Below are 54341 nucleotides of genomic sequence, written 5' to 3' on the forward strand. Positions count from 1 at the left end.
GGCGCGGCTGCCTCTTCGAGCTGCGCCTTGATCCTTTCGAGCTCGGCTCGGTTCTCTTCGAGATAGGCGCGCCCCGCCGGCGCGATCGAGAAACGGCGGCGCGGCCCGAAAGACTGCGAGGTGACGAGTCCGGCTTCAAGCAGCGCCTGCAGGATCGGATAGATGGAGCCGGGGCTCGGGCTGTAGGCCCCCTGGAAGCGCGCTTTTAGCGCCTTGATGATCTCATAGCCGTGGCGCGGCGCCTCATCGATGAGGCCGAGCGTGAGGAGGCGCAGGGCGCCCTGGTCGAAAAGCCTCGCCCCTCTGGCGCGCGCGAAAGGGCCGCCGCGCCCGAAAAGCCGCCGAAAGGGCGGGCGGCAGCTTTCCTGAATTTCGTCTTCGCCCCCCGGGGGGCCAAAAGGCGGACGCATGGGACAAGACTCGGCGTGGAGGCCTTGAAGCTCATAGCACGGCCGGGCCGTGGAGATGGAAAGGGCTGAGGGTTAGGGATAACGCAATCCGCCACGCGGCTCAGGCCTTGGCCCGGCCCAACGCGACGTTCGAGCGGCGCGGATTCCCTCTCCCCGCTTGCGGGGAGAGGGGCAAGGGCGCAGGCGAAGGCGCCGCAGGCTAGTCCTCCTTCTTCTCCTGGCGCTCGGCCTGGAAGCGCTCATAGGCCTCGCGGTCGCGTCTCTCTCGCTCGCGGCGCGCAAATTCCTCGAAGGCTTCCGCCTCCTCGTCGAGCGCCTTCAGCGTGTCGCGGCGCTTGGCGTCGAGCGCGCTATTGCCTGTCGAATGGCGGAAAGCCCGATGGCCGCCGCAGCCCCGCTCCCATCGGACATGTCGCCAGGCCAGAAAGCCCAAAGCCAGCAGGCCGAGCGGCGGGCATATGAAAAAGACCGCGCCGACGAGCAGCAGCTTCAGCGGCAGCGGCGGGCCAAACCCCCGCCCGCGCCAGGAAGCGGCGGGATCGGAACGGAAAGCGGCATGCGCACAGTGTGACATGATGAGCCTCATGGGTTCGTCCGATTACATTACGATATATCGGACGTGAAGCATCTAAGAAACGATATATCGTTTGCAAGGGCGAGGCAGCGCTTTCCACGCTGGGGTCCACAGCGCGCCTCTTCGGCGTCAGCACGCTCTCCTTCAGCCGTGTTTCATCTGCGCGAGGGTCGTCTGCGGCACGCCGGCGAAATTATTGGCCAGCAGATAGCGCGGGCTAGACTGAACGCACTGATCCAGCTGAATTTCCTCGAAGCGGCCATTGTCCCAGGTCTGAACGATTTCGAGCTCCTCGTCGCCGATATTGCGAATGGCGTGGCCGAAACCCATGGGAATACAGGCCACATCGCCGGGACCAAATTCTGCGACTTTTCCTCGGCCGCCCGATCCAAAGAGCGCCACCTGTCCCCTGCCCCGCGCGAAATACATCCATTCATTGGCGTTGGGGTGCCAGTGCAATTTGTGGAGGGCGCGCGGCTTGATCGTCATGACGCCGCCCGACATGGTTTTCGACGTGGGGAACTCGGCCGAGGTCGCCAGACGAAACGTCCCGGCGTCGAAGTCGCGCGCGGCCTTGGGGTCGCGAAGCAGACGGAATTTATGGGTGGATTCTTTGGGCCAAGGCGCCTCGAGCGCATCTTCCGGCTGCAGGATCTCTCCCGCCTGCATGAAGGTCTCGCCTTTGGGAAAGGCGTCGAACAGATCTTTGGGAAGCCCGAACTCCTGCCCCAGCATCTCCTTGGGCGTCAGATTGATCCAGTCCGTGATGGAAAAGGCCGCCGCATCCGGCGAGAAGCCTCCGTCGTCGAATGCGAGGATGATATTGCAGGGTTTGTCGCCGATGGTCTGAATTGAGTGGCCATGGCCCTTGGCGAAATACCAGAGATCTCCGGGCTCGAAATTGTTGATCTCGCTCGCGCCGGAGGGATCGATCACGACGGTCTGACAGCGTCCCTCCAAAACGATCGCCCATTCGGCGGCGGTCGCGTGCCAATGGAGCTCGCGCGAGCCGCCGGGGTTGAGAAGCGCGTGAACGCCGGCGACGCCCTTGGCTAACGGAAACTCCCGCGACGAGACTTCCTTCGCCCAGCCGCCCGTCGCGACGCGCGGCTTGGCGCTGTCCAGCGGGAAGCGGAACTCCGGCGCGGCGGCCGCGTCCTTCGGATCATGGAAGGCCGCTGTGTCGCCCGGCGGCAAAGGCCGGGCCGCGCGGCCATAGCCGCCGTCTCCCGCCGCCGCCATATATTTGTCTGTCGCCTCGGCGAGGCTCGAGAAGGTCAAGAACCCGCTCGCTCCGGCTGCGACCGTCTGCAAGACCCGGCGTCGATTTTCCAGCATGATCGACCCTCCGCCTTATCGCCTCAGCCGCGCTTCATTTGCGCGATGGTGGGGTCAGGCACGCCAGCGAAATTGTTGCGCAGCAAATGGCGCGGGCTCGACTGCACCCATTTGTCGAGATCGATCTCTTCGAATTTGCCATTGTCCCAGGTCTGGACGATCTCCAGATCCTCATCGCCAATATTCTTGATGGTGTGACCGAAGCCCATGGGAATATAGGCGACGTCGCCGGGGGTGAATTCCGCGACCTTTCCGCGTCCGCCCGATCCGAACACGGCCACCTGGCCCCTGCCCTTCAGATAATAGTGCCACTCATTGGCGTTCACGTTCCAATGCAGCTTGCGCATGCCTCCGGGCTTGAGCGTCATGAGCCCCCCGGACATGGTCTTCTGCGCCGGAAATTCGTCGACGGTCGCCAGGCGGAATGTCCCGCCTTCGAAATCGCGCGCCGCTTTCGGGTCGCGCAGCAAACGGAATTTATGCGTTGATTCTTTCGGCCAGGGCGCGTCGAGCGCGTCCTCCGCGCGCAGCACCGAGCCCTCCTGGATATAGGTCTCGCCCTTGGGAAAAGCGTCGAAGAGATCCTTGGGCAGCCCGAATTCGAGCGCCAGCAAATCCTTGGGCGTCACGTCGATCCAGTCGGTGATCGAGAAGGTGCCGTGTTCCGAAAAGGCGCCATTGTCGAAAGACAGAATGAAGTGACACGGCTTATCGCCGATCGTCTGGATCGAATGGCCATGGCCCTTGGCGAAATACCAGAGATCGCCCGGCTCGAAATTATTGATCTCGCTCGCCCCGGTCGGGTCGATCACCACCGTCTGGCATCGGCCTTCGATCACGAAGGCCCATTCGGCGGCGATGGCGTGCCAATGCAGCTCGCGCGAGGCGCCGGGATTGAGATACATGTGAACGCCGGCAATTCCCTTGCTGATCGGGAATTGATGAACCGTAGCCTCCTTGGCCCAGCCGCCGGTGGTGACTTTCGGCCGATTGCCGTCCAGTGAAAATTTAAAGTCGGGCATCGCGCCGACGTCTTTGGGATCATGAAAAGCGACCGTCTCTCCCGGGGGCAATTGCGTCGCCTGACGGCCGAACCCGCCGTCTCCGGCTTTGGCCATGTATTTGTCGGTCGCCTCGGCGACGCTCGTGAAAGTGACGAGACCCGATGCGAACGCCGCGCTTCCGAGAAAATTGCGCCTGCTCGTGAACATTTTCATTTCCCCCATTCTTGCCGCCCCTTCGACGGGACGTTCTCCTTGTGCGGTTGATTATGCCGGGGCCCTCGCAAATCGGAATGCGCGATGATACAATATTAGCCATCGACATTTCCGATGGCCGTGGGCGGTGAAGCTCGATCCAACTCTTCTGCTCACCTTCGTCACGATCACGGAAGCCAAGAGCTTCTCGGAGGCGGGCCGCCGGCTCGGCCTCTCGCAGTCGAGTGTCAGCGAGCATGTCAAAAAGCTCGAGCACCTCGCAGGCCGGCAACTGCTTCTGCGCGATACGCATTCCCACGCTCTGACGGAGGATGGTCAGGCGATGCTCGAATTCGCGCGTTCGATCCTCGAGACGAACGCGCGCGCCACGCGGCATTTCTCGCAATCGGTCAGACGACGACGCTTTCGGCTCGGCGCCAGCGAGGATCTCGCGATCGGGTGGCTCGGCGAGGCTGTGAGAGGCTTCATGCAGACGCATCCCGAAGTGGATCTCGACTTCACAATCGCGCTGAGCCGCACCTTGATCGAGCAATTCGACAACGGCGAGCTCGATCTGGTTGTCTGCAAGCGCTGGCCCGACGGCGACCGCGGCGAATTGATATTTAAAGACCAGGTCGTGTGGACCGCCGCGACGGAAGCGACCGTTTTCCGCAACGATCAGGCGCAGCTCGTGTTGTATCCCCCGCCTGGCGTCACGCGCTTCATGGCCTTGACCGCGCTGGAGCGAGCGGGCGCGCCCTGGCGCATCGCCTGCACCAGCGCCGACCTCAGCGGCTTGACGATGGCCACTGGCATCGGCCTCGGCATGATGGCGCATTCGAGCACGCTCATCCCTCCCGGGCTAAAGGCCTGTAGCCCCGACCCGCGCCTCCCCGAGATCGGCGCGATCGAGTTCGTCATGCTGGAGAAGAAGACGAGCGACCCAAAATTGCGCGCCGAAATGTCGCGCGCCATTCGCGCCAGGGTCGGCGAGAACGACAAGCGCAGGCGAGCTTGAGCGCGTTCCGCAAAAGTTGACAGGTCCGAAAGCGCCGCCTCGCACTTTTCCGTGTGCTTAGGAGCGCGGCCTACCCTGCCAGCCCCAGCTTCTCGGCGAGCCCGATGCGTTGCAGCTTGCCGGTCGCGCCCTTCGGGATTTCGCGCAGGAAGAGAATTTTGCGCGGGACCTTGAAGGCCGCGAGGCGCTCCGCGAGAAAGGCGCGCAGATCCCCCTCGGTCACGCTCGCGCCCTCGCGCAGAACGACGGCGGCGGCGACGTCCTCGCCGAGCCGCTCATGCGGCATGGCGAAGGCGACGACCTGCTGGACCGCCGGATGGTCCATCAGCGCCTCATCGACTTCGCGCGGCGAAATCTTCTCGCCGCCGCGGTTGATGATCTCCTTGAGGCGTCCCGTCAGGCGCACATAGCCGTCGGCATCCTTCACGCCCTGGTCGCCGGTGCGAAACCAGCCGTTGGCGAAGGCCTCGGCGTTAGCTTTCGGATTGTTCTCATAGCCGCCGAAGACGTTCTCGCCGCGGATCACAATCTCGCCTACGACGCCCGGTGCCAAAATCCCTCCCGCCATGTCCATGATCTCGATCTCGGGGCCGGCGGCGGGGCCGACCGAGCCCGGCTTCCGCACGCCATGCAGAGGGTTGCAAGCCATCTGATGCGCGGCTTCGGTCATGCCATAGGCTTCGACAACGGGAGCGTGGAAGGTCGCCTCGAGCTCCGCGATGACCTGCGGCGGCAGCGAAGCGGAGGAGGAGCGGATGAAGCGCAGCGGGTGTTGCGCGATGACCTCCCGCTGCTTCGCGACGCGCGTCAAAATCGCCTGGTGCATCGTCGGAACGGCCGTGTACCAAGTCGGCTCGGCCTCCTCCATCCACGCGAAGAATTTCAGCGCGTTGAAGCCCGGCGCGCAGAAGATCGATCCCCCGCGCGAGAGCGGCGCGAGCAGCCCCGCGACGAGCCCGTGAATGTGGAAGAGCGGCATGACGTTCAGCGCTCGGTCTGCAGGCGAGAGCTCCAGCGTGCGCGCGACGTTCTGCGCCGACGCCGCGAGACTGCGCTGCGAGAGCGGCACGATCTTCGGCCGCGACGTCGTCCCTGACGTGTGCAGGATCAGCGCGATGTCCTCAGGCGCGGCGAAGCCCGGAGCGTCGGCCCGCGCGCGCGACGCTCCCGAAAGGGCGAAATCCCCGGCCCCGCCGGCGCGTGGAGTCAATGTCAGAACAAGAAGGCCGAGCTTCCTCGCCGCCTCGATCGCCGGCGAGAGGCTGCCCGCCTCGACGACAAGGGCCTTCGCCCTCAGGTCCTGCATGTAGAACTCAAACTCGTCGAGCTTATAGGCGGGGTTGAGCGGCGCGGCGGTCGCGCCCTGCGCGATCGCGATGAAGGCCGCCGCCATCTCCGGGCCGTTCGGGAGCACGATCGCGACGCGGTCGCCGCGGCCGACGCCCAATCCATTGAGCGTCACGACCGTCTCCTCGACGAGCGTGCGCAGCCTCCCGAAGGAGAGCGGCGGCGCGCCGGGCGCGCGCAAGGCCGCCGCTTCGTCAGGCGCGAGGGCGAGGAGACTTTGGAGGGTGCTGTTGGCGGACATTCAGGTTCCCGGTGATTAAGAGCTCAGACGGGCGCGACGGCGAGCCTGCCCTTTTCGCGTGCGAGCGTCGCCGCGAGCAGCTTCGTCAACGCATAGACAGCGCGCAGATGCGGCGTCGCGACGCCCACGATCTCGCCGAGCTCGATGACCGCGCCGAGCAGCGCCTCGATTTCTATAGCGCGCCCGCTCTCCACGTCCTGCAGCATCGAGGTCTTATGCGCGCCGACCGCCTCCGCGCCGGCGATGCGTTTCTCCAGGGAGATCCGGAAGCGGATGGAAAGCGCCTCGCCCACCTGCTGCGCCTCGCGCATCATCTCGGCGGCGAGCGCCCGCGTCGGGGCAAAATGGCAGATGTCTTCCAGCGTCGCATGCGTGAGCGCGCTGATCGGATTGAAGCTCAGATTGCCCCAGAGTTTCAGCCAGATCTCCGCGCGCAGGTCGGAGGCGACCGGCGCCTTGAAGCCCGCGCGGGCGAAAGCTTCCGAGACGGCCAAAATGCGCTCGGTCCTCGCGCCGTCGATCTCCGCGAGCGTGAAACGATCGCCTTCAATGAGACGGATGACGCCTGGCCGCTCGACCTCCGCAGACGGATAGACGACGCTGGCGATGATCCGGTCGATCGGCAAATGAGCGGCGATGACCCCGCCGGGATCGACGCTCTCGAGCCGCCGGCCTTCATGGACGCCGCCATGCTTGCAGAAATACCACCAGGGAACGCCGTTTTGCGCGGTCAGGACCAGCGTGTTCTCGCCGAGGATCGGCGCGAGCTCGGACGCCACGGCCGCGAGCTGATGCGCTTTGACGGCCAGCACGAGAAGGTCTTGTGGGCCGAGCTCGGCGATCCGGTCGCTTGCTGGAATGTTGACGGTGAAGGTCTCGCCGCCGCCGACGAGCGTTAGGCCTCGGCTCTGGATCGCCGCGAGCTGCGCCCCGCGCGCAACGACGCTTATGTCTTCGCCCGCGCGCGCAAGCCTCGCCGCCAGAAGGCCGCCGATCGCCCCCGCCCCGATCACGCAGATCTTCATCGCCTTCTTCCGCCTTCTCGAAGCCTTTTGCGTAAAGACCAGCCTGATCGAGTTCAAATGTCGGCTGCGCTCTCCGAGGAGCGACGGACATGACGACAGATTATCTTGGGGCGGATTTTGCGCTATCCCGAGGTTAAAGTGACAGCGCGCTCGACAGCTTGTTCTCTGCCGGCGCGCACGGCCACGAAACCCTCCTTCAGTGCAACCCTCCGCTGAATAGCGCGCTCAGCTCGCCTTCGAGCGCTTTGCGGGCGGTTTGCGCGCCCATTTTTTTGCGAGCGCGGCCACGTCGCTCGCGAGAGCCTCAAAGCCGACCACCTTGGGATCAAAGTCCTCGCCAATCCACTCTTTGATCTCGGCATGGCGAGGGTCCTTCGGATCATCACGGGCTTCGAGAATCTCGCCATAGCCCCAAGGGCCGCCGCAATCTTCCGGCGGGCAGCGCCCACTTGCCGCGAGAAGCCGTGGGTAGAGAACGCCGGCTTCGGCGTCGACGAGGCGCTCGATCTTGACGGTGTGCTCCCAGCCGTCGCCGAAATCGTAGAGGTATCGTAGCGTCTTGACGCGTCCGTCTTCGAGAAGGTCTTCGAGCTTGGCCTTGCGCGCGTCGAGCGGGCCATCGGGCCAATCTGGATCTTGGAGGCCCCATCTGAGGCTTCCGGCGCGGATTTCATAGAGATGGCTGTCGGTCCAGCCCATCGCCGCCTGGATCGTCAGATGCAGGCGGTCGAGCTTCAGGCCAAGAGGAACCTCGACGAAACGCAGGACTTTCGGCTCGACGCCATCGAGGGTGATTTTGAGGCGCAGGATAGCAACGGCGGTCATCGCGCAAGTTTACGGGCTTCTGGCTCAGCTGGCCAGCGGCAAGGCGGCATGGCGGCGGGGTCGCCGCGGTTCCCATCCGTTTCGCTTTAGGTTAAGAGCGAAAACTACTGGAATGCGCGCGGCCGACCACAAAGGGGTGGTTCTTATGTTTCGATGGAAGTCGGCCGATAAGAGCGCGGCCTCCGCAGCGCTTTTGTGCTCTCTTCTGCTGCTCTCTGCCTGCGTCACCAGCGGACCGGAGGCGCCGCCGGCCCCGGTCGTCGTTTCAGCGCCGGCGTCGATCTCTCCCGACGCTCTGGTCGGGAGCTGGGGTCTCGCGGCCTATCACCGCGACAGCGACCGCCCCCGCACCGAGAGCGAGGCGAAGCGCCAGTGCAACAACCCTTATGTCATCAAGCGCGGACCGAACGGCGGCGTCATCATGCATCTCGCCGACGTGCCCGAGCCGCAAGAGCTCGTTCTCAAGGGCGGTCCTGGCGGCGCCAATTTTGTCGGCCTGCCGGGAGCGCCCGGCGCTCCTGAGGATCGCGAGGTCTTCGCGGTCTCGGCGAGGTCCTTCAGCGTGAGATGGGTCAATCCGGACAACGCCAATCGCTACGGCGTGATGATCTACGTGCGCTGCGCTTGAGAGCGAAGGCGCCGGACGTCTCTTCGAGACGCGCCTGTCCAATGAGGTCGAGATGAGACAAACGGAATCCACGCCCCAGGGCTCGATCCTACGGCGCCTGCTCTTCCTCGCCTGCGCCTGCCTGCTCGTGCTGCCGGCCGTAGCGCCGACGCTGAGCGCCAAGGCCGCCGAAGAGGAAATGCAGATCGACGATCAGCCGGGATATGTGCCGGACGCGGCCGAGGAGCAATTGACCGGCCCGCTCGAACGGCAGGTAGTTTTCTTCCGCACGAACGAACCGCCGGGATCGATCGTCGTCCACACCGACGAGCGCTTCCTCTACCTTGTGATGGAGAATAATCGCGCGATGCGCTACGGCATCGGCGTCGGCCGCGACGGCTTCCAATGGGGCGGACAGCACAAGATCTCCCGCAAGCAGGAATGGCCCGACTGGCGACCGCCGCCGGAGATGATCGAGCGCCAGCCCTATCTGCCGCGTTTCATGGCCGGCGGGCCGGGCAATCCGATGGGGGCTCGAGCGCTTTACATCGGCCAGACGATCTATCGAATCCATGGCACGAACCAACCGCAGACGATCGGCCACGCCGTGTCGTCGGGATGTTTCCGCCTCGTGAACAGCGACATCATCGATCTCTATGAGCGCGTGCCGGTCGGCACACGCATCGTCGTCAAGCAGGCGCCCAAGCTCTAGCGCCCTCAAACGCATATCGCCAAGCGAGGTCATCATGCGGTTGTTCGCCATCGGAACGTCGTTTCTTGTCCTGACGGCTCTCTCCTTCGCCTTTCCGGCGGCGGCGCGCGCGACGACGCTGAAGAGCGTGCAGGACCGCGGCGAGCTCGTCTGCGGCGTCAGCACCGGCATCCCCGGCTTCTCGATCGTCGACGAAAAGGGCTCCTGGTCGGGCTTCGACGTCGACTTCTGCCGCGCCGTCGCCGCGGCGGTGCTCGCGGATCCGGCCAAAGTGCGTTTCGTCCCGCTCGACGCGGACGAGCGATTTGATGCGCTCAAGACGAAAAAAATCGACCTGCTGGCGCGCAACTCGACCTGGACCATAACCAGCGAAGCCGATCACGACGTGGCCTTCGTCGGCGTCAATTATTACGACGGCCAGGGATTTCTCGTGCCCAAACGGCGCAAGATCACCTCGGCTCTGGAGCTCGGCGGCAGCAAGGTCTGCCTCAAGAACGGCACGGAAAGCGAGGCGAACCTCGCGGATTTCTTCGAAGCCAATCGGATGAAATTCGAGGCGGTAAGGTTCGAAACCTTGCCGGAAATGCTGAAGGCTTACGAGACCGGCGGTTGCGACGTCGTGACCTCCGACGTGTCGCAGCTCTACGCCGGGCGGCTCGAGCTTTCGAAGAAAGCGGAGCATGCGATCCTGGCTGACGTCATCTCCAAAGAGCCCTTGGGGCCGGCGGTGCGCCAGGACGACATGCAGTGGTTTGAAATCGTGAAATGGGTGAATTACGCGATGTTGAACGCCGAGGAGCTCGGGATTTCCTCGGCCAATATCGCAGATGCGAAACAGTCGAAAAAGCCGTCCGTCCGCCGCTTTGTCGGCGCCGAGGGCGACTCCGCCAAGGAGCTGGGCCTCTCTCCCGACTGGGCGGTGAACGTCGTCAAGGCGGTCGGAAATTATGGCGAGTCGCTGGACCGCAACGTCGGGGCCAAATCGCCGCTCGGCATCACGCGCGGCCTCAACCATCTCTGGACCATGGGCGGCATTCAATACGCGCCGCCGATCCGGTAAGGGTCGAGATACTCCCGCGCTAAACTGTCCTGCCCCGCCGCGGCGCGCGCCCAGGCGGCGCGCCTTGCGGGAACTTGCGATCGAGTTCGCCCGCCCGGCTTGGGGGCACGCGCAGCTGCAGGCGCTGCGCGCCATCGGGCAGCGTCCGGCGCGACAGCACCTCGGCATGCGCATAGGCCCAGGCGAGTCCGGCGCCATCCTCTGCGGCCACCGTGACCTCGCGCGTTTCTCGCGCTTCGCCCAGCAGCGCCGCGATTCGCTCGAGCAGCGGCTCGATCCCCTCGCCCGTAAGCGCCGAGACCAGCGCCACGGGTTTCTCATTCGCCCGCGCCGCGAGCCGCAGCGCCGCCTCGCGCTCCGAATCGAGCGCGTCGATCTTGTTCCACACCTCGATCGTAGGCTTGGCGCTCTCGCCGGATAGGCCAAGCTCCGTCAGAATTTGCTCGACGTCGCGCGCCTGCGCCTCGAAATCCTCGCCGCTCGCGTCGCGCACGTGCAAGAGCAGGTCCGCCTGCGTCACCTCCTCGAGCGTCGCGCGGAAGGCAGAGATCAGCAGCGTCGGCAGGTCGGAGATGAAGCCCACCGTATCGGAGAGCAGCGCGACGGCGCCATGCGGCAGGCGGATGCGCCGCACCGTCGGATCGAGCGTCGCGAAGAGGAGATCCTCGGCGAAGACCCCGGCCCCGCACAGCCTGTTGAAGAGCGTCGATTTGCCGGCGTTGGTGTAGCCGACGAGCGCGACCACGGGGAACGGGACGTCGCGGCGCGTCTTGCGATGCAGGCCGCGCGTGCGCTTCACCTTGTCGAGCTCCTGCTCGATCTTGCGCATGCGCTCTTCGATGAGACGCCGGTCGGTCTCGATCTGCGTCTCGCCGGGACCGCCGAGGAAGCCGAAGCCGCCGCGCTGGCGCTCCAGATGGGTCCAACTGCGTACGAGCCGCGACTTTTGATAGCCGAGATGGGCGAGCTCGACTTGCAGCGCGCCCTCCCGCGTGCGTGCGCGCCGCCCGAAAATCTCGAGAATGAGACCGGTGCGGTCGATGACCTTGCAGCCCCAGGCCTTTTCCAAGTTCCGCTGCTGCACCGGCGAGAGCGCGCAATCCATGGAGACGAGCGCAATCTCCTCCTCGCGGACGAACTCGCCGATCTCCTCGACCTTGCCCTTGCCGAGATAGGTCGCAGGCCGCATGTCGGCCAACGGAACGAGAATCGCCCGCCGCACGTCGAGATCGATCGCGAGCGCCAGGCCCGCAGCCTCCTCGAGTCGCGCCGCGGGCTCGCGCCCGACACCGTCTTTCGGACCCCGCGGCGGATAAGGGCCGACGACGAGCGCGGAAGTCCTCTCGCCTCGCTGTGGCTTCGGCGAGACGGCGTGTGAGTTGGAAGCGTTGTCCTTCAAACGGGCGGGAACTCTCCTGGATCACTTGGCGCCTGGCGGAACGCGGGGAACGCCGTGATCAATGGTTCAAATAATGGTCACGCCGAGGTCTCCCGGCTAGAGCGCTCAGCGAGAAACTTGCAGAACGCCCCCGCAAAGCGGAGCTAGCGCGTCTTTTCGTTGATCTCCCCTTCCTCGGAAGGTTCGAACATATGAATGGGGTGGCCCGGCATGATTGTCGAGATCGCGTGCTTGTAGACGAGCTGAGAGTGACCGTCGCGTCTAAGCAGCAGACAAAAATTGTCGAACCAAGTGATGATCCCCTGGAGCTTGACGCCGTTGACCAGGAAGATCGTGAGCGGGACCTTGTTTTTTCTAACAAAATTCAAAAACGTGTCCTGCAGGTTTTGCGCGCGTTCCGACATTCGCCGTCCTGTTCTTGTTCATTGGGCGGCGTCGAGCGCCGCCTCGAGGTCGTCACCCCCGATCGTAGTCTGATATTAGAGCGCGACTTGCTGCAACGCGCAAGACATAACAAGAGGCCACAGCGTCGCATTGAGCAGAAATTCACCGGTTGCAGGCGGAGAGAGCGCGCTGCGGCACGGATCCTGCCTGTCCGAACGGAGGTGATGGGCCAGAAATCGGGGGCGCGCGCGACAATGGAATGCAGACGACACCCCACCGCTGAACGGAGCGGCCGCCGTGAGTGAGTCCATCCGCGCCATCGTGATCGATCTGGAAGGCGCCGCCCTGCCGATGAGCTTCCTCACCCAGACTCTCGCGCCGCTGGCGCGCGAGAAACTCGGAGCCTTCATCGCCGCCCATGCCGACGAAGAAGAGGTAGAAGCGGCGCTCGAGGAAACCGGGCGGCTGATGGGCGGATTCGATTTGAAACCCGCCGAGGCCGAGGCGCTGCTGCTGCGCTGGATGAAACAGGACCGCAAGGCATCTCCGCTGAAATATCTTCAGGGCCGAGTCTGGCGAGAGGCCCATGAGGCCGGCGCGCTCGAGATCGAGTTCTACGCGGACGCAGCCGAGGCAATCAGAGCTTGGGCCGCCGCGGGTCTTCGGCTGTTCGTCTATTCGTCCCAGTCTGAAGAGGCTCAAAGAATGCTCCTGGCTCACACGCCCTATGGCGATCTGACGCCGCTCTTCGAGGGCTTCCTCGACACGACGTTCGGGCAGAAGATCGAGCCCGGCTCCTATCGCGATCTCGTCGAGCGTTTGGCGCTGCCCGCGGGCGCGATCCTGCTGCTTTCCGGCAATGAGGAGGAACTGGACGCCGCCCGATCCGAGGGCCTTGCGACCGCCCGCCTCATGCGCGACGGCGCGGAGAAAAGCGGCCATCCCGCGAGCCCGGATTTCACCTCTTTGCAATTTTAGAGGGCGCCCATGGCGAGCTTCACACTGGAGACCCGCGAGGGCGCGCGAAGCGAGGTCAAGGCGAAGGACGGCGTGACGCTGATGAAGCTGATTCGCCGCTCCGGAGCCGAAGAGCTCGTCGCGCAATGCGGCGGCTCCTGCGCCTGCGCCACGTGCCATGTCTATGTGTCCCCGCGCGAGGGCGTGACGCTCCCGCCGATGCGCCCCGACGAAAGCCGGATGCTGGCGACCGCCGGCGAGCGGCGGATGACGTCGCGACTCGCCTGCCAGATCAAATTCGACGCGGCGCTCGACGGGATGCATGTCACGATCGCGCCCGAGAACCTCGATGATATCTGAGCCGGCCGCATTCCGCCGTCGCATCGCGCTCTAGTTCCGCCGCGGTTTTCTTCATGCAGCAACGAAAGCTCGGTCGCTCTGGCCTATCCTGCGCGCCGCTCGCGCTCGGCGCTCATGTCCTCGGTTGGACGGCGGACGAGGCGACGTCGCATAGGCTTCTCGACGCCTTCATCGACCGCGGCTTCTCGCTGATCGACACCGCCGACACTTATTCCACCTGGGTCGAAGGCCATTGCGGCGGCGAGTCGGAGATCATCATCGGCAATTGGCTAAAGGCCTCGGGCAAACGCGAGAAAGCGCTGATCGCGACCAAGGTCGGCGGAGCCATGACCGGTGTCGGCAAGGGGCTATCCAAAGCCCATATCATCCGCTCCGCCGAGGACTCGCTGCGGCGGCTCCGCACCGACAGGATCGATCTCTATCAAGCGCATTTCGACGATACGGGCGTCGCGATGGAGGAAACGCTCGAGGCCTTCGCGAGCCTCGTGCAGAGCGGCAAGGCGCGGGCGATCGGCGCCTCCAATTTCTCCGCGCCACGGCTCGCGCAAGCGCTGGAGACGGCGCGTGCCCAAGGCCTGCCTATCTATTCTTGCCTGCAGCCGCATTACAACCTTGTGACCCGCGGCTTTTACGAGGGCGCATTGCAGGCGCTGTGCGTCGCAGAGGATCTGGGCGTGCTGCCTTTTCGCGCCCTTGAGGCGGGCTTCCTCACCGGCAAATATCGCTCGATCGCTGATACTGTCGGGAAACCGCGCGGCGCCCCCGTCGCCCGAATTCTCGACGATCGCAGCCTCGACATTTTGAGCGAGCTCGACAGCGCCGCGCGAAGGCTTGACGCGACGCCGGCGCAGGTCGCCATCGCCTGGCTCATGGCGCAACCGGGCGTGAGCGCGCCGATCGTCAGCGTGACGAGTCTCGCGCAGCTCGAAGAGATTTTCGGGGCGACGACGCTCGCGCTCGACGCGCGCAGCCTGAGGCGCCTCGATCTGGTGAGCGCCTGACGCGGGCGGCATATGGGCTCGACCCTGGCCTCAATGTTGCGTCTTTTTCGTTCATCGAGCCCGTGGGGGCGAGCGCGAGGGAGATCCCATGCCGATCAAGGAAGAAGACATTCAGGTTGGCAAATGCTACCGATCGAGGGGAGGCGCGGAGAATTCGGAGAAATACACGATCATCAACATCGTGCGCGGGATCGTGACCTATCAGAGCTGGACGACCGACCCCTACCGCCTGTCGCTTCGCACCAACACCGGCATCAAGGCGCTCGCCGAGGTGATTTTCAAGGAGATTCCCTGCCCGGACCGCAGCCCAGAGAAGAAGATCGACTATTTCGATCCTTCCTGAGCGGGCGACAAAAAGCCGCTTCGCGCGGCGCGGCTTAGTGGGCGCCGCTGATTGAAATTCACGCCGGAAACGCGGCATAAGCCTAAAGATGGCTCGAGCGGAGGCAAAATTGGCGCGAATCGGCGAGTTGGATGAGCCGCACCTCCTTTCGCCGGCTCTGGACGAAGCGACGAAGGCTGCGCTCGCGCGGCGCGGCGCACCCTTGCGCGCCGCGGCTGGCGCTTGGATCTTTCGGCAGGGCCTCCCCTGCGAGGCCTATCCGATCGTGGTCTCCGGGCGCATTCGCGTGCAGAAGACCGGCGCGAACGGCCGCGAGATCACCCTTTATCGCGTGGGCCCCGGAGAGACCTGCGTGATCACCACGGCCTGCCTGATGCGCGACGCCGCCTATGACGCCGAGGCCATCGCGGAAACGGACGTGACCGCGAAAGTCCTGCCCAAGGCCGACTTCCGCGAGCTGCTCGCCTCCTCCGCGAGCTTTCGCGACTTCGTCTTCCGCACCTTCAGCGCCCGGCTTGCAAGCCTTCTGGCGCGGATCGAGGAGGTCGCCTTCGAGCGAATCGACCGCCGCTTGGCGCAACGACTTCTCGATGCGGTCGGCGAGGATGGTGCGATCGCCGCGACGCATCGAGAGCTCGCCGTCGAGTTGGGCACGGCGCGGGAAGTGGTCAGCCGCAAGCTCAAGGACTTCGAGCGCAGCGGGTGGATCGAGCTCCATCGCGGCGGCGTTCGACTCCTTCAGCCCGAAGCGCTGCGACGAATCGTCCATGACGAGGCTGCATCGTGATTTTGTCGCCGACGGCGCGGCGCAGGAGACGGAAGGTAACGGGACATCTCGTAGCAACAGGAGTCCCGCGATGACGAAGAATCTCGGAACGATTGATCGCGCGTTGCGCTTCCTTGTCGGGCTTGGACTGATCGGCGCGACGCTCGGCGGCCTTCTCCCGGTCTGGGGATGGATCGGGATCGTGCCGCTGGCGACCGCGGCGATCGGCTGGTGCCCGGCCTATCTGCCTTTCGGGATCAAGACCTGCGAGAAATAAGCGAAGGCTTCCATGATCGGAATTCGCTCCCGCGTCGTGTGAAGTTGCGTCGCTCGGGAGATTGCTGAGCGGAATGCGCCTTGGCGCCATACATCGGACCAAGGACGCGTCGGGTTTCTTCTGAACGGGCGCGTCCTGAACGCCGAGGGTCTGCCCTCCCCTCAACTGATCGCTGATCGCGCTGCCGCTCGTTTCGCAGCGCCTTGACTCTGCGCCCTACTAAAGCCCAATGCAGGCGTTCCAATGCGGATCGCGGCGCGACGCTGCGGTCGCGCCCCTGCAGGGAGATTCTATGCTCGCTTTTGGCGCGGCGCGGCGGCGCCCTTTTCCCCGACGGCTCGGATCCGCGGCCGGGGCCATGCTCTTCGCGAGCGCCTTCGCGATCATGCTCGCCGCCGGCTCCCTGCAGCCGGCGCTGGCCGAGGACTTCAAGGGAAAATTTGGCGATTGGGACCTTCGTTGCGAGACCCCTCCGGGCGCCAGCAAGCAGCAATGCGCTCTGGTCCAGCGGGTCTCGGCCGAGGATGTTCCCGGCCTCAATCTGATCGTGCTGGTCATGAAGCTCAACGAGGGCAAGCAACGGCTCATGCGGATCATCGCGCCGCTCGGCGTGCTGCTGCCGACGGGCCTCGGCCTGATGATCGACGAGACCAAGATCGGCAACACGGGCTTTGCGCGCTGCAACACGCACGGCTGCATCGCGGAGGCGATCCTGGACGATAAGCTCATCGATCAGTTGAAGGCCGGCAAGACCGCCACGTTCATCGTCCACGAGACGCCTGAGAAGGGCGTCGGACTGCCCATCGCGCTCTCGGGCTTCAAGGAAGGTTTCGTCAAGCTGCCATGAGCAAAATGCCTATAATTCTGCGGCGTCGCCCGCTGACGGCATCCATCGCGGCTTGCGCCCTGGCCGCAGCGCTCGGGGCCGCGCAGGCGGAGGATTCGGAGCCGCTCTCGAACCGTATGATGCAGATGTTGGGGCTCGGCGCCGGTCAGCAGGCTCCCGCTTCCGAGACGGCCGCCCCGCCGGCGGCTCCCCCGCAGAGCGCGCCGCCTCCGCCCCCGCAGGCCGAAGAATCGCGACCCCTCACGAAGCGCATGATGCAAATGTTCGGGCTCGGGGGTGATAATGGCGCGCCCGCTTCGACGCCCGCGACCGCGCCCGCCCGGCGGAAGGACGAGCCCGACGAGCCGCGCAAGACGAGCCGCGTGCTTCGCATGCTGGGACTCGTCAAGGGGGCCCAGGACCCCGAGGAGGTTAAGGCCAAGCGGGAAATCGTGGAATGCCCCGACATCGTCGTCGACGGCGCCGGGGCTGAGATGCGCTCGCCTCCCGGCGCCGACGCTTCGAGCGTCGCTTATCAAATTTCGATTACGCGCATGGCGCGCGAATGCGCGCTCGACGCGGAAAGGGAGAACGTCTCGCTCAGAGTCGGACTGCTCGGAGCGGCGATGCTCGGCCCGGCCGGCAAGCCCGGCGGCTATTTCGGCTCGCTGCGGGTCGCTCTGCGGCGAAAGAGCGACAATGAGGTCCTGGGCGAGAAGACTTATCGCGTCGGGGCGACGATCCCCGCCAATCAGTCGCGCGCGGACTTCACCCTGCTCGTCGAGGATTTTACGGCGCCCTTCGTCAACTCCAAGGCCGCGGAAGATTACGAGATCCTAGTCGGCTTCGCGGGTGCGGCCAAGAACGAGGGCGGCGCGAAAAAGCCCCACAAGCACGGCGGATAATCTCGCTCTGCTGCAGGCGGAAGTCGTGAAGGCGCGCGCCTCGGCGCGAAGCCTCGCCATTGACCGAGGCACTATCGAGTCGGCTTTCAGGTCAGGCCACACTCTCGGTTTTTGAATTAGAGAGCGCGCCCCGATGAGGAGCGAATTCCGCAAAACTCGACAGAATTTTGCGGAATTCGCTAGCGCGATTCCTTGCCGCTCGAACGATTTCGCTCGAGCAGGAGACGCTAAGCCCGCAGCGCCTTCAATCCCCTGATTCCCTCGTTCACGAGGGCGTCGCCGCTCGCGGGATGGGCGCGCATAACGGCTTCGGCGATCTTCGTCGCGGCGTCCGCGGCGGCGGCGCGCACCTCAGCGATGGCCTGGGCCTCCGCGAGCGCGATCTTGTCGGCGATCTGCTTGTCGCCCCGGGACGCCCATTCGTCGAGGCGCTTGCGCGATTCGGCGGCGATCATCTCGGCTTCCTTCTTGGCCTGGGCGACGATGGCGGCGGCCTCGGCCTCCGCTTCCGCCTTCTTCTGCTCGAAGGAGGCGAGCAACGCCTCGGCTTCGGTGCGCAGCCGCTGGGCCTCGGCGAGCTCGCCCTTCACCTTGTCGATGCGCTTGTCGAGCGCGCCGACAAGCATGTGAGGGACGCGCATCTTCAGCAGAATGCCGATGAAGAGGGCGAAGCCGATGGCGACGAAGACTTCGGCCTCGAGATGTTGGAGATCCATGGCGCGGCCTTCCTTCAGCGGGCGGACAGAGAGCGGACGGCGGCGTCGATCGCCGCGGCGTCGATTTCAGCGCCGGTGAGCTTGGCGATGATCGCCGCGGCGGCTTCCCTGGCGACGCCCTCGACATGTTTCATCTTATCCGCCTTCTCAGCAGCGATGCGCTGCTCAGCGGCGGCCAGCGCCTGCGCGAGCTTCTGCTCGGCGGCGGCGCGATGCGCTGCGGCCTCGGCGGCGGCCTTCGCCTGCGCCTCTCTGCCGATGACCTGCGCCTCGTCCTTCTTGGCGGCGAGCGTCGCGTCATTGTGCTTGGCGGCGATCTGCGCCTTGGCTTGGCTCGCCCGCGCCGCGTCGAGATCGGTGTTGATGGTCGTCTCGCGGGTCGTGAGAATGCCGGCGACGCGCGGCAGCGCGATTCGCGACATCAGCAGGTAAAGCAAGCCGAAAATAAGCACGAGCCAGACGAATTGGGGCGCCCAGTTCGTGGCGTCGAAGGGCGGGAAGTGGCCCCCCTCATGCGGGCCGCCGTTTACGACCACGCCCTCGTGGGTCTCGGTGGAGGACTCTTGCGGCGATTCCTGCGCCAAAGCGTCGGAAGTCATGGATGGCGGCTCCAAATAAGAAGGCGCGCGCCAACTTCGTGGCGCGCGCATGAAGGCGTTCCTTGGTCCTACTTCAGATAAAGCAGGATCGCGATCAGAAAGGCGAAGATGCCGAGGCCTTCGGCGAGCGCCGCGCCGATGATCGCATTGGTGAACTGGCCCGCGGCCGCCGATGGGTTGCGCAGCGCGCCATTGACGAAGTTGCCGAAGATGATGCCAACGCCGATCGCCGCCGCGCCGGTGCCGATCGCGGCGAGACCCGCGCCGACGAGTTGCAGTTCAGTAGCCATTTTTATGCTTCCTTCGAGATAGGGCGACCATTTGTTGTTGGATATTTATCAGTGGCCCGGGTGAATTGCGTCGTTGAGATAGACGCAAGTGAGGGTGGCGAAGACAAAGGCCTGCAGGCAGGCCACGAGCAGCTCCAGCGCATAGAGCGCGGTGATCGCCAAGAGCGGAACCGGCGCGAGCACCGCCCAGACGCCGGCGCCGAGCAGCAGCGCGACGAAGCCGCCGAACACCGCGAGCGTGATGTGCCCGGCGAGAATATTGGCGAAGAGACGCACCGAGAGCGAGATCGGCCGCGACAGGAAGGAGATGATCTCGATCGGCACGAGCGCGACGAGCACGGGCTTCGGCACGCCATGCGGCACGAAAAGGCCGAAGAAGTGGAAGCCGTGCCGGTAAATGCCGTAGCCCACGACGATCAGCATCACCAGCATCGCGAAGGAGAAGGTCACGACGATCTGGCTCGTCACCGAGAAGGTGTAGGGTGCGAGGCCGATCAGATTGGCGATGAGCACGAAGGCGAAGAGCGAGAAGACGAAAGGAAAGAAGCGCATGCCTTCTTCGCCGGAGACCTGCCGCACCATGCCGGCGACGAACTCATAGAGCATTTCCGCCGCCGCCTGCATCCTGGTCGGCACGACGCGCTTGCCCGCCGTCGCGAACACCATCAGCGCGACGACGCCCAAGGCGACGATCAACATATAGAGCGAGGCGTTGGTGAAGGAGACCTCGATGTCGCCGATGCGATGCTCGAAAAATCGCACGAGCTCGAACTGCTCGATCGGATTGGGTTTTCCCCCCTCGACAGCCATCTCAAAACCTTTCCGGACGGCGGCCCGCCCGCTGTTCGTCGTAAGCGCGCAAGCGCGCGGATCTCTATTCCTCGCCCCTCGCCTGCTGACGCAAGGCGAGGCGATAGATGTTCCAGAACCCCGCCGCCGCGCCGAGCCCGAGGAAGACAACGAGACCCCAAGGCCTCGCGCCGGTCCAATAGTCGACGAGCCAGCCGATGCCGGCGCCGACGATGACGGCCGCGACGAATTCGGAAAAGACGGTGAGGCCCGCGTTCATCGCTTTCGCGAAACCGCTCGCCTGCGGACTGAGCTCACTCGCCCTTTCCGCCTCGCGCGCGTCGCGTGCTCTCAAGGCCTCGTCGAGCTTCGCCAAGCGCGCTTGGAGTTCGGCCTCTTTCTTTTCCGGATCGTCGCTCATCCCAAGGTTCCCCGCGCCGGCCGCCGCAGAGAAACCTCCCGGCGGGGCTCGTCAGATCCTCGAGGCTGAGGGGTTTGACGCGGATGGCGCCGCAATGCGGCAAACCGTCCAAAACCGCGCGGACCATATTGACGCGACGGATCGAAGTCAAGCCAAAGACACCGGCATTTTCCCCGGCTCCCCGCCGGAAATTCAGGCGTTCTCCTTGAGGCGGCCCCGCCCTGTCGCGGCCCATCCGCTCGCGCAAAAAAGCGCGGCGGCTTCTGCGAGCCGCCGCGCCTCAAATCAGATAGAAGAGAAACTCTCAGGCCCGCTGCTGGCGTTTGCCGAAAGCGACCCAAGCGAGGAGCGCAGCGATTCCCGCGAAGCCGGCGCCAGGCGTCGGGCCGGGCGCCGCGGCCGTCTGCGTGGTGATCGCGGCTAGGAAAGGCTCGCCACCCGCTATTCCCGCGTTCAACCCCTCGAAGGTGATCGTCGTCAGCGTCGAGCTGTCGAACCCGACCGGGAGCACGATCTTCTGCGCGTCGAGACGGACGTCGCCATTAAACTGCGCCGTGCCGAAGATATTTGGCGCAGTATTGATGTAGAGCCCGTTATAGTGGTCGCGGACGTTGTCACCTTCGGTCAGATTGTAAGTGTAGGAGTCTCCGGCCGAGTCGGCGAAAACCAGCGCGCCGTTCTGTCCGGCAAGAACGCCAAAACCCGAATTGATCAAGGTGTAGACCGTGCCGACGTTCGCTTGGTTGACGTTGATCGTGAAGGAAGAATCGCCGGAAGGCGTCTGTATCACGCCGGTGCTGTTCGGGTTTCCGTTCAACGTGGTGAGCTGGAAGCCGATTCCGCTAATCGTGACGGTGCTGCCGCCGAGCGGATAGTTGCTCCCGTTCGTATAGCCCTGGATATCGGCGTTGGTGAGGCCCGAGATGTCCACGCTCGCCGCCGCGGCGGGAGACGCGATGAACGCCGCCACCGCGGCGACGAGAGAGAGTTTGGTTGTCTGCATGATAATCGCCGCTTTCTTTAGTGTTTCAGTGAAACCCACGCAGCCTGCGCGAGACTTGAGGGGACATTCCTCGAACACTGCTTCACAGTCAACGCAGGGGAAGTCGGCGCCAGTGAGAATTTATTGAGAGTGTGGCTTTGGCGCCACAGTCCGCAAAATGCGCGTGAACGCGAAGCGTCTCGCCGCCGCATTGCGCCGCCGCGCCGCCTTGTCGAAGGCGGCGCCTTAACGGCGTCGAAAGGGCTTTGTGCTTCGGCGCGTGCCTCGCGACGAAAAGCGCCCGGCCCCCGCGAGGGACTGGGCGCTCGGTTTTAAGCCGGCTGACGTCGGCGATCAGCGCGCCGCGAGGCCGCGCGCCCGGGCGAGGAGGCCCAGACCCAGCAGCGCAACCATGCCGCCGAGGCCGGCGCCGGGAACCGGGCCGGGAGATGCGAGGGTCTCGACAAAGCTGTTCGAGACGGCAGAGACGGTGCTTCCCCCAAGACCCGGCGTCAACGTGTCCACCACGCCGACCGAGGTGGTGCCGGGCGCGAAGTTAGCCACCGTGGTTCCGGTGTAGACTGGCGGGGGCGCGGTGACGTTGAAGTCGAGAGGTCCGGCGGCGCCGACGTTGGGCGTGAGCGTCGTGAGCACGTGCACGCTACCTTGCGTTTGCACGACGGCGCCCGAGACGCTGTCGAGAACGGCCAGCGGCGACGTCACGGAAACGGTATAGCCGACCGAACCGCCCACCGTCGAAAATGTGGGATTGTCGATGGTGATCGTGTGGAAGTCCTGGGTCCCCACGTGGTTGAAGGTAAACTGGATCAGGTCACCAGCTGTAAAGGCGAAGTGGTCAAACAGCTTGTCCTGCTGCTGAACGCCGGTGACTCCGGCGGGGCCGCCGATTTCCACCAATGTGCTGCTGGAGGTGGCGACAAAGGTGCCGCTGAAGTCTGTTGCTGCGGTGAGGTCGACGACGATAGCGTTCGCCGCCGTGGCGCCGCCGAGCGCGAAAGCGCTCGCCGTCGCCAGCACGTAGAAGTGCTTTTTCATCAGAATCTCCTGTTCAAGCTTTCTAGAAAGCCCTCAAAAAAAAGTCGCGGGCATAAAGGCCCGCCTCCTCCGATGAGGACCGCAGGCGACGCTACCAGTCGATGCCCGCAAATCAATCCGCATTGTACTCATAGATTAAATTTCTATAGACTGTGGCATAAATGCCACACACAAGTACAATTACGTATGAAAGCATCCATATAAGGGAATATACGTAGCATTTTAGAACGATAACACGTGTCGATGAATTCAGGATCGGTACTAATACGTAGAACACAAAAAGCATATGGAGGCCTTTTGCGCTTGGATAGGTGAAAGTACCTATATATTTCCATCGAGCTGCGGAAGCGCTGAGAGGCGTCGATTCAGGCGCGAGAGGCGCGAGCGGGTCGAATCTCATGACGACAACCCGGCCTTGCCGCTTCGCTCGATCAAGGACGAGTGTTTCCGACAGGGGGATGCGCTTCAGCGGCGATCCCTGGCGTTACGGCCATGGCCACCTCCCGCCAGGCTTCGAGCTTTTGTGCGAAGCTCGCCGCCGCATGCGCCGGGCTCGTCGAGGGCAGCCGCTTCATCGCTATTCCGGAAAGGACGTCAGGAAGTGTCGGGCGCGCCAACGCCAAAAAGAGCCGCTCGGCCGTTGCGCCGTTGAAGAAGATCGCCCCGATCTCCGGGTGCGTCTCGAATAGAATCCTGAAATCATTGGGTATGATGCTGCTTTTATCGATCCTCTGATCAAGGCTCCCGGGCCGCTTGGCGCTGGCGCAGACGTCCCAGAGCGCAACGCGCGCGTCGACGAGGCGCTGCAACCGCTCCTCGTAAGGCTCCTCGGGACCGGCCCCGAAAAGCCGGCCCATCAGCTTCCAGAAACTATTCTGCGGCTGCGCATAATATTGGCGCGCCGCGAGCGAGGCTTGCCCTGGAAGCGAGCCGAGAATCAGCACGCGCGCATCCTTGCGCGCGACGGGCGGGAAGCCGAAGGAGCGGGTCATCTTGCCCGGCTGGCGCTCTCGCGCGGTCTCGTCAAGAAGCCGCACGCCGGCTCCGCTCCAGCCATTCGGACGAGGCGCGCTTTAGTCGCCGCTTGCTCACCAGGCCCCACGCCCCTCACCCCCTCCCCGCCCGCTCAAGCCTGGCGAAGATCGAGACGATGAGCGCCTTTTTGTCGAAGTTGAAGACCTCGGTCTCTCGCACGGCGGCCGAAATCTCGTCGAAGGCTTCGGCGTAGCCGATCACGGCAGCCGCGCCTCGTACGGCTCCCGCGCGCACGCGGGCGTCGAGGAAGCCTTGCAGCGCGCGCACGAAACCTTCGAAAGCCTCCTCATTGTCGCGTCCGGTCAGCCGGTCGGCGAGCGCATGCACAATCGGCCAGTCGACCCGCGGCAAAGCGGCAAAGAGCGCATGCAGCGTGGCGTCGAAGGCCGAGCCCTCTCCGTCCAACAGGCGCAGCGCGGCGCGCACCGAGCCCTGCGCCGCCGCCGCCGCACGCAATATCTCGGAATCCGACAGCTCCGCCCAGGGCGCGCCGAGGCTGCGCGTCGCGGCGGAGATCTCGTCGGGCGCGAGCGCCTCCAGCGCCAGCTTGCGGCAACGCGAGCGGATGGTGGGAAGAATGCGCGCCGGGCGGTGCGCCACGAGCAGAAAGATCGCCCGCTCGGGCGGCTCTTCGATGATCTTCAAAAGCGCGTTGGCGCTGGAGCGGTTGAGCTCGTCGGCGGCGTCCACGATCGCGACGCGCCAGCCGCCGACGCCCGAGGCGCTGTGGAAGGCGCGCGTGACCTCGCGGACGTCCTCCACCCTGATCTCGGTGTAGTGCTTCCGGCTTTTTTCGTTCCAGGCTCGGCGCAAGCAGAAGACGTCGGGAAGCGCCTGCGCGGCCATGCGTCGCGCCGCTGGCGCTTCGGGAGGCACGAAGAGGGAGGACGCCTCCTGCACCGCTGCGGCCTTGGGGTCCGGATGGGCTTGCAGGAAGCGCGTGAAGCGCCAGGCGAGCGTCGCTTTGCCGACGCCTTCCGGTCCGCCGAGGATGAAGGCCTGCGCGAGCCGGTCGCGGCGATAGGCGTCGAGAAGCGAGCGCTCCGCCGCCGGATGGCCGAAAAAGCTCAGGTTCTCACGCGGATGCGGCGCGCCGGGAAAGCGATCGCTTTCGGGCGGCCCCGCAGCGTCGCGGCTCATCTCGCCGCGAGCCCGTCGAGGAGCGGCGCATGAAAGCGGCTCGACACAAGCCGCAGGATTTCCGCCGCGACCTCCGCCTTCGGCCGCGTCGAGTCGATGACGCGGCAGCGGATGGGCTCGCGTCTGGCGACGTCGAGGAAGGCTCGCCGCAAACCCTCGTGATAGGCGAGCTCTCGGGCTTCGAAACGGTCCCCCCCGCCGCCCCTGTGGCTTGCGCGCGCGAGACCCTCGGCGGGGGGCAGATCGAGAATGATGGTGAGATCGGGTTGGCGCTCGCCCAAGGCGATCCGCTCGAGCAGCTCGAGCAGGCGCATATCCGCGCCCCCCATCGCGCCCTGATAGGCGCGCGTCGAATCGGTGAAACGGTCGCAGAGCACGAAGGCCCCTTCGCGCAGCGCAGGAAGAATCACTTTATCGACATGGTCGATCCGGGCGGCGGCAAAGAGCAGCGCCTCGCTCAGGGGGCTGAGGTCCTGCGTCTTGCGATCGAGGAGGAGCTCGCGCAGGCGTTCGGCGAAAGGCGTGCCGCCCGGCTCTCGAGTCACGGCGACAGGCAGCCCCGCCCGCTCCAGAGCTTGCGCCAGAAGGCGGATCTGCGTCGACTTTCCGGCGCCTTCGCCGCCTTCAAAGGTGATCAGGCGCCCGGGCGCGTGCGGCCCCAGCGCGTTCATTTCTTCTTGAGGCGATCGAGGCGATCGTGGATCGTCGCGGCCGCAAATTCATAGGCCGCGTCGAAGGCGCGCGTCGGCAACGAGCCCTGCTCCACGCTTTCGGTCGCATAAACCGGCTGCTCGAGGATCACATTGGCGCCGCGCTTGATCTCCACGCGCCCGATCTTCTGTCCGGCCTGGACCGGCGCAACGACCGGCCCCTCATAGACGATGCGCCCGGAAAGCTTGTCCTGGTTCGTGCGCGGCAGCAGCACGCGCAGGTCCATTTTCGTCGCGACGGGAACCGAGCCTTGGGTCCCGCCATAGACTTTCGCCGAGCCGATCGGCTCATCGGCCTTGAACAGGAATTTGTCTTCGAAATTACGAAAGCCCCATTGCAGCAGCTTGCGCGCCTCCTCGGCGCGGTCCTTGGCCGTCTTGGCTCCAAAGCCCGCGAGAATCAGCCGCCGGCCTTCCTCCACTGCGGAGGCGATGATGTTGTAGCCGCTCTTCTCATCGATGTTGCCAGTTTTCAGCCCGTCGACGCCGATGTTCATGTTGAGCAGCGGATTGCGATTGGGCTGCTTGATCTTGTTCCACAAGAACTCCCGCTCGCCGAAGTAGTGATAATATTGAGGGTAATCGTTGATGATGTGCTCGGCCAAGAGGGCCATCTCGCGCGCCGTCACCTGCTGATCGGGCAGGGCCTTCCCCCAGGGATTGCCGAAGCTCGACTTGGTGAGCCCGAGCTCCTTCCCGCGCTTGTTCATGCGCATCACGAAGGCCTCTTCGGACCCGGCATTGCCCTCGGCGAGCGCGATCGCGGCGTCGTTGCCGGAGACGATCACCAGGCCGCGGATGAGATCCTCGACTCGCACATGTGAGTTCACATTGGCGAACATCGCCGATCCATGCGACTTGGCGCCGCCGTCGCGCCAGGCGTGATCGGAGATCGCATATTCGTCGTCGAGCTTGAGGCGGCCCTCGCTCAGCTCATGGAAGATGAGCTCGGCGGTCATGATCTTCACGGTCGAGGCCGGCGCGACGAGATCGTCGGCCCCCTTCTCGTAGAGGACCGCGCCGGAGTTCGCGTCGATCAGGATCGCATGGGCGAAGCCGGTCTGGAAATTTTGCGCGTAGGCGGGGGCGTGAAGCAGGAGCGCCGCGAAAGCGGCGGCGAGGAGGGCTCTCAACTTGCTCATGAGCGTCGATCACGTTGCGGCCGTCGGGGAGCACGGCGCGGAGAACATGCGGCGCCTCGCATAATAATGCAATCGGTTGCAAGGGTTGGCGCCTTGGGAACTTCTTGCCCTCCAGTCCTTCGGCTCGCGGGCAATCGGTTTCAATCCCGCGCAGCCCGGGCGCCGCGCAGCGCGTGGGACGACGGCGCCACGTCCGAGCCTCCCTCACGCGCTGCGAGACGCAACGAGTATCCCGGTTCCGATCATGGCTGAGCCGGCGGCGCGGTTCATCAATCGCACACGTCGTGGAGTCCGAAAAAAGCCGCGCGCCCGGACCCCGGCAATGGCGTAGCCGAAACATACCCCGAGATCGACGCAAAGAATGATGAGAGCCACGGAGTAGACTTCCAGAGCCGTCACATGGCCCAAATCCAGCAACAGCGGCATCACGCCAGCGTGAAAGAATATCGCCTTCGGATTGCCGAGCGAAATGCCGAATCCCATGAGAAAATCCCGGGCGCCGCGCGTCTCTACCGATTCTGAGCTGTCGATAGCTTCGTTTTTCGAGAACCAAAGCTGCAAGCCCAGCCACAATAAATAGGCGGCGCCCACAAGTTTAATCAGCCCGAAGAACCACCCGAGATATTGCGCGACGAAGGCCAAACCGAGCAGGACGAGCATTGCCAAAGGAAGGTCGCCGAGGGCGACCCCTAGAGCGAGGGCCGCAGCGGGCTTCCAACCCCTTGCGATGGCTGTGGTGATGATCGAGACGATTGCGGGACCCGGCGTGGCCGCGGCAAGCGCCAAGGTTCCGGCGTAAATGAAAAGAGATGCGGTCATCACGGCCTCTTCGCTGTCAGTCAGGACTCGGCTCGGTCGAGCGTTTCGGAAGCCCGCCGCAATCGAAGCATGACGTTGCCGCCGCGCTGGAACTCGTAGTCGACGTTTCGCTTTTCGACGTCATATCCGTCACCGCGCATCGCCGCGCACACCGGTTGGAGATGTGGGGACAGCTCGCCCGACAAGGTCAGCAGCGGAAAAATGCGGACCTCCCTCGCGACTCGGAGCAATTCACGGACTGCCGCAATATGTGCAGCGAGGGGCAGCTGTTCCGAGTACAAGAACAGGAGATGAGAGCTCAGGGCGAGATCGAAGCTCCCATCGGAGAAGGGCAACTGCGGCAATGAGGCCGCAACATAGCGGCCGTTCTGTTCGCCTTTCTCGTAGTCGTCGAGAAATCGTCGCATGGTCGTCCGGCGCGCTTCGCCAAGCGAGTCCGGATCGGTGAACCGCTCCCAAAGGTACTGGTCTTTCTGCGCGCGCAGCTGAGACGTTACGGCGTCGAATGTCGCTTGGACCTGCGCTTCGATTTCCGCGGCGGTGTGAACATAGAGCGGGTCTATGGAAATGATGCGGAATCCAGACGCCGCGGCCTCGGCGTTGAAGCTCGCCGGCCCGTCGCCGCACCCCAGCACGCGACCCTGCAGGTCTGCGCTGGAAAGAGCGAACATAGTCCGATACTCGTCGAAATTCCGGCCCCAGGGTATGATGCTGGATAATTTCATCGCGCTCTCCTGTTGGAGGCGCCGCCGCCATATCGCCGGGATGGAAGGAATTTTTAGGGATTTAGAACCCTGCCGGCGTCATCGCAGCGGCATGGGTCGACTCATGGCGACGCGCCGCTCCTATCGGTAGGAGCGCCACCAATAAAACATCGAGGGGTTCGCGACATCGACCATGCCGTCCTCATGCCCGTCGAACGCTTCCCTGTCAACGACGCTTCAAAAAAAGCTATGATTAGTTAGGGGGCGACCGCGAAATCACTCTTTAGCACAGCGGTTCGCCAACGGCTCCCTGCGGGCCTGGGCTCGCAGCCTCAACGAGGCGCCGGTCCGTCGAATAGAGTGATTCCGAAGGAATGCAGGTCAAATGACAAACGAAGGAACTGCCGCTTGACCGCCACGCGAGGAGCATCCCCCATGATCCAGATCCGAGAAATCGACCATCTCGTGCTGCGTGTTGCGAACATTGACGCAATGCTGAAGTTCTATTGCGATGTTCTGGGATGCACAATTGAACGGCGACAGGAAGCGCTCGGCCTGATGCAGTTGAGAGCGGGCCGCTCTCTTCTCGATCTTGTGTCTGTGGATGGGGAACTTGGGCGGGCTGGAGGCGCCGCGCCGGGGAAGGAAGGCCGGAATCTGGATCACTTGTGCTTCCGCGTCGATCCCTTTGATGAGTCCAGCATCCGCCGTCATCTCGAAGCCAAGGGCGTGGAAGCCGGGCCTACCGCCCTTCGCTATGGCGCTGAAGGCACGGGTCCCTCTCTTTACATCACGGACCCGGAGGGAAATGTCGTCGAGCTCAAAGGTCCAGGAGAACGTTAGATCACGCTGCCTTTAGGGAGGATCGCCTGGGCGAACCGGACGGTATCGCCCGCGTCTCACTTGGATTTCAACGCGACCCAACCGCCAAACAAATAAGTTTGATAGAACCGCAAGGGGCGTTCAAACCCCGCCTCGCCTAGGAGGGAAAAAAGTTCCCTCTCCGGGATGAAATCGACGTCTCTGTCGATGTGGCTGCGGTCTTGCGCCAATTCCTCCGCAGACACCCCATGCGCTGCATAGGACAGCAGCCATGCGTTTAATAACTGTGCAAATTCGGGTGAACTCTCGTCTCCAAATAGGTCAGCGATGATGAGCAAGCCGCCAGGCTTTAGATTCGTCGCGATAGCACGGAAATAAGCGAGCTTTTCTTTCTCGCCTTTGATGAAGTGGGACACAAAGATCGAGGATGCGGCCTCAGCCCGCATCGGTGACTGATATTCTTGCAGCCGGCCGTGGAAAAACTCGATGCGGTCCGTCATCTCGCTTTCGCTCGCCCTGCGCCGACAGGCGTTGAGCATTTCAAGCGAAGCATCGACAGCGACGAAGCGCCAAGAAGGAAAACTCTGGCCAAGCGTGGCAATTTCGGCGCCTGTGCCCGCGCCGGCCGAGAGAAAGGTAGAATCTTCAGGCAGCCCCTGGAGCCATGGGACAATCATTTGGTGCAGGGCGTCGTAGCTCGGACAAAACGAGCGAATCCGACGATCGTATTTGGCCGCGAGGCTTTCGCCGAAATGCGCCGCCACGTTAAATTGTCGGGACTGCATGGTCTTCGAAGCTCATTACGCGCAGCCGACACGCGCCCAATCGCGCATGGGTTGAGGCCAAACAGCAGCGACACGCCCTTCCCGGCTCCGCTTCGAGCCGCGGACGACGGCGGCTGGCGGAACATCACCTTAAGGGCGCCGTCCAATTTAGGGGCGCGACTTTGAGCGGTGCCTACCGCTGCGCGAGCTTCGTGTGATGCGACGCTTTGGTCGGCGCGCGGCCGAGCGCGAAGGGGCGCGTCGGCGGCAGGGGCGCGTTCACCGGCACGCCCTCGGCGGCTTGCGCGGCGCCCGGACGGCGAGGCGGCGTCGGCGCCTCGTCTTCTTCCGGCGCGGCTGCCGAAGCCTCGGGTTGGCGGTCGACGACGGAACGCAGGTGGTCTTCCCCCTGCTCTACCGCAGCGACGACGGATTCGCGGGCCCGCTCGGCGAATTGGGTCAGCGGCCCGCCGTGCGGCGGCAGCGAGGCCGGCGATCCGTCCGTGCGGACGGATGCGAGCAGCATCGCCTTGTCGCCGCCGTTAATGTCGGCGCGGCCGATCCATTCGACTTTCACGCGCGCGGTGCCGACCCGATGGAAATCGAGCTCTTCGGCGACGCGCTGCGAGACGTCCATGACGCGATGGCCGTGATAGGGGCCGCGGTCGTTGACGCGGACGATCATCGAATAGCCGTTTTGGGTGTTGGTCAGGCGCGCATAGCTGGGCAAAGGCATGGTCGGATGCGCAGCGGAGGCGGCGTTGCGGTCGAAGACCTCGCCATTCGCGGTGAGGCGGCCATGGAAATCCGAGCCGTACCAGGAGACGAGACCCGTGGCCTTATAAGGCTTCTCGCTCGGATAATAGGTCTTGCCGGCGATCTGATAGGGCTTGCCGAGCTGATAATGGCCGCCGCCTTCGGGCACCTCCTCGCCCTCCGCGATGACGCGCGGGCTGGGGCGCACGCCATAGCGCGGATCAATCTGCGCTTCTCGGACGAAGTCCCGGGCGGGCTGGCCGGCGCAGCCGCAAAGCAGCGTCGAGAAGGCGAGGCAGACAACCAGCTTGGGGCTTGGTTGGAAAGGAGCCGCATCTGCGGCGAAGGACCGCCACCTTACCAAAATCGGGGTCATGCCGTCCCATTCCCATTGCGCACATGTCGCCCCGAGCCCTTCAAGGAGCGTCGCGGGCGTCTCTCCAACGTCCCTCGTTAAGCTGAGGCCAGCGCTTTACCTGGACGTTAATCCTCTAAGGCTTTGGGGAGACATGCCTTCCCAATCCTTAACCGGGACAGGAGGCTCCCAAATTCGGGTGGAATTGGGGCGAGGGCAGCCAATCGGGTGAAACGGCGCCGCCCATCGTCTTGCTTAGCGCGATTCCTTATCGCTCGAACGGAATCGTTCGAGCGATAAGGAATCGCGCCAAATCAAAAGATTGGAGCATGTCCTGACCGGAAAACCGCTTCGCACTATTCCGTGACATGCTCTGGAGGCTCCCAGGCCGGCTCGAAGGATCAGGCTGCTTGTTCGCTCTCCAAGGCGCCGGAACCCGGAGCCTCCTCACGAGCTCGATGCGGGCGCGAGGTCGACAAGCAGCGCGTCGACCTTCTCCGTCCCCCGCCATTCCCCCACTGACAGGCGCAGCGCGACGTGGAAGGCGCCGCCGCGACCCTTGCTCAGCGCGGCGCCGAGCGGCGTGTCGGCCGCGCGGAAGAGCATGGCGTCGACCCCCGCCCCGTCGCCAGCGGTGAAGCGCGCGCGCAAATGGCTGTCGCCGACCGGGGCCACGAAGGCCAGGCGATGCGCCGGAAGGGCGAAGACGGGCTCGCTGTTACCCTGCCCGTATGGGCCGGCCTGCTCAATGAGCCGCAGGCGCTCGAGAGAAGCGCCGCGCGCGGTCACGGCGCCGTCGAGCCAAAGCCCCTCCGCTTGCCGCGCGGTTTCGACGTCGCTCTCCAGAGTCTCATTCATAAAGTCGCGAAAGGCGTCGAGCTTGTCGCGGGCGACCGTCACGCCGGCCGCCATCGCATGGCCGCCGCCTCTTTCGGCGAGCCCCTTCTGGACAGCGCCCCGGACTGCTTTTCCCAGATCGACGCCACTTAAACCTCTACCTGAACCAGAAGCTATTTCTCCTTTAAAATTAAGTGCAAATGAAGGAATCTTAAACCTCTCCTTTAACTTTGCGGCGACGAGGCCGAGCACGCCTGGGTGCCAATCTGCGGCGCCAAGGACGAGGCAGGAGATCCGGTTGGAGCGCGCCAACGCCTCCTCCGCGGCGTCAATCGCCAGTGCGACCGTCGCCTTTTCGAGCGCCTGACGCTCGCCGTTCAGCCGGTCGAGCTCGCGCGCGCCAGCCAGGGCGGCGGCTGGGTCGCGCTCCAAAAGCAGCCTCGCCCCGAGTCCGGCGTCGCCGATCCGCCCCCCGGCGTTGATTCGGGGACCCAAGACAAAGCCCAGGCGCCAGGCGCTCGGTCGCCCATCCATTCGGGCGGCGTCCATCAGCGCCGCGAGGCCTAGGCGTCGGCGTCCCCGCATGACGCCGAGCCCTCCGGCGACCAAGGCTCGATTGAGTCCCGTAAGCGGGGCGACGTCCGCGACGGTCGCCAGCGCCGCGAGATCGAGAGCCTCGAGCAGGTCGGGCGCTTCGCGCGAAGCCCAATGATCGCGCTTGCGCAATTCGCGCGAAACCGCGACGAGCGTCAGAAAGACCAAGCCCGCGGCGCAGAGAGCCCCCTGCCCCGAGAGATCATCCTGCCGGTTCGGATTGACGACGAGCGCATCCGGGAGCGCCTCCGCGGCCTGATGATGGTCGATGACGAGAGTCGAGAGGCCGAGCGCCCGCGCCCGGGCAAGCGGCTCAAAGCTCACCGTGCCGCAGTCCAGGGTGACGAGCAGCGTCGCGCCGCGTTCGGCAAGCGCCTCGATCGCCTCGACGTTGGGGCCGTAGCCCTCGGTGATGCGATCGGGAATGTGAATGAAGGGGGCGGGCGCCCCGGCGGCGACCAGAAATTCGGCGAGAAGCGCCGAGGAGCAGGCGCCGTCGACGTCGTAGTCCCCGAAAATGGCGATCTGCTCGCGGGCTTGGATGGCCTCCGCGAGCCGCAAGGTCGCCGCCTCCATATCGAGCAAGCTGTAAGGCTCGGGCAGCAGATCGCGCAGCTTCGGCGCAAGGTAGCCCGGCGCCGCCTCCACGGAGACGCCGCGCCCCGCGAGCACGCGGGCGAGGAGCGGGTCATAGCCATGGGCCGTGCTGAGCGCTTCGGCGAGCCCCTCGCCTTCGCGCGTGAGCCGCGACGACCAGCGTCGCCCCATCACGGAGGCTTCGACGCCGAGAAAGCTTTCCGAGATCTTAAGAGACGCCACGCCATATGCTCCAGAATCAGACAGGCGGAGCATGGCGAGCGGGAGGCGTCCGGGTCAATGGCGGCGAATGCCTCCTTGTTTAGACAAAGGGGAGGCATTCGCCGCGTAAAGCGCTCAGACCCGCAACGACAATTCGCGGAACTCTCGGTGGTCGGCAAGGACCTCGTAAACTTCGTCCTGCTCCCTCACGACGCCGGGAGCGATGCAACCCGGGATCTCGGAGGACGCCACGAAAGACGCGCATAGTCCCAAAGGGCCAGGCTCCCCATTAACGACTTATTAATAATTGCGTGCGTTCGAAAATTGGTTGCGTGCTGAGTTAGTCGATTCGTGCGGCGCTCTTAAAATCTGCGCCGCGCCCCTTACAAGAGAACGTGGCGCGCTCTTCAAAAGAGCCCGGCGCCGAGCCATGCGCTGCGCTGATTCGTCATGAGGCGTGCAATTTTTACATAAGCTACAGTTTTGTCAAATGATTCTCCCTGAATCGAGCGATGCGGCCGACGACGCCGGCCCTTGAACGCCTTGCCCCTCAGCCCAATCTTATCAAGGGAATTGCGTAGGAATGGGCCCCTTCCCTTTAAACCCGAGCGCCCCGTGCGCATTTACCCGGCTGGGAGGCCGACGACGGTGCGTGCGAGAACAATCGTCTTCATTCATGGCATGGGCGGCTGGGGACCCGAGGACCTCGGCGGCCTCTATCCCTATTGGGGCGATGCGTTGCGCCAAATGGGATCCCCCTTCCGCGTCTTCGAGGCGAAATGCGGCCCGATCAGCTCGCTGCACGATCGCGCCTGCGAGGTTTTCGCCCAGATCAAGGGGACGCGGATCGACTATGGCGAGGCGCATAGCGAGGAAGCCGGCCATGCGCGTTTCTCGCGCGACTTCACGGGGCGCGGCTTCCTGAGCGATTGGTCGGAGGACAATCCCGTCATCCTTATCGGCCACAGCGCCGGCGCGCCGACCGCGCTGCTCTTCCAGAAGCTCCTGGCGCAGGATTTTTGGGGCGTGGGCTCCAACGCCAATTGGATCGAGGGGATCGTCTCCATCGCCGGCGCGCTCAACGGCTCGACGCTGGCCTACAACCTTTGCAATGACGCGACCGGTCGCCTGCAGGCGCGCCCCAGCGCCCTGGTCGGCCAGGCTCTCTCGCTGCTCTCGCGCGTGCTGCATTTCGGCTCGCCGCCGCTCTTCGATCTCCATCTCGACCAGTGGACCGGGATGGGCGAGGGGTCGGATCGCGCGGCTTTCGGTCGATTTGCGGCGAGCGACGACAATCTTCTCCACGACATGACGCTGCACGGCGCGCGCCGCACGCTCGAGCACTGCGAGACCTTCGAGGAAAGCTACTATCTCTCCCTCGTCGCCTGCGCGACGTCGCCGGGGCGGCGCCTGCCCTTCCTCGCGCCGGTCGAACGGCCGGATCTCGCGATGATCGTGAGACAGCCCTATGGCGGCCTTTATATTTGCCATCGTGGGGAGTTTGCGGCGCCGCCGATCGACGGCTGGGGCGAGGGCGATTTGACGATGGAGCAATGGCGGGCCAATGACGGCTGCGTCAATACGATCTCGCAGCGCTATCCCTTCTTGGCCGGACGGCACCCGATTGGCGGCGAGGGCGTGTTTTTAAACGATCGACTCGGACCGGGCGGCTGGTTTTACGAGAATCTCGAAGACGCCACAGGCCGCAAGTTCGACCATCTCGATCCGGTGCATGGCGCGCTGACGCGCACCTCGGCCGCTCAGCGCGAGGCGCATCGGAAGCTTTACACGAAGCTCTATTGGCGTCTGCTTTCGCTGGGGGAGGAGGCGGAGGAGTTCGCCGCTCGAGCGGCTTGCCAATAGTCCACGAAAGCGCGAAGCGGCAAGCTCTAAAAGGCGAGCGCCGCGGCGCGAAGCGTGAGGGCAAGCAGGACGAGGGATGACGCGGCAAAGATCCAAAAGCGCAGCAGGATGATGTTCGTGGTCGCTTGCACGAGACTATGCGCGACGCGCAGCGTCACATAGCTCCAGGAAAGCGCTGTGTTGATGAGATCTCCGGCGCCGAGCATCGCGAGCGTTAACGCCACCGCGTAGAAAAGCGTCGGCTGTTCGAGCAGGTGATTGTAATTATCCGCTTTCCATCGCGTTTGGGCGGGAATCTGGGCGTTGAACGCCTCCTTCGTCTGCTCGGGATCGAGCTTGACGCGGCCTTTGCGAATGGCCGGAATGCGCGTCGCGTAAAGCCATGCCCACATCACGAAGGTCCACAGGACCAGCGCAATGATCGGCGCGAAAAGCGTGCTGTGCTGCATCTATTGGCCCCCTATATCCGATCCGCCAGCGGATGGCGGCTAGCATAAGCGATTGGATCAGCGCGCTCTATCGCGATCACGTAACGGCATGACGATTCCGACCATATCCACGGCGATATGCGCCAGGCCGTTCGCCCACAAATCCCCGGTCGCCGCGTAAAACGCGGTGAACACGCCGCCGCCGAGCAGGCCGATGGTCAGCGACGGCGCCATCCCCCAGAGGGGGATATGGGCGATGGAAAATGCGATGGACACGAGGACGAGCGCGGCCGCGGGCCCGACCCATTCCATCAGCAAATTATAACCAACCCCTCGGTAGAGCGCTTCTTCGAGCGTCGCGACAACCAGGACGGCGGCGACGAGCGTGGAGAGCCGAAGTTGCCGCAACTCGGCAAATCCCTGCTCGAAGCCTGTGGCTCCGAGCCACTCGCGCCCCTTCGCCAGACAAGGGCCGATGAACCAAATGAAGGATGCGGCGAGCGCCAAGGCCAGTAGCGGCGTGCGCCAGGTCGGGAGCGACAAGCCAATGCTGGCCAACGCTTTGTGCAGGGGGCCAAGGCAGAGGAGAATCGCAGCCGCGGTTATCGCCGCCAAAAGGATTTGAGCCCCTATATTCGCAAGGTTTAGCGCGCCTCGCCGCGCCATGCTCCTTGTCGCCGCCGCCACGAGAAGCGGGCCAGAGAGCGCCAGACAGAGCGTTGCGAGAAAAGCGCCTTGCATTTTTGAACATAACCACGTTCGCGACGCCAGCGCAGCTCTCTCGAGAATGCGCCCCGAGCGGGGCTGGGCGGCGCGGCGCTGACGATTGACGTCACTGCGAAAAGGCGACAAGGCTTTCGCGCATGAACGCCCTCTCTTCTCTCGCCTTTCTCGTCGTCGCCGGGGGACGCGGCGTCCGCGCCGGCGCGGGCGCGCCCAAGCAATATCGGCCGCTGCTGGGCAAGAGTCTTCTCTCGCGCACGCTCGAGGCGCTGCATGTCGCTGCGCCCTCGGCTCTTCTGCAGACGGTCATTCACGCGGACGACGGGGAGGCCTTCGACGCTTGCGCCGCCGAGCTTTCCGAGCCGGCGCGCCGCCGTCTGGCCGATCCCGCTAGAGGCGGCGTCTCGCGCCAGGAAAGCGTGAGGAACGGCCTCGAGGCGCTGGCGCGCCTCGAGACTCCGCCCAAGATCGTGCTGATCCACGACGCGGCCCGCCCCTTCGCCGACGCCTCGCTCATCGAGCGGGCGATCGACGCGGCCCGCGACTTCGGCGCGGCGGCGCCGGGCGTGCCGATCGGCGACACGATCAAGGAGGTCGACGCCATGGGCTGCGTCGTCTCGACCCCGGAGCGCGCCCGGCTGCGCGGGGTGCAAACGCCCCAGGCCTTTTCCTTCGAGCTGATCCTCGCCGCGCATCGCGCTTGCGCCGGCTCCAAGGTCGAGTTCACCGACGACGCCATGGTCGCCGAGCACGCGGGCGCGTCGGTGCATATATTCGCGGGCGACCCCAAAAACTTCAAGCTGACGACGCCGGAGGATTTTTTGCGCGCGACGAACGAGCTTCTGGCCGCCCTGCCCGATGTGCGCGTCGGCCAGGGATTCGACGTGCACGCCTTCGCCGAGGGCGCTGAGATCTATCTCGGCGGCGTGGCCATTCCGCACGCGAAGGGGCTCGCGGGTCACTCCGACGCCGACGTGCTCGCGCATGCGATCACCGACGCGATTTTCGGCGCCCTGGCCGAGGGCGACATCGGCGCGCATTTCCCGCCCTCCGATCCGCAATGGAAGGGCGCGGCCTCCGCGATCTTCCTGCAGCACGCCGTCGAGCGCGTGAAGGCGCGCGGCGGCATGATCGCCCATGTGGACGCGACGGTGATCTGCGAGGCGCCGAAAATCGGCCCGCATCGCGACGCGATCCGCGCGAGCCTCGCGAAGATCATGGGCGTTGCGGAAGATCGCGTCGCGCTGAAGGCCACGACGACGGAAAAGCTGGGGTTTACGGGCCGCGGCGAGGGCGTCGCGGCGATGGCGACGGCGACCGTGCGCCTGCCGGGGTGAGGGAGCTCCCCCTCCCCAACCCTCCCCAGCAAGCGGGAGAGGGAGCGGACTCGGCGCTCCCGTCAACAGCGCGGAAGGCCGATCGTTAGGGTCCCCTCTCCCGCGATGGCGGGGGAGGGGACAGGGCCGTTCTCGCTCCTACCCCGACAGCTCCGCCGCCCGGCGCTTGGCGGCCGCAACTGCGCTGGCCATCAGCGGGGCAAGCCCGTCCTGCTGCGCCATGAGCACGGCGAGCGCAGCCGCGGTCGTGCCTCCTGGCGAGGTGACATTCTCGCGCAGCGTCGCCGGCGAAAGCTCCGGTGATCGATGCATGAGCTCCCCCGCCCCGCTCACCGTCGCGCGGGCGAGTTGCGCCGCCAGATCCTCCGGCAGGCCCGCCGCGGCGCCCGCCGCCGCCAGACATTCGGCAAGCAGGAAAACATAAGCCGGCCCCGAGCCCGAGACCGCCGTCACCGCGTCGATCAATTCCTCGCGCTCGACCCAGACGACATCGCCCGCCGCCTCGAGAAGGCGCTGCGCGACCTCGAGCTGCGCCTCGCTGGTCTCGGCGTTGGCGAAGGCGCCGGTGATCCCGCGGCCGATCGCGGCCGGCGTGTTGGGCATGGCCCGCACGAAGGCTTTCGCGGCAAGCCTTGCGGAAAGATCGGCGATCCGCTTGCCGGCGAGGATCGAGACGACGAGCGTTTCCGGCCCGACCAGCGCCGAGAACGTCGGCGCGACGCTTTCGAGCATCTGCGGCTTGATGGCGAGCAGCACTGTACCGGCCGGCGGCTCTCCTGCGGGGGGACTGCAGCAAAGGACGAAGCCCTGAGCGTTGCAAAGCGCCGCGAGCTCGATGCTCGGGTGCGGCTCTATAACCTCGACGGACCCCGGCGCGCCCGCGCGGGCGAGCCCCGAGAGCATCGCCGCGCCCATCTTGCCTGCGCCAAGGAAAACAACCCTTTCCGCCGTCTGCGTCACGCTTCGCCCTTCGTCTCGAAGCTCGCGGCCTCAAGCGCCTCCCGGGCGCTCTTCCCCGCCCAGAGCACGAATTGGAACGCCTGATAGTAGCGCTCGCAGGTCTGCAGCGCGTTGTCGAGATGAGCGGCGCAGAGCGCGCCCGAGGGCTCGGCGCCCCCGACGAGCATGAGCCCATGCCGATGCATCACCACGCCCTCCTTGCGCCAGACGTCGAAATGCCCGACCCAGAGCTGCTCGTTGATCGCCGCGACGAGCGCGCCGACCTCTCCGCGCAGCCGCTCAGGAACCTTCAGATCGAAGGCGCAAGAAAGGTGAAGGGTCTCGATGTCGGAGAGCCAAGTGAAAGCGACGCGATATTCTGTCCAGCGCCCCGTGACCGAGATCGCAATCTCATCCTCCTCCTCCCGGTCGAAGACCCAGTCGTTGCTGGCGGCGAGCTGCTCCACCACGTCGACGGGATGTTGCGAGCGGATCGTGTCCTGTTCGGCTGCGGTGAGCATGTGCCAACCCTTGTTTCTAGGTCTTGGAACGCGACGGCGGAGGAAAGAGGCGCAGTGCGGTCGCTCGATCTACTAACGAGCGGAACGCGACGACATTCGAATCGTCTTCACTGCGACTATAATACTCGGAAAATCTTGATTAGGCGAACTTTCCGAAACCTTGCCCCCGGCCGCTTCCGTCTTTGGAGGAGCCTGCTGGATTCGCCGCTCTAGGTAAAGTCGGCGAGGCTCCGCTCCACAAGCAAGATTTGGGGATAACGGCCCCGGCGGCGTCCGCCCCAAAAGGAAAGGGCGCGGGCCCTTCGGACCGCGCCGCCAATTTTGCGCAGGACAGGGAGCGCGGTCGTGTATTCCGCCGCTCGGAATCGGACGCGCTCGGCAACTTCTCAGGCAGAGCGTGTCGGCCTGAACACGACGACAAAGAATCGCCGCCCAGCTTTGGGAACCGCCTCAGGGCTCCATAATCACCGGCGTCCCGACGCTGACGCGGTTATAGAGGTCTGACACATCCTCGTTGCGCATGCGGATGCAACCATAGGATGCGGCGGAGCCGATGGAGGCGCGCATCTTGTTCGTCGTGCCGTGGATCGCGACCTCGTTGCGCTCGAGCACGATCGCGCGCGCGCCCATGGGATTGTGCGGCGAGCCGCCGGGAATGACGTCGGGGAGGTTTGGATGATCGCGCCTGACGGCCTCCGGCGGCGACCAGTCCGGATGCGCATGCATCGAAGCGACATAGGTAGAGCCGGACCATTCCTTGCCGCGCTTCGGCACGGCGATCGGATAAGACATGGCGGTTCCGTCGCCGTTCACGAGATAAAGACGGCGCTGATGAGCGCTGATCACGATCGTGCCCGGCGCGACCGAGTCGAGGAAGGAGACCCTGGCGCCCGCCTCAGCCTTTTGCGGTGCAGCCGCGCCAAGGCCGACGACCGTCGCCAGCGCCAGCGCGAGATTGAGCGCGCGCAACCGAGCTGCGCGCAAAACGAGCTTCGTCACCATCATCGCCCCGCTCCATCACCCGAAGCCCGCGACGCTGCGGGCTAAACCTTCAAGGTAGGAGACATTCTAACTTCGGCCATGCTTTTGTCGAAATTAAAATGCGATCCCGGTTACCCGGTAACCCTAAGTTTTCGTTTACTGTGGCGCCGTCGCAACACTGCCGTCCGCTCTCCGAGCCTCGCTCCCATCAAGATCGATCTCACGCCATGCAAAAGCCCCCGCCTCGCCTCTTCGATCGCAGGCTTCTGCGCCGAAGGCTCTCTCGCGCCCTCGACAAGCGCGCGCCGGATTTTCTCATCGCGCGCGCCGCCGACGACCTCGAGGATCGTCTGTCTGCGATCAAGCGTCCCTTCCCGCGCGCGCTCGATCTCGGCACGCCGACGCCGCATTTCGCGCGCGCGCTCACGACGCCGAAACGTCCGGCGCCGATGCGCGCCGCGCTCGCGCTGGGACCAGAGGAACAGGGCCTGCGGCTCGTCGTGGACGAAGAGGCCCTGCCTTTCGCGGCCGCCTCGCTCGATCTCGTCGTCTCGGGCCTCGCGTTGCAATGGGTGGACGATCTGCCCGGCGCCTTCGCGCAGATCCGGCGCGCGCTGGCGCCGGACGGGCTGTTCCTCGCTTGCATGATCGGCGGCGTGAGCCTTTTCGAGCTGCGCCAGGCGCTCATCGAAGCCGAGAGCGAGATTTCGGGCGGCGCGAGCCAGCGCGTTTCGCCTTTCGTCGATATGCGCGATCTCGGCTCCCTCCTGCAGCGGGCAGGCTTCGCGCTGCCGGTGACGGATGTGGACAGCTTCACCCTGCGCTACGACTCGATGCTCGCGCTCTGCGCGGAGCTTCATCTGATGGGCGCAGGAAATGTCTTGCGCGCGCGCCGCCCGCTGCCGCGAAGGGCGCTGCTGCGCGCCGCAGAGATCTACGCCCAAAAATTCTCGGATCCCGACGGCCGCGTGCGCGCGACGATCGAGATCGTCTGGCTCTCCGGCTGGGCGCCGCATGAGAGCCAGCAGAAGCCGCTAAAGCCTGGATCGGCGGAGATGCGGCTCGAGGATGCGGTGAAGGCTGCGAGGGAGGGGAAGTAGGCGCGCCGTCCCCGGTCCTCCCCTAGCGCTGCAGGCGCAGCTTGCGCCATTCGTCTGATGGCGGCGAGCCTGGCGAGCGGCGGCCTTTGTTAAGGATGCGCGAAGCGCGCCGCTTTCGGCGGGGACCCCGCGCCCCACGAACTCGCTTTTTTTGCTTAACGTCCGGTCCCCATTTCCAGGAGCACGACATGCAATTCCATCGCGTGCTCTCGCCTGACGGCAGCTCGATTGAGACGCAAGCGCGCATTAACGACGAATGGCGCAAGATCGACGCGCCGTCTTCGGTTTTCTCGCCCGAATGGGAGCTCGCAAAGCGCAGGGAGCGCGGTCTTTCCCCTGCCCTGCCGCTGCTTCCCTTCCAGCCGCTCTCCTTTCGCGACTTCATGCTCTTCGAGCGCCACGCGATCGACGCCGCGCGCGGCTGGGCGAGGCGCTTCGCGCCGCGCGCCTTTCGCCTCGCGCGCGCCTACGAAGCGCTCACGGGCCGTGACTTTCCCGCCTTCAGGCCCGCGTCGCTCTATTACCGCCAGCCGATCTATTACATGGGAAACGCGCTCTCTTTCGTCCCAAGCGGCGCGCCGGTCGCGGCGCCCGCTTATTCCCAAGCGCTCGATTACGAGTTGGAGTTGGGCTTCGTCCTCGGCGCTCCGCTCTTCAATGCCACGCCGCAAGAGGCGGAAGCCGCGATCGGCGCTTTCGTCGTGTTGAACGATTTCTCCGCCCGCGACGTGCAGCGCGACGAGATGCAGAGCGGCTTCGGCCCACAAAAGGCTAAGCATTTTTTGAGCTCCATGTCGCAGACGGCGGTTACGAAGGACGAGATCCTGCCGCGCCTCCCGCGGCTCGAGGCGCATGTCGAGATCAACGGCGAACGCGTCGCCGAGACCAATTTTGCCGGCATGCGCTATTCTCTCGGGGAGGCGCTCGCCTTCGTCTCGCAAAGCGAGCCGCTCTTCGCCGGCGAGCTTTTCGGTAGCGGCACGCCGACCGGCGGCAGCGGCATGGAGATCGGCCGCTGGCTGAAAATCGGAGACCGCCTGCGCCTCGTGATCGAAGGCGTCGGCGAGATCGCGCATGAAATCGTCGAGCGGGATCGGTAAAGTGACGGACCCAGGCGTCGTCGACGTCTCGCATGGCGCTCTTGCGGTTGATGTGCTGCGAGACAAGCTCGCGCGCATCCCGTCTTGGAGCGCAATGACAAGTCGGTTCTCATGGAAAGAGGCCTCATGACCGCCGTCCGCCCCAAGCGCATCGTCGATCTCTCGAAGGAGATCTTCGACAATCCGAACGAACCATTCTTCATGCGCGTGAAGATCAAGCATTATGCGCATGGCAAGGCGCGCTGGCTCGTGCGGCTGCTGGGGCTTCCCTTCCGGCTCTTCCCCAGGGATTTCGCAGGCTGGGCGGACGACACGATCACCAAGATGGGCGTGCATTCGACGACGCATATCGACGCGCCCTGGCATTACGGCCCGACGCTCGCCGACGGGAGCCGTCCCGCCTCGATCGACGAGATGCCGCTCGAGCTTTGCTTCGGCCCCGGCGTCGTGTTCGACATGCGCCACAAGGAGGACGGCGAGGAGATCACCGTCGCCGACATGGAGGCGAGCTTAGCCGCGAGCGGGGCGACGCTCGGGCCGGGCGTCATCGCGCTGATCATGACCGGGCGCGATCGGCTGCAGGGAACGAAAGACTACTGGAAAAGCGGAACCGGCATGAGCGCGCAAGCCACCGAATGGCTGATCGACAAAGGCGTCCTCGTGATGGGCGTCGACCAATGGGGATGGGATCGTCCCTTCCGCAATCAGATCAAGGACGCCAAGGCCAAGAACGACGCGACGATCTTTTGGCAGGGACATCTCGTCGGGCGGCGTAAGCCCTATTGGCAAATGGAACAGCTTCGCGGTCTCGATCAGCTTCCGACCCACGGCTTCGACGTCGCGGTGTTTCCGCTGCGCCTCAAGGCCGCATCCGCCGCGCCGGCGCGCGTCGTGGCTTTCCTTTACGCGTGAAGAGCGAAACGATCCGCGAGCAGATCAATCTCGCAAAGGGCGGCGCGGTCCACGATCCCGCTCTGGAGATTTGAACCTCGCCAAAATATACGAGGCTGTTCATCATGTTCACGATGTATTGGGTCTATGACTACCCGAGCTGGCAGATGGGTCTCTTGTTTGTCGGCGTGCTTGTCACGCTGACCTGGGGCGGCATACTTGTTGCCCGTGCGACCATTCATGCCCGGATCCACAGCGATAGACGCACCAACGATATGGTGGGTTTGGCGCTGACGGGGTACTTCGCGCTCTTCGGCCTCTTGATCGGCCTCATCGCCGTAGCCAGCTATCAGAATTTTTCCAACACGATCGACCTTGTCGACAAGGAAGCCGGCAGCATTGGAGCGCTTTCACGCGATCTCAGCGCCTATCCCCAAGCTATTCGGGGCCAATTGTTGGATCAATTACGAGAATACACCCGCCAAACGATCGAGGACGACTGGCCAGAGCAACGCAAGGGCGTTGTCCCCAATGGCGGCACCGAACGCGTTAACGCGCTCGGGACGACTTTGTTCGCATTCGAGCCAAGCAAGAAGAGCGAGGAAATCATCCATGTGGAGGCTTTGACCCAATTCAATCACCTTCTAGAACTCCGCCGGCAACGGCTGGCGAATGTCACCCTCGGTTTGCCCGCCACGGTGTGGGAAGTGGTCCTTTTTGGCGCTCTGCTGAGCATCGCCTTGATCTGGTTGCTGGACATGGAACTGCATGTCCATCTGATCCTCGGCGGCATCCTCGCGTCGATGCTCGCCGCCGTGATTTTCCTCACCGTCGCCATGGACAACGCCTTTCGTGGAGAGGTGAGCGTCGGCCCGGAGTCCATCGCGCTCGTTTATGACACGTTGCCGAGGGCGGATAGGACGACGAACAACCCCGAGCCGCCTTCGGCCAGATCGCAAGCGACATCGAATAGCGCGCCGACACTCTCGGCGAAGCCAGAGGAAGTCCGGCCCCCCTCCGCAAAGCCCGCCGCTTCCAACGCCTCGTACAGAGCGAGCCGCAACAAACGACATCTCCGCTGAAGCAGATCGCTCGGCGTCGACTGCGGCGGCAATGGCGGGCGATAATGTCCAGAAATTCGTCAGCCTCGTCTCCGGCCGACGGCCTTAAGGGGCCTAGTTTTCTGCTGCGGAGAGAGGCGCGATCCTGCTCGCTGTGACATAATTGCAACACCGTCCGAGAAAATCGGATCTGCACAAATTCCCAGCTTTGCTCCAACCAGAAACCCTTTTAGCTTGAGCGCGAAGCAGATCATCTACAGATCGATTACGCAGAAAGTCAGCCCAATATTTCCACTTTTGAGTGCGCGCGACCGACGCCTTTGAGAAAGGCGCCGTCAGAAGAGCCTCCCCCCAAAGGCTGGCGCATTTTAGCGCGAGGAAAAGCTTCAGAAACGCAGCCATTATATTTATAAAGCACGCAGGAATAGTTCGTTTGGTTTCGATTTTGCATTGTCAACGACGACGCTACGTCATATAAATAAAATAAATAGCGACTGTCCCCTGCTGTCGAGCGGGGTGCACAAGGCGCCGTCAGGGGACGTGAGACCCACGATGTCGAACACCAACTTCAAGCCGACGCCTGCCGCGAGCCCCGGCGGCGCGCGTCGAGCAATGGAGCCCGGAATGAACAAGAGATCTTCGCAACGCCTCCGACGGTTGATCGCGTGCGCGCTGCCGGCGGCGCTCGCCGTCGGCGCCCTCAGCATGGCCGCTGCGCCCGCGCAGGCCCAGTTGGCGGTCGACGGCCCCGGCCTGCCCAGCTCGGTCACGCCGACGCCGGGAGAGAGCTTGTGGAACATCGTAAGCAGCGCCGCGATTCCGACCCCGGTGGGCTTCAACAGCAAAAACTCCCAGCTGCGCGGCTATGTGATGGCCTTCGGCGGCGGCACGGAGTCCGTCTTCTCACTGGGCGAGCTCAATCCGAGCTTCGGCGGCACGAATCTGGCGCCTTACATCTCCGTGAGTGGCGGCAACTATTCGCTCATCGATCCAAATCCGGGCGCCTCGGGCCGGGACGTGTCCAATCTGACGCAGCTGGTGATCGGATGGGCGCCAGCGGCCGCAGGACCAGGAGGCCAATCGACGGCTGTGACGCTTTCCGGGCTGACCAACAGCGCCGGCTCCTATGACATTACCGCTCTCGAGAATCTCCCGTCGGTGCAGGTTTCAGCGGGCGGCGGCGCCTACACGGGCGCGCCGTTGTTCAACTTCGTCAACACGAGCCAGCCGGGCTCGGTGACCAGTCAGATCGTGGAGTTTACGGCCACGGACGGATATGTCGTGACCTACTCCCTGGCGGAGTTGGATCCGGCGTTTGGCGGGAGCTTGAACAATATTCTCGCCTATGCCTCCACCGGCAGCGACTTCCCTGCCGACGCGATCGCGCGAACCCTCTCCCCCAATGACAGCAAGCATGGCCGGTGGGTTTCCAACCTGAACTCGGTGGTGGTGGAGCTCGCGAGCCCCGCGCCCGTCCCCGGAGCGGGAATCCTCAGCCTCGGCTTCTTGATCCTCTTGGGATTGAGCGCCAGGACGGGCGACATCGGCGCCGCGCTGCGCCGCCTGTGGGCGTAATCCGCTCAACTTGAAACAGTGCGCGCTGCGCGGCCTCCGCCGGACGCCTCCGGCGGAGGCTTTTCGATCCGAGGAGAACCCTCTTAAGCTTATCTATACTCTGGTTGACCCATCGAAGGTAAAGGGCGAAATTGATGTTCGAAGTCATTACGCTATTATGGATCGCGATCATCCTGCTCGGCGCAGGTTGAGGGAGCGGAGCAACCGCCGCTATATCAAAGGAGGCGAGACATGTCCGTACTCACTGATTTAGCCATTCAGCTCATCGCGGGCGCGATCGGCGGCAACGCCGCCGGCGGGTTGCTCAAAAACATCGATCTCGGTCCCATCGCCAAGACCATCAGCGGCGCCGTCGGCGGCGGCATCGGGGGCCAATTGTTGCAAGCGGTCATCCCCGCTCTCGCAGGAGCCGCCTCGGCGCCGGGCGGCTTCGACATTGCGGCCGCGGCTGGCCAGGCCGTCGGAGGCGGCGTGACGGGCGCAATCGTCACCGTGATCGTTGGTCTCATCAAGAATTCCCTCATGAAAAAGGCTGCGTGACGACGCCTGCCGGGCGCTCAGAGCAGTGGCGGGAAAATTTTGCGCAATGGTTCTCGAATGTCGCGAAGCCAAACGCTGAAGCCAAACGCTAATGTCGCTTCTCGTCGAGGACCTTCAGTACGCGCGCACACTTGGAGAAGCAACTCAGGGAGCGGAAACATGGGATTGTTGGATGGAATACTCGGCGGCGTCATCGGCGCCGGAGCTTTCGCGGTCGTGCAGCATTACATTGAAAGTCATGGCGGGATTGAGGGCGTCGCCGCCGAGCTTGAACAGACCGGCTATGGACAGCAGGTGAAATCCTGGATCGGCGACGGCTCGAATCTGCCGATAAACGCCGATGACGTGAAAAAAGCCTTGGGATCGGAAAAGCTGAAGAAGATCGCCGCTGCGACGGGCGTCCCGATCGATCAGGCCGCCGAATATCTCGCGGAGCACCTTCCGACGGCGGTCGATAAATCAACGCCGGGCGGGAAACTTCCGCCCGCCGCGTAGCTCGTTCTCGCTCGCACGCAACTTGCAAAACGGGGCGGCCAGATGGCGCGCAAACGTCCCAATTGGCCCGGACTTCTCGCCGATACCGTGAGGATGGGCTTCGAGGCCAATCTCGTCATCGCCATGCGGCTCGCCAAAATCGCATCGGGCGCCGGCGCAAAGGCGGAGAGTCGGCGCATGGTCGAGGAGAAGGTCCGCGCGGCCCAGCAGGCCAGCGTCTCTGCGGCGCGAGCCGTGCTCTCGGGCAAGGCGCATCTGGCGCCGAAGCGCGCCCTGAGCGTCTACGAAAAGCGCGTGCGCAAGAATCTACGCCGCTTGACGAAATGAGAGCGGCGCCAAGACTTGGCTCTCTCGCCCAAGACTTGGCTCTCTCGCCCAAGGGCGCCGCGTCGACGCAAAAAAATCGGCCCGACCGGATCCGGGTCGGGCCGAGGTTACCTAAGGAGGTCTGGTAAGCAGGTAGGGCGCCCGCGCGTCGAATCCAAGGGCGAACGCCTCTCACTCGTCGTTTTCAGCGGTCAGATCCTCGACGGCTATTGAGATGGGAGCCGAACCCCGCTGCTTCTGCAACCGGACTCCCGCGCCCTCCCCGTTCTCGGCAAGGAAAATGACGCCCGCCGCCTCGAGCGTGGCGATAATCTTGGCGCCTGTCTCTGCGCGTCCGCCAAGATCACCCTCTTGGGCTTCGAGACGCGCAACGGTCGGCTCCGAGACGCCTGAAGCTTCGGCCAACGCGCTTTGCGACCACGCGAGCAAAGCCCGCGCCGCCTTGACCTGTCTGACAGAAACCACAGCTTTCTCCTTCCTGCAGTTTGCATCGTCAGCCTATTTAATAGAATTTCTATCATAAATCAGTTGCCCAAGCAAGCGACGCGGCGCAGGTGGACCCTTCGTGACGAAGCGCGCTGCCGCCGCATGCTTGCCCGTCAGAGTCGCGTTTCTAAGTGTGATGCTGTACCTAGCTGGCGCCTGTTCAATTGAGCAGGCCAGCTAAAAGGGGAGAATTTTCGATGGAACGTCGTGAGTTTATGACGAGTCTCTGCGCCTCCGCCGCTGTCTTGTCAGCCGTGCCGGCAATTGCGGAAGAGGCCGCGACGGGCGTGCAGCACATGCATCCGCCGAAATACAAGGCCTTGAGCGAGTCGGCCAGCAAATGCGTCCTCGAAGGTGACAATTGCTTGCGTCACTGTTTCGGCATGCTGTCGATGAACGATGCGAGCATGGCCGACTGCACGAAGGCTTCCTACGACCTCATCGCCGCCTGCCGCGCGCTGGAAACGCTCGCCGCTGTCAATTCGTCCTTCACGCCGGCTTTCGCCAAGACCGTCGCCGACATTTGCCTGGCGTGCAAGAAGGAATGCGACAAGTTCCCGCAATACTCGGAGTGCAAGGCCTGCGGCGACGCCTGCAAGGCTTGCGCGGACGAGTGCCACAAGGTCGCCGCCTGACGGGAGCGCAGCGACGTCGAGTCGCGCGCCCTTCGCTCAACGAGAGCGACGAACGCGCGACTCGCTTTTTCCGCCGCCTTGCTCCACGACTATTACTCCACGATGCCGATGTAAGGCAGATGGCGATATTTCTCCGCGTGGTCGACGCCATAGCCGGCGACGAACACATCCTCGATTTGAAAACCGATGAAATCGATACGCACTTCGACCTCTCTTCGCTGCGGCTTGTCGAGCAGCGCGCAGGTCCAGAGGTCACCGATGTCACGCTCGCGCAATGAGGCGGCGGCAAAAGCAATCGAGCGGCCCGTGTCGACGATGTCGTCAATGAGAAGCACACGCCGTCCTTCGATGCCGCTCGGTAGGTCACCCAAGAGACGCACCTCGCCGCTGCTCGCCGTGGCGAGACCATAGCTGCTCAGCCGCAGGAATTCGATCTCGGGACAGGCGCCGGCGCGGTCCAAGGCGCGAGCGAGGTCGGCGACAAAGAAAGCCGCGCCTTTGAGAAGGCCGACCATGACGAAATCGCCAGGAATCGCTTGCACAATTTCGCCGGCGAGCGCTTCGACGCGCGCGGCGATTTCCGCCTCGCGAAAAAGAACGCGTATGCTCGCCATCCGCACCTCCTCGCTTCGCCGCGGAGACATATGCCCTTCGATCGCCATTGCCGTCCCGTTCCGCCGAGCTAGAGCGCGGTGCGTTTGAGGCCGGCCGCCCCGGAAACACTCCTATGACAGACTTCATCGAAGGTTTGCCGAAAGCCGAGTTGCACCTGCATATAGAAGGGACAATCGAGCCCGAGACCCTGTTTCGGCTGGCGGCCCGCAACGCCGTCGATTTGCGTTACGACAGCGTCGAGTCGCTGCGCGCCGCTTATGATTTCGGCAACCTCCAAGACTTCCTTGACCTTTACTACCAAGGCATGGCGGTCTTGCAAACCGAAGAAGATTTTTATGACGTCACCTGGGCCTATCTAGAAAAAGCTCATGCGCAAAACGTGCTTCACGCCGAGATATTTTTTGATCCGCAGGGCCACACGAGCCGTGGCGTCGCCTTCGAGACCGCATTCGAAGGCGTCTGGCGCGCGCTGGAGGACGGACGTGAGCGATTGGGCGTCAGCTCGCGGCTGATCCCCTGCTTTCTGCGCGATCGCGACGCCGACGAAGCCAAGGCCGCATTGGAGCAGGCGCTACATTATCGCGACCGCCTCATCGCCGTAGGCCTCGACTCGGCGGAACGGGGCAACCCGCCGGTGAAGTTCAAGGAAGTCTTCGATCGCGCGCGCGACGCAGGGTTGCTGACAGTCGCCCATGCGGGCGAGGAAGGTCCCGCAGACTATGTCCGCCAGGCGTTAGACGTGCTGCGCGTCGCCCGCGTCGACCACGGCAACCATGCCGCGGACGACCCCGCTCTCATGGAGCGCCTTGCGCGAGAGCGCGTGCCGCTGACCATGTGCCCGCTCTCGAACCTGCGATTGCAGGTGGTCGCCGATCTCCGGAACCACCCTTTGCGCAGGATGCTGGACAACGGCTTGCTCGTCACGGTCAACTCGGACGACCCGGCCTATTTTGGCGGCTATATCAACGAAAATTACAGAGCCGTTCAGAAGGCGCTGGGGCTCTCGAACGATGAGCTCGCACGCATCGCGCGCAACTCCTTCCACGCGGCGTTTCTGCCAGAGGAAGAGAAACGCGCGCTCACGCGCCGCGTCGACGAACACCAAGCGCATTGGGTCGAGTAGCGGGTTGCCTGGCTGGCGCTCTGCCCGACGCCCCGAAGCCAGAAGAGCGTCGTGTTGCGCCGACGACCGCGCCAACAGCAAATGTCATGGCAAGGCTAGCGTACGATATTGGATTTACGATTCGATGAAACTGATCCCGGTCGCAGCGAGACGCAAAGCGAGAGACGCAGCGCGAGTCAACGCAGAGCTGAGCTAAAAGCTGCGCTTGCACGCCTTATCGTCGCACGTCTCGTGCATGGCCAAGATCACGCCAAGGGCGACGCCTTAACGGTTCTCTCGAAGAAAATTCCCTAGCGGCAACGGCGATAGCGCCGCATACTCTCTCTGTCATGGAAGATGGGTCCGCTAGCATGCCGTCCTGGTTTCTCGAGTCCGGCCGCGATCCGGCAAGCGAGCTTTCTCACACCTATGATCCTTTGTTGGTTCTCGCCTCCGTCATTATCGCCTGCTTGGCGGGCTATGCCGCGCTGAGCGCCGCAGGACGCATCGCCACAACGAAAAAGAGCACAGCCAAATTCTGGTGGCTGCTGAGCGGGGCGCTCACGATGGGCGTCGGCGTTTGGACCATGCATTTCATCGGCATGCTGGCGTTCAGGCTTCCGATCCCAGTCGCCTACGACGTCCGCATCACCTTGTTGTCGACGGTTCCCGCGATCGTGGCGAGCGGCTTTATGCTTTGGCTCATCAGTCGATCTTTGATCGACACATCGAATCTGATGATTGGCGGCGCGCTGATGGGGCTCGGCATTGCCGCGATGCATTACACGGGCATGGCGGCCATGCTGATGGACGCCAGAATGCTTTTCGATCCCTTTCTCCTCGTCCTTTCTGTCTTTGTCGCGGTGGCGCTCGCCATCGTCGCGGCCTATGCCGGCTCATTGGTTACGACCAAAAGCGGAACCGCGCTTCTCAGCTGGCATAAGTTCGGGGGCGCATTGTTCATGGGTTGCGCCGTGGCCGGCATGCACTACACCGGCATGGCCGCGGCGCATATTTTCCCTAGCGACGGCGCTCCAATCGACCTCACCGGGGGCTTGGATCCACAGTACCTCGGCGGCTGGACAGGCACGGCCTCGCTTCTCATCGCGGCGCTAACGATTTTTGTGACCTTGGTCGATAGCCGCTTGGAGGCGGCGGACCAGGCTGTTCATCTCTTGCAGGAAGTCGCCGTGTCGGCCAATCAGGCGGACACAATCGACATAGCCCTTCAATCGGCTATCGGGGAGGTCTGCGCCTTCACCGGCTGGCCTCTGGGCCACGCCTATCTTCGGGACAGCGAGACCCCGAATGGTTTCAGGCTTACTGAAATCTGGCGCGCCAGCGATGACGAGCGCTTTATCGCATTCTCACGCGAGACGGAGCTCTTGCGGATTTCGCCCGGCGTCGGCCTGCTGGGTCAGGTCCTCGCCACCGGCAAGCCTGTTTGGACCATGGATATCGCACAGTCGCCGAATCTCATGCTGGCGAAACTCGCCAAAGGGCTGGGCATCAAGTCGGGATTTGCGTTTCCCGTGCTCGTCGGGAACGAGGTCGGCGCAGTGCTGGCGTTCTTTTCTCTGAGCACGAAAAAGCCCCACTTCGCTTTGCTGCAGGTGATGGCACACGTCGGCGCCCAGATTGGGCGGGTGCTAGAACGCCAGCGAGCCGCCGAAACGATAGAAAAATACAAACGACATCTCGAGGAGCTCGTCCAGGACCGGACCCGGGAGCTGCAGCGCAATAAGTCGTTGCTCGAAGCCATCGTAAAATCCAGTCCGAACGGACTCTTGCTGGTCGACGATGAAGGCCGCATCAAGATGACCAATGCGGCGCTGGACCAGATGTTCGGATATGAAGCGTCGGAGCTTCTTGGGCATCCGCTAAACACGCTCGTCCCGGAACCTGTGCGTGAAAAGCACGCGCTTCTCCAAAAGAGCTTTTTTCGGGATCGTAGATCCCGGGCAATGGGCCAGAGCGGCAATGATTTGCTCGGTCGGCGCAAGAATGGCTCCACTTTTCCCATTGAGGTCGCGCTCGCCTCCTTTACGACCGACGAGGAGCGATTTGTGCAGGCCACCGTCGCCGACGTTACGGAACGCAAAGGAGCCGAAAGCGCGCTGCGCGATTTGAACGCCAATCTGGAACGCAAAGTCCAAGAACGGACTCTCGCTTTAGCCGCCGCCAGCGCGGCCAAGAGCGAATTCCTAGCGAATATGAGCCATGAAATTCGCACCCCAATGAACGGGATGCTCGGACTTGCGCAGCTCCTGGAGGGAGAAGCGCTTTCGCAAGAACAGCTGGCGATGGTGCGCGGGCTGCGCCAGGCCGGCCAGTCGCTGCTCCAGATCCTCAACGACATATTGGACTTTTCGAAGATCGAAGCCGGGCAGTTGCGACTCGATTCCCGGCCGTTCGAGCTTGCGCCGTTGCTGACCCAGATAGCCAATCTCCTGGGGGTGACCGCGCTCAATAAAGGGCTCGCTCTCCATATCGCAGAGCCGCCTGTCTTTGCTGGCGGTCTGATTGGAGATCCGTTGCGGTTAGAGCAGGTTCTGATGAACCTCGTCGGCAACGCCATCAAGTTCACGGAAAACGGCAAAGTCACTTTGCGCGTCGAAGCGCGATCGATCACGTCCTCTCATGTCCGCCTTCGATTCGAGGTGCAAGACACCGGCATCGGATTGACTCCGCAACAAAAGGCAATCCTGTTCACGCCCTTCACCCAGGCTGACGGCGCCATCACGCGTCGTTTCGGCGGCACGGGCCTGGGGCTCTCGATTTGTAAGCGGCTGGTAGAGATGATGCAGGGAGAAATCGGTCTCGACAGCGCGCCGGGCGCTGGCAGCACCTTTTGGTTCGAAGCGTTGTTTGAGCGCTCGGCCGAGACGCAGGCGACAGACTTGGCGCCCGCCGCTGCCTCGCATGGGCACGGCATGCGGCTCTCGGGATTGCGATGCCTCGTCGTCGACGACAGTCGGATGAACCGGGAGGTCGTGGAACGCATGCTCAATCGGGAAGGCGCCCGCGCCGTACTTGCCGGAGACGGTCAACAAGCCTTGCAATATCTAAGCACGCAGAACGAAAATTTCGACGCCGTTCTCATGGACGTGCAGATGCCGGTCATGGACGGATTAGCGGCCACGCGGACCATCCGACAGGAGCTTGGCCTCGCGCATTTGCCAATCATCGTGCTCACCGCCGGGGTTCTGGCCGAGCAGCGTCGCCAAGCGACGGAGGCGGGCGCCACCGCTTTCCTCGCCAAGCCCATCGACCTGGACGAGCTCGTTGCCGTCCTGCTTCGTTGCGCCGCAGATCGCTCGTGCGCGCCCCATCCCGGCTAAATTCGCTTGGTCTGGCGATTGTAGAGCCTGCGATTGTTGATGTTTAGAGCGCGATTTGTGCGAGAAACCTTTTCCATTTTTCGCATCGCGCTCTAGGCCCGCCTATGCCTCATGAGACCCGAGACGCGCGAAAAACTTTGGATAATTCGTGTTGGCGGCGGGGTTCAAGCCCAATTTCTCGAGCGCGGCCTCAATGCGTTCGGGCATCTCATCCTCGATGCAGAAAGTCTCCTGACTCACGCCGTCGATCAAGAGCCGAGAGAACTCCGTTCTGCACCTGCAGAAGGAAAACACGCGGCGCGCCTTCGCGATCTTGACGGTTCGGAACGCGGGATCGGCGCCGATGACGTCGGCAAGAAACGCGTCCATCGGGTAACTCTGGCGACACGGCGCGGCAGGCGCCAGATCCAGAACCGCGAAGAAGAAGTCGATCGTCGACGCGGAGAGGGGAAAGCCCTGCTGCAGAACCACCTCCCAAAGCTCGAGGCCCGTGGCCGCGATCGCCTTGAGGCGCTTCACGTCCAGCAAGCCGTCCCGGATTTTCGCATTATGCGGCGAACGGGCGTTCGCGAGATACAACTCCTCGCTGTGCCGAGACGAAACCTGCGCCGAGGCGCCGATCTTCGCCTCGAGCTCGGCGAGGCTCGCGGCGAAGCAGCGCCACTCCCACCGGGGCGGCGGGCCCTCTCTTTGCACGTTCGCCGAATCCGTCATTGGTTCACCCGTGCACGCACGGGGCCGGTCTCACGATCCCGCGCCCAGCATGGGCGCGCCGAGCGTTTGCGCAATCAGGAAAAAATTGAGCGACAGCACCACACAGGCGGCCGCCGCCGCCAGGAGCTGGGTCAGACGGCTGTTCGCGAAAACTCCCATGATGTCGGCGCGCCCGGTGAAGAGGATCAACGCGATCATCGGCGCCGGCAAAGCGATGCTCAGCACCACCTGGCTCAGCACCAGCGCCTCGGTCGCGCCAGCGCCGAGCGCGACGACGACAAAGGCCGGCGCCATGGTGACGAGCCGACGCAACCAGAGGGGGATCTTGAAGCCGACGAAACCCTGCATGATCATTTGCCCCGCCATCGTTCCCACGGTGGAGCTGGAAAGACCCGAGGCGATCAGCGACAGCAGAAACACGCCGGCCGCGCCAGCGCCCAGCAGCGGCGTCAGCGTGTTATAGGCGGTCTCGATCTCGGCGACCTCGCTGTGGCCAATATGGAATGCGCCGGCCGCCATCACCACCATCGCCACATTCACCAAGCCGGCAATAGCGAGCGCGATCACCACCTCGCGGTTCGAGAAGCGCAGAAGCCGGCGCCGTTCCTGATCGTTGCGCGCCGGCGTGCGCGCCTGCATCAGCCCCGAATGCAAATAAATGGCGTGC

Annotated in this window: 60 protein-coding genes (2 of these 60 cut by a window edge); 26 read left to right on the forward strand and 34 right to left on the reverse strand. The window is 64.0% G+C overall.

Features of this window, described 5'->3' with window-relative positions:
- The 4 genes from QMG80_RS13695 to QMG80_RS13710 form a co-directional block, all read right to left on the reverse strand.
- Window positions 1–410: the 5' portion of a PadR family transcriptional regulator gene (locus tag QMG80_RS13695; protein WP_085773312.1), read on the reverse strand. It extends 148 nt beyond the left edge of the window; the window shows 410 of its 558 coding nt (coding positions 1–410); the start codon lies at window positions 408–410; its stop codon lies beyond the left edge, outside the window.
- A gap of 199 nt (window positions 411–609) precedes the next feature.
- Window positions 610–984, reverse strand: a complete 375-nt coding sequence (locus QMG80_RS13700; protein WP_158658904.1) for a DUF2852 domain-containing protein — start codon at window positions 982–984, stop codon at window positions 610–612.
- 144 nt (window positions 985–1128) lie between these two features.
- Window positions 1129–2322 (reverse strand): cupin domain-containing protein, encoded by a 1194-nt coding sequence (locus tag QMG80_RS13705; protein ID WP_085773314.1) that lies wholly within the window; start codon window positions 2320–2322, stop codon window positions 1129–1131.
- Between the two features lie 23 nt (window positions 2323–2345).
- Window positions 2346–3533, reverse strand: a complete 1188-nt coding sequence (locus tag QMG80_RS13710; protein WP_085773888.1) for a cupin domain-containing protein — start codon at window positions 3531–3533, stop codon at window positions 2346–2348.
- 133 nt (window positions 3534–3666) lie between these two features.
- On the opposite strand from QMG80_RS13710, the gene QMG80_RS13715 reads away from it, so the two are divergent.
- Complete coding sequence (locus QMG80_RS13715; protein WP_085773315.1) at window positions 3667–4536, forward strand: LysR family transcriptional regulator; 870 nt, start codon at window positions 3667–3669, stop codon at window positions 4534–4536.
- 70 nt (window positions 4537–4606) lie between these two features.
- Here QMG80_RS13715 and QMG80_RS13720 read toward each other — a convergent pair whose 3' ends face one another.
- The 3 genes from QMG80_RS13720 to QMG80_RS13730 all read right to left on the reverse strand — a co-directional run bounded on the left by QMG80_RS13720 (window position 4607) and on the right by QMG80_RS13730 (window position 7974).
- Window positions 4607–6124, reverse strand: a complete 1518-nt coding sequence (locus tag QMG80_RS13720) for an acyl--CoA ligase (RefSeq protein WP_085773316.1) — start codon at window positions 6122–6124, stop codon at window positions 4607–4609.
- A gap of 23 nt (window positions 6125–6147) precedes the next feature.
- The gene (locus tag QMG80_RS13725) at window positions 6148–7149 is read right to left on the reverse strand and encodes a 2-dehydropantoate 2-reductase (RefSeq protein ID WP_085773889.1); all 1002 of its coding nucleotides are present in this window, start codon (window positions 7147–7149) and stop codon (window positions 6148–6150) included.
- Between the two features lie 225 nt (window positions 7150–7374).
- On the reverse strand, window positions 7375–7974 hold the full coding sequence (locus QMG80_RS13730; protein ID WP_085773317.1) for a plasmid pRiA4b ORF-3 family protein: 600 nt from the start codon (window positions 7972–7974) through the stop codon (window positions 7375–7377).
- Window positions 7975–8119: 145 nt separating this feature from the next.
- On the opposite strand from QMG80_RS13730, the gene QMG80_RS13735 reads away from it, so the two are divergent.
- From QMG80_RS13735 to QMG80_RS13745, 3 genes are read left to right on the forward strand one after another with little or no spacing between them, the layout of a single operon-like run.
- Window positions 8120–8602: a hypothetical protein gene (locus QMG80_RS13735; protein ID WP_085773890.1), complete on the forward strand. Its 483-nt coding sequence runs from the start codon at window positions 8120–8122 to the stop codon at window positions 8600–8602.
- A 52-nt stretch (window positions 8603–8654) separates the two neighbouring features.
- A complete protein-coding gene (locus QMG80_RS13740) occupies window positions 8655–9293 on the forward strand; it encodes a L,D-transpeptidase (protein ID WP_085773318.1) in 639 nt (212 codons plus the stop codon).
- A 34-nt stretch (window positions 9294–9327) separates the two neighbouring features.
- Complete coding sequence (locus QMG80_RS13745) at window positions 9328–10353, forward strand: amino acid ABC transporter substrate-binding protein (protein WP_085773319.1); 1026 nt, start codon at window positions 9328–9330, stop codon at window positions 10351–10353.
- 19 nt (window positions 10354–10372) lie between these two features.
- Here QMG80_RS13745 and hflX read toward each other — a convergent pair whose 3' ends face one another.
- Both hflX and hfq read right to left on the reverse strand, forming a co-directional pair.
- Entirely contained in the window at window positions 10373–11752 is a 1380-nt protein-coding gene (gene hflX, locus QMG80_RS13750; RefSeq protein ID WP_085773320.1) for a GTPase HflX, read from the reverse strand.
- A gap of 143 nt (window positions 11753–11895) precedes the next feature.
- Window positions 11896–12156 (reverse strand): RNA chaperone Hfq, encoded by a 261-nt coding sequence (gene hfq, locus QMG80_RS13755; protein WP_085773321.1) that lies wholly within the window; start codon window positions 12154–12156, stop codon window positions 11896–11898.
- 277 nt (window positions 12157–12433) lie between these two features.
- Here hfq and mtnC point away from each other — a divergent pair, with 277 nt between their 5' ends.
- From mtnC to QMG80_RS13795, 8 genes are all read left to right on the forward strand, one after another.
- Window positions 12434–13114 (forward strand): acireductone synthase, encoded by a 681-nt coding sequence (gene mtnC / locus QMG80_RS13760; protein WP_085773322.1) that lies wholly within the window; start codon window positions 12434–12436, stop codon window positions 13112–13114.
- Window positions 13115–13123: 9 nt separating this feature from the next.
- On the forward strand, window positions 13124–13453 hold the full coding sequence (locus tag QMG80_RS13765) for a 2Fe-2S iron-sulfur cluster-binding protein (protein ID WP_085773323.1): 330 nt from the start codon (window positions 13124–13126) through the stop codon (window positions 13451–13453).
- 53 nt (window positions 13454–13506) lie between these two features.
- The gene (locus QMG80_RS13770; protein ID WP_085773324.1) at window positions 13507–14454 is read left to right on the forward strand and encodes an aldo/keto reductase; all 948 of its coding nucleotides are present in this window, start codon (window positions 13507–13509) and stop codon (window positions 14452–14454) included.
- A gap of 88 nt (window positions 14455–14542) precedes the next feature.
- The gene (locus QMG80_RS13775) at window positions 14543–14797 is read left to right on the forward strand and encodes a hypothetical protein (RefSeq protein ID WP_085773325.1); all 255 of its coding nucleotides are present in this window, start codon (window positions 14543–14545) and stop codon (window positions 14795–14797) included.
- A 109-nt stretch (window positions 14798–14906) separates the two neighbouring features.
- On the forward strand, window positions 14907–15584 hold the full coding sequence (locus QMG80_RS13780) for a Crp/Fnr family transcriptional regulator (RefSeq protein ID WP_245300005.1): 678 nt from the start codon (window positions 14907–14909) through the stop codon (window positions 15582–15584).
- A 70-nt stretch (window positions 15585–15654) separates the two neighbouring features.
- Complete coding sequence (locus tag QMG80_RS13785) at window positions 15655–15840, forward strand: YgaP family membrane protein (protein WP_085773327.1); 186 nt, start codon at window positions 15655–15657, stop codon at window positions 15838–15840.
- Between the two features lie 292 nt (window positions 15841–16132).
- The gene (locus QMG80_RS13790; protein WP_085773328.1) at window positions 16133–16687 is read left to right on the forward strand and encodes an invasion associated locus B family protein; all 555 of its coding nucleotides are present in this window, start codon (window positions 16133–16135) and stop codon (window positions 16685–16687) included.
- Window positions 16684–17571, forward strand: coding sequence for a hypothetical protein (locus QMG80_RS13795; RefSeq protein WP_085773329.1), 888 nt, complete (start codon window positions 16684–16686; stop codon window positions 17569–17571). The genes QMG80_RS13790 and QMG80_RS13795 overlap by 4 nt, the downstream gene beginning before the upstream one ends.
- A gap of 227 nt (window positions 17572–17798) precedes the next feature.
- On the opposite strand, the gene QMG80_RS13800 is transcribed toward QMG80_RS13795, so the two are convergent.
- The 13 genes from QMG80_RS13800 to QMG80_RS13860 form a co-directional block, all read right to left on the reverse strand.
- On the reverse strand, window positions 17799–18287 hold the full coding sequence (locus tag QMG80_RS13800) for a F0F1 ATP synthase subunit B family protein (RefSeq protein ID WP_085773330.1): 489 nt from the start codon (window positions 18285–18287) through the stop codon (window positions 17799–17801).
- A gap of 14 nt (window positions 18288–18301) precedes the next feature.
- Entirely contained in the window at window positions 18302–18886 is a 585-nt protein-coding gene (locus tag QMG80_RS13805; RefSeq protein WP_158658905.1) for a F0F1 ATP synthase subunit B family protein, read from the reverse strand.
- Window positions 18887–18954: 68 nt separating this feature from the next.
- A complete protein-coding gene (locus QMG80_RS13810) occupies window positions 18955–19176 on the reverse strand; it encodes a F0F1 ATP synthase subunit C (protein WP_085773332.1) in 222 nt (73 codons plus the stop codon).
- Window positions 19177–19224: 48 nt separating this feature from the next.
- On the reverse strand, window positions 19225–19986 hold the full coding sequence (locus tag QMG80_RS13815; protein WP_085773333.1) for a F0F1 ATP synthase subunit A: 762 nt from the start codon (window positions 19984–19986) through the stop codon (window positions 19225–19227).
- Between the two features lie 64 nt (window positions 19987–20050).
- Window positions 20051–20386 (reverse strand): AtpZ/AtpI family protein, encoded by a 336-nt coding sequence (locus QMG80_RS13820; protein ID WP_085773334.1) that lies wholly within the window; start codon window positions 20384–20386, stop codon window positions 20051–20053.
- 304 nt (window positions 20387–20690) lie between these two features.
- Entirely contained in the window at window positions 20691–21389 is a 699-nt protein-coding gene (locus QMG80_RS13825) for a hypothetical protein (RefSeq protein WP_085773335.1), read from the reverse strand.
- A gap of 333 nt (window positions 21390–21722) precedes the next feature.
- On the reverse strand, window positions 21723–22424 hold the full coding sequence (locus QMG80_RS13830) for a hypothetical protein (RefSeq protein WP_085773336.1): 702 nt from the start codon (window positions 22422–22424) through the stop codon (window positions 21723–21725).
- Between the two features lie 431 nt (window positions 22425–22855).
- The gene (locus QMG80_RS13835) at window positions 22856–23461 is read right to left on the reverse strand and encodes a DNA-deoxyinosine glycosylase (protein WP_245300006.1); all 606 of its coding nucleotides are present in this window, start codon (window positions 23459–23461) and stop codon (window positions 22856–22858) included.
- A gap of 70 nt (window positions 23462–23531) precedes the next feature.
- Window positions 23532–24599 carry a DNA polymerase III subunit delta' gene (locus QMG80_RS13840; RefSeq protein ID WP_085773337.1) on the reverse strand — a complete coding sequence of 356 codons (1068 nt, stop codon included), beginning with the start codon at window positions 24597–24599 and terminating at the stop codon, window positions 23532–23534.
- Window positions 24596–25270: a dTMP kinase gene (gene tmk / locus QMG80_RS13845; protein ID WP_085773338.1), complete on the reverse strand. Its 675-nt coding sequence runs from the start codon at window positions 25268–25270 to the stop codon at window positions 24596–24598. Before tmk ends, QMG80_RS13840 begins: the two co-directional genes overlap by 4 nt.
- Complete coding sequence (locus QMG80_RS13850) at window positions 25267–26451, reverse strand: D-alanyl-D-alanine carboxypeptidase family protein (protein WP_085773339.1); 1185 nt, start codon at window positions 26449–26451, stop codon at window positions 25267–25269. The genes tmk and QMG80_RS13850 overlap by 4 nt, the downstream gene beginning before the upstream one ends.
- 204 nt (window positions 26452–26655) lie before the next feature.
- On the reverse strand, window positions 26656–27270 hold the full coding sequence (locus QMG80_RS13855; RefSeq protein ID WP_085773340.1) for a LysE family translocator: 615 nt from the start codon (window positions 27268–27270) through the stop codon (window positions 26656–26658).
- 20 nt (window positions 27271–27290) lie between these two features.
- Window positions 27291–27995: a class I SAM-dependent methyltransferase gene (locus QMG80_RS13860; RefSeq protein WP_085773341.1), complete on the reverse strand. Its 705-nt coding sequence runs from the start codon at window positions 27993–27995 to the stop codon at window positions 27291–27293.
- Window positions 27996–28409: 414 nt separating this feature from the next.
- Between QMG80_RS13860 and QMG80_RS13865 the strand changes: the two genes are divergently transcribed.
- Complete coding sequence (locus QMG80_RS13865; protein ID WP_085773342.1) at window positions 28410–28817, forward strand: VOC family protein; 408 nt, start codon at window positions 28410–28412, stop codon at window positions 28815–28817.
- Window positions 28818–28873: 56 nt separating this feature from the next.
- On the opposite strand, the gene QMG80_RS13870 is transcribed toward QMG80_RS13865, so the two are convergent.
- The 3 genes from QMG80_RS13870 to recJ all read right to left on the reverse strand — a co-directional run bounded on the left by QMG80_RS13870 (window position 28874) and on the right by recJ (window position 32954).
- Window positions 28874–29581: a class I SAM-dependent methyltransferase gene (locus QMG80_RS13870; RefSeq protein ID WP_085773343.1), complete on the reverse strand. Its 708-nt coding sequence runs from the start codon at window positions 29579–29581 to the stop codon at window positions 28874–28876.
- 172 nt (window positions 29582–29753) lie between these two features.
- Window positions 29754–30692 (reverse strand): septal ring lytic transglycosylase RlpA family protein, encoded by a 939-nt coding sequence (locus QMG80_RS13875; protein ID WP_085773344.1) that lies wholly within the window; start codon window positions 30690–30692, stop codon window positions 29754–29756.
- A 426-nt stretch (window positions 30693–31118) separates the two neighbouring features.
- Entirely contained in the window at window positions 31119–32954 is a 1836-nt protein-coding gene (gene recJ / locus QMG80_RS13880; protein ID WP_085773345.1) for a single-stranded-DNA-specific exonuclease RecJ, read from the reverse strand.
- 594 nt (window positions 32955–33548) lie between these two features.
- Between recJ and QMG80_RS13885 the strand changes: the two genes are divergently transcribed.
- Window positions 33549–34763, forward strand: a complete 1215-nt coding sequence (locus tag QMG80_RS13885) for a lipase-like domain-containing protein (RefSeq protein WP_199769007.1) — start codon at window positions 33549–33551, stop codon at window positions 34761–34763.
- Between the two features lie 26 nt (window positions 34764–34789).
- Here QMG80_RS13885 and QMG80_RS13890 read toward each other — a convergent pair whose 3' ends face one another.
- A complete protein-coding gene (locus tag QMG80_RS13890) occupies window positions 34790–35212 on the reverse strand; it encodes an MAPEG family protein (RefSeq protein ID WP_085773347.1) in 423 nt (140 codons plus the stop codon).
- Window positions 35213–35269: 57 nt separating this feature from the next.
- On the reverse strand, window positions 35270–35734 hold the full coding sequence (locus QMG80_RS13895; RefSeq protein ID WP_158658906.1) for a CPBP family intramembrane glutamic endopeptidase: 465 nt from the start codon (window positions 35732–35734) through the stop codon (window positions 35270–35272).
- 320 nt (window positions 35735–36054) lie between these two features.
- Here QMG80_RS13895 and QMG80_RS13900 point away from each other — a divergent pair, with 320 nt between their 5' ends.
- A complete protein-coding gene (locus QMG80_RS13900; protein ID WP_085773349.1) occupies window positions 36055–37251 on the forward strand; it encodes a bifunctional 2-C-methyl-D-erythritol 4-phosphate cytidylyltransferase/2-C-methyl-D-erythritol 2,4-cyclodiphosphate synthase in 1197 nt (398 codons plus the stop codon).
- Between the two features lie 138 nt (window positions 37252–37389).
- Here QMG80_RS13900 and proC read toward each other — a convergent pair whose 3' ends face one another.
- The 3 genes from proC to QMG80_RS13915 form a co-directional block, all read right to left on the reverse strand.
- Window positions 37390–38211 (reverse strand): pyrroline-5-carboxylate reductase, encoded by an 822-nt coding sequence (gene proC, locus QMG80_RS13905; RefSeq protein ID WP_085773350.1) that lies wholly within the window; start codon window positions 38209–38211, stop codon window positions 37390–37392.
- Window positions 38208–38711, reverse strand: a complete 504-nt coding sequence (locus QMG80_RS13910; RefSeq protein ID WP_085773351.1) for a type III secretion system chaperone family protein — start codon at window positions 38709–38711, stop codon at window positions 38208–38210. The genes proC and QMG80_RS13910 overlap by 4 nt, the downstream gene beginning before the upstream one ends.
- 450 nt (window positions 38712–39161) lie before the next feature.
- The gene (locus tag QMG80_RS13915) at window positions 39162–39713 is read right to left on the reverse strand and encodes a L,D-transpeptidase (protein ID WP_085773892.1); all 552 of its coding nucleotides are present in this window, start codon (window positions 39711–39713) and stop codon (window positions 39162–39164) included.
- Window positions 39714–39919: 206 nt separating this feature from the next.
- On the opposite strand from QMG80_RS13915, the gene QMG80_RS13920 reads away from it, so the two are divergent.
- The 8 genes from QMG80_RS13920 (at window position 39920) to QMG80_RS13955 (ending at window position 46781) form a co-directional block, all read left to right on the forward strand.
- Window positions 39920–40792, forward strand: a complete 873-nt coding sequence (locus tag QMG80_RS13920) for a methyltransferase domain-containing protein (RefSeq protein WP_085773352.1) — start codon at window positions 39920–39922, stop codon at window positions 40790–40792.
- A gap of 188 nt (window positions 40793–40980) precedes the next feature.
- Window positions 40981–41892, forward strand: a complete 912-nt coding sequence (locus QMG80_RS13925) for a fumarylacetoacetate hydrolase family protein (RefSeq protein ID WP_085773353.1) — start codon at window positions 40981–40983, stop codon at window positions 41890–41892.
- Window positions 41893–42018: 126 nt separating this feature from the next.
- Window positions 42019–42804, forward strand: a complete 786-nt coding sequence (locus QMG80_RS13930) for a cyclase family protein (RefSeq protein WP_085773893.1) — start codon at window positions 42019–42021, stop codon at window positions 42802–42804.
- 104 nt (window positions 42805–42908) lie between these two features.
- Window positions 42909–43865 carry a bestrophin-like domain gene (locus QMG80_RS13935; RefSeq protein WP_085773354.1) on the forward strand — a complete coding sequence of 319 codons (957 nt, stop codon included), beginning with the start codon at window positions 42909–42911 and terminating at the stop codon, window positions 43863–43865.
- 603 nt (window positions 43866–44468) lie between these two features.
- Entirely contained in the window at window positions 44469–45419 is a 951-nt protein-coding gene (locus tag QMG80_RS13940) for a hypothetical protein (protein WP_158658907.1), read from the forward strand.
- A gap of 231 nt (window positions 45420–45650) precedes the next feature.
- Window positions 45651–45959 carry a hypothetical protein gene (locus QMG80_RS13945; RefSeq protein ID WP_085773356.1) on the forward strand — a complete coding sequence of 103 codons (309 nt, stop codon included), beginning with the start codon at window positions 45651–45653 and terminating at the stop codon, window positions 45957–45959.
- Between the two features lie 57 nt (window positions 45960–46016).
- Window positions 46017–46454: a YidB family protein gene (locus QMG80_RS13950; RefSeq protein WP_085773357.1), complete on the forward strand. Its 438-nt coding sequence runs from the start codon at window positions 46017–46019 to the stop codon at window positions 46452–46454.
- A gap of 42 nt (window positions 46455–46496) precedes the next feature.
- On the forward strand, window positions 46497–46781 hold the full coding sequence (locus QMG80_RS13955) for a hypothetical protein (protein ID WP_085773358.1): 285 nt from the start codon (window positions 46497–46499) through the stop codon (window positions 46779–46781).
- Between the two features lie 171 nt (window positions 46782–46952).
- Here QMG80_RS13955 and QMG80_RS13960 read toward each other — a convergent pair whose 3' ends face one another.
- On the reverse strand, window positions 46953–47246 hold the full coding sequence (locus QMG80_RS13960) for a helix-turn-helix domain-containing protein (RefSeq protein ID WP_085773359.1): 294 nt from the start codon (window positions 47244–47246) through the stop codon (window positions 46953–46955).
- Window positions 47247–47464: 218 nt separating this feature from the next.
- Here QMG80_RS13960 and QMG80_RS13965 point away from each other — a divergent pair, with 218 nt between their 5' ends.
- Entirely contained in the window at window positions 47465–47902 is a 438-nt protein-coding gene (locus QMG80_RS13965; RefSeq protein ID WP_085773360.1) for a four-helix bundle copper-binding protein, read from the forward strand.
- A 92-nt stretch (window positions 47903–47994) separates the two neighbouring features.
- Here QMG80_RS13965 and hpt read toward each other — a convergent pair whose 3' ends face one another.
- Entirely contained in the window at window positions 47995–48516 is a 522-nt protein-coding gene (hpt, locus tag QMG80_RS13970; RefSeq protein WP_085773894.1) for a hypoxanthine phosphoribosyltransferase, read from the reverse strand.
- Window positions 48517–48629: 113 nt separating this feature from the next.
- On the opposite strand from hpt, the gene QMG80_RS13975 reads away from it, so the two are divergent.
- Complete coding sequence (locus QMG80_RS13975) at window positions 48630–49640, forward strand: adenosine deaminase (protein WP_085773361.1); 1011 nt, start codon at window positions 48630–48632, stop codon at window positions 49638–49640.
- 350 nt (window positions 49641–49990) lie between these two features.
- Complete coding sequence (locus tag QMG80_RS13980; protein WP_158658908.1) at window positions 49991–52960, forward strand: MHYT domain-containing protein; 2970 nt, start codon at window positions 49991–49993, stop codon at window positions 52958–52960.
- A gap of 102 nt (window positions 52961–53062) precedes the next feature.
- Here QMG80_RS13980 and QMG80_RS13985 read toward each other — a convergent pair whose 3' ends face one another.
- Entirely contained in the window at window positions 53063–53674 is a 612-nt protein-coding gene (locus QMG80_RS13985; protein WP_085773363.1) for a hypothetical protein, read from the reverse strand.
- Window positions 53675–53704: 30 nt separating this feature from the next.
- Window positions 53705–54341 carry the 3' portion of an Nramp family divalent metal transporter gene (locus QMG80_RS13990; protein WP_085773364.1) on the reverse strand. Its footprint extends 677 nt past the window's final position, so 637 of the gene's 1314 nt are visible here — the last part of the coding sequence; its start codon lies beyond the right edge, outside the window; its stop codon occupies window positions 53705–53707.

This window comes from Methylocystis bryophila (assembly GCF_027925445.1).
Lineage (GTDB): Bacteria > Pseudomonadota > Alphaproteobacteria > Rhizobiales > Beijerinckiaceae > Methylocystis > Methylocystis bryophila.

Bases quoted from the DNA above. Each gene is read 5' to 3' on its own strand.
- QMG80_RS13700 (WP_158658904.1), bottom strand. From the start codon at position 984: ATGTCACACTGTGCGCATGCCGCTTTCCGTTCCGATCCCGCCGCTTCC.
- QMG80_RS13705 (WP_085773314.1), bottom strand. From the start codon at position 2,322: ATGCTGGAAAATCGACGCCGGGTCTTGCAGACGGTCGCAGCCGGAGCG.
- QMG80_RS13710 (WP_085773888.1), bottom strand. From the start codon at position 3,533: ATGTTCACGAGCAGGCGCAATTTTCTCGGAAGCGCGGCGTTCGCATCG.
- QMG80_RS13720 (WP_085773316.1), bottom strand. From the start codon at position 6,124: ATGTCCGCCAACAGCACCCTCCAAAGTCTCCTCGCCCTCGCGCCTGAC.
- QMG80_RS13725 (WP_085773889.1), bottom strand. From the start codon at position 7,149: ATGAAGATCTGCGTGATCGGGGCGGGGGCGATCGGCGGCCTTCTGGCG.
- QMG80_RS13730 (WP_085773317.1), bottom strand. From the start codon at position 7,974: ATGACCGCCGTTGCTATCCTGCGCCTCAAAATCACCCTCGATGGCGTC.
- QMG80_RS13735 (WP_085773890.1), top strand. From the start codon at position 8,120: ATGTTTCGATGGAAGTCGGCCGATAAGAGCGCGGCCTCCGCAGCGCTT.
- QMG80_RS13740 (WP_085773318.1), top strand. From the start codon at position 8,655: ATGAGACAAACGGAATCCACGCCCCAGGGCTCGATCCTACGGCGCCTG.
- QMG80_RS13745 (WP_085773319.1), top strand. From the start codon at position 9,328: ATGCGGTTGTTCGCCATCGGAACGTCGTTTCTTGTCCTGACGGCTCTC.
- hfq (WP_085773321.1), bottom strand. From the start codon at position 12,156: ATGTCGGAACGCGCGCAAAACCTGCAGGACACGTTTTTGAATTTTGTT.
- QMG80_RS13765 (WP_085773323.1), top strand. From the start codon at position 13,124: ATGGCGAGCTTCACACTGGAGACCCGCGAGGGCGCGCGAAGCGAGGTC.
- QMG80_RS13770 (WP_085773324.1), top strand. From the start codon at position 13,507: ATGCAGCAACGAAAGCTCGGTCGCTCTGGCCTATCCTGCGCGCCGCTC.
- QMG80_RS13775 (WP_085773325.1), top strand. From the start codon at position 14,543: ATGCCGATCAAGGAAGAAGACATTCAGGTTGGCAAATGCTACCGATCG.
- QMG80_RS13785 (WP_085773327.1), top strand. From the start codon at position 15,655: ATGACGAAGAATCTCGGAACGATTGATCGCGCGTTGCGCTTCCTTGTC.
- QMG80_RS13790 (WP_085773328.1), top strand. From the start codon at position 16,133: ATGCTCGCTTTTGGCGCGGCGCGGCGGCGCCCTTTTCCCCGACGGCTC.
- QMG80_RS13795 (WP_085773329.1), top strand. From the start codon at position 16,684: ATGAGCAAAATGCCTATAATTCTGCGGCGTCGCCCGCTGACGGCATCC.
- QMG80_RS13800 (WP_085773330.1), bottom strand. From the start codon at position 18,287: ATGGATCTCCAACATCTCGAGGCCGAAGTCTTCGTCGCCATCGGCTTC.
- QMG80_RS13805 (WP_158658905.1), bottom strand. From the start codon at position 18,886: ATGACTTCCGACGCTTTGGCGCAGGAATCGCCGCAAGAGTCCTCCACC.
- QMG80_RS13810 (WP_085773332.1), bottom strand. From the start codon at position 19,176: ATGGCTACTGAACTGCAACTCGTCGGCGCGGGTCTCGCCGCGATCGGC.
- QMG80_RS13815 (WP_085773333.1), bottom strand. From the start codon at position 19,986: ATGGCTGTCGAGGGGGGAAAACCCAATCCGATCGAGCAGTTCGAGCTC.
- QMG80_RS13820 (WP_085773334.1), bottom strand. From the start codon at position 20,386: ATGAGCGACGATCCGGAAAAGAAAGAGGCCGAACTCCAAGCGCGCTTG.
- QMG80_RS13825 (WP_085773335.1), bottom strand. From the start codon at position 21,389: ATGCAGACAACCAAACTCTCTCTCGTCGCCGCGGTGGCGGCGTTCATC.
- QMG80_RS13830 (WP_085773336.1), bottom strand. From the start codon at position 22,424: ATGAAAAAGCACTTCTACGTGCTGGCGACGGCGAGCGCTTTCGCGCTC.
- QMG80_RS13840 (WP_085773337.1), bottom strand. From the start codon at position 24,599: ATGAGCCGCGACGCTGCGGGGCCGCCCGAAAGCGATCGCTTTCCCGGC.
- tmk (WP_085773338.1), bottom strand. From the start codon at position 25,270: ATGAACGCGCTGGGGCCGCACGCGCCCGGGCGCCTGATCACCTTTGAA.
- QMG80_RS13850 (WP_085773339.1), bottom strand. From the start codon at position 26,451: ATGAGCAAGTTGAGAGCCCTCCTCGCCGCCGCTTTCGCGGCGCTCCTG.
- QMG80_RS13855 (WP_085773340.1), bottom strand. From the start codon at position 27,270: ATGACCGCATCTCTTTTCATTTACGCCGGAACCTTGGCGCTTGCCGCG.
- QMG80_RS13860 (WP_085773341.1), bottom strand. From the start codon at position 27,995: ATGAAATTATCCAGCATCATACCCTGGGGCCGGAATTTCGACGAGTAT.
- QMG80_RS13865 (WP_085773342.1), top strand. From the start codon at position 28,410: ATGATCCAGATCCGAGAAATCGACCATCTCGTGCTGCGTGTTGCGAAC.
- QMG80_RS13870 (WP_085773343.1), bottom strand. From the start codon at position 29,581: ATGCAGTCCCGACAATTTAACGTGGCGGCGCATTTCGGCGAAAGCCTC.
- QMG80_RS13875 (WP_085773344.1), bottom strand. From the start codon at position 30,692: ATGACCCCGATTTTGGTAAGGTGGCGGTCCTTCGCCGCAGATGCGGCT.
- recJ (WP_085773345.1), bottom strand. From the start codon at position 32,954: ATGCTCCGCCTGTCTGATTCTGGAGCATATGGCGTGGCGTCTCTTAAG.
- QMG80_RS13890 (WP_085773347.1), bottom strand. From the start codon at position 35,212: ATGCAGCACAGCACGCTTTTCGCGCCGATCATTGCGCTGGTCCTGTGG.
- QMG80_RS13900 (WP_085773349.1), top strand. From the start codon at position 36,055: ATGAACGCCCTCTCTTCTCTCGCCTTTCTCGTCGTCGCCGGGGGACGC.
- QMG80_RS13910 (WP_085773351.1), bottom strand. From the start codon at position 38,711: ATGCTCACCGCAGCCGAACAGGACACGATCCGCTCGCAACATCCCGTC.
- QMG80_RS13915 (WP_085773892.1), bottom strand. From the start codon at position 39,713: ATGGTGACGAAGCTCGTTTTGCGCGCAGCTCGGTTGCGCGCGCTCAAT.
- QMG80_RS13920 (WP_085773352.1), top strand. From the start codon at position 39,920: ATGCAAAAGCCCCCGCCTCGCCTCTTCGATCGCAGGCTTCTGCGCCGA.
- QMG80_RS13925 (WP_085773353.1), top strand. From the start codon at position 40,981: ATGCAATTCCATCGCGTGCTCTCGCCTGACGGCAGCTCGATTGAGACG.
- QMG80_RS13930 (WP_085773893.1), top strand. From the start codon at position 42,019: ATGACCGCCGTCCGCCCCAAGCGCATCGTCGATCTCTCGAAGGAGATC.
- QMG80_RS13935 (WP_085773354.1), top strand. From the start codon at position 42,909: ATGTTCACGATGTATTGGGTCTATGACTACCCGAGCTGGCAGATGGGT.
- QMG80_RS13940 (WP_158658907.1), top strand. From the start codon at position 44,469: ATGAACAAGAGATCTTCGCAACGCCTCCGACGGTTGATCGCGTGCGCG.
- QMG80_RS13945 (WP_085773356.1), top strand. From the start codon at position 45,651: ATGTCCGTACTCACTGATTTAGCCATTCAGCTCATCGCGGGCGCGATC.
- QMG80_RS13950 (WP_085773357.1), top strand. From the start codon at position 46,017: ATGTCGCGAAGCCAAACGCTGAAGCCAAACGCTAATGTCGCTTCTCGT.
- QMG80_RS13955 (WP_085773358.1), top strand. From the start codon at position 46,497: ATGGCGCGCAAACGTCCCAATTGGCCCGGACTTCTCGCCGATACCGTG.
- QMG80_RS13965 (WP_085773360.1), top strand. From the start codon at position 47,465: ATGGAACGTCGTGAGTTTATGACGAGTCTCTGCGCCTCCGCCGCTGTC.
- hpt (WP_085773894.1), bottom strand. From the start codon at position 48,516: ATGGCGAGCATACGCGTTCTTTTTCGCGAGGCGGAAATCGCCGCGCGC.
- QMG80_RS13975 (WP_085773361.1), top strand. From the start codon at position 48,630: ATGACAGACTTCATCGAAGGTTTGCCGAAAGCCGAGTTGCACCTGCAT.
- QMG80_RS13980 (WP_158658908.1), top strand. From the start codon at position 49,991: ATGCCGTCCTGGTTTCTCGAGTCCGGCCGCGATCCGGCAAGCGAGCTT.
- QMG80_RS13985 (WP_085773363.1), bottom strand. From the start codon at position 53,674: ATGACGGATTCGGCGAACGTGCAAAGAGAGGGCCCGCCGCCCCGGTGG.